The sequence below is a fragment of the Bradyrhizobium sp. TM239 genome, assembly GCF_036247985.1.
Classification (GTDB): domain Bacteria; phylum Pseudomonadota; class Alphaproteobacteria; order Rhizobiales; family Xanthobacteraceae; genus Bradyrhizobium; species Bradyrhizobium ottawaense.
In genome coordinates this window covers 1-55673 of sequence record NZ_BTIR01000007.1, presented here as the reverse complement: position 1 = coordinate 55673, position 55673 = coordinate 1, and the positions used below count along the sequence as shown (strand labels likewise).

Here is a 55673-nt window from a genome sequence, read left to right as displayed (position 1 = left end):
CCGATCAGATTCTCCTGCGGCACATAGCCGACCTGGCCGAGGAAGCGGCTGTCGGTGGAATTGTCGCGGTTGTCGCCCATCATGAAGAAATGGCCTGACGGCACCGTGTAGACGTTGGTGTTGTCCACGTAGCCGTTGTCGGCGCAATCGAGCGTCTCATAGGACACCCCGTTCGGCAGCGTTTCCTTCCAGCGCTTCACGCGGGAGATGCCGCCACCTTCCGAGCCGCAGGGCTCCTCGCCGACATATTCGCTCATCCGCTGCCGCTCGACCGGCGTGTCGTTGATGTAGAGCAGCCCGTCGCGCATCTGGATGCGATCGCCGGGAAGGCCGATTACGCGCTTGATGTAATCGGTGGAATCGTCCTTCGGCAGGCGAAACACGACGATGTCGCCGCGGTTCGGGTCCGAGCCCCAGATCCGCCCGGAGAACAGCGGCGGCGAGAACGGGATCGAATAGTGGCTGTAGCCGTAGGAATATTTCGACACGAACAGATAGTCGCCAACCAGCAGCGTCGCCTTCATCGAGCCGGACGGGATGTTGAAGGGCTGGAACAGGAAGGTGCGGATCACCAGCGCGATCAGGAGAGCGTGGATCACGACCCGGATCGTTTCACCGACGCCGCTCTCAGTTTTCGTTCCTGAAGTCACGCTCATTGCTCTCTCAATTCCGGCCGGCGATCACAGAGCGCCCTCCTCCCGCGAACGGCCCACCGGTTCGCGGCGCAAGGAGATTGTCCTGATTCTGATAGTGAGGGCCAATTCCGGCGTAAAGCCGAATTTACCCAAGCTGATTTTGTGTCCGCGGACTTTTAGACGGTTGTCGGAGGTCACGCAATCAAGGATCGCATCAAAACTGAATAAGATATTGATTTATAACACAAATCATAAAACCGCCGCCCCCCCTCAGGGTTTCGGCAGCGGGACGGCGGAAATGATGACGAAGGCCTGCGCCAGCGGCCAGTCATCGGTGATCGACAGGTCGATCCGCGCCTCGAACCCCTCCGGGGTCAGGGCCTGGAGCCGGGCCAGCGCTCCGCCGGTCAGCTGCATGGTCGGCCGCCCGCCCGGCAGGTTGACCACCCCCATGTCGCGCCACCAGACGCCGCGCCGGATCCCGGTGCCGAGCGCCTTGGAGCAGGCCTCCTTGGCGGCAAAGCGCTTGGCGTAGGTCGCCACCACCATCTTCTCGTTCTTGGCCCGCCGCTCCGCCTTGGCCCGCTCGGCCGCGGTGAAGATGCGGTCGAGGAAGCGCTCGCCATGGCGCTCGATCACCTTGCCGACGCGGGTGATGTCGATCAGATCGGAGCCGATGCCGATGATCATGCCCGGCTCCGGCCGCGGTCCATCGCTGCGCGCATGCAGCGCACCGTCTCGGCAAGACCCACGAACAGCGCTTCGCCGATCATGTAGTAGCCGATGTTGAGCTCCATGATGTCAGGCAGCGCGGCGATCGTCTCCGCCGTCGCATAGTCGAGCCCGTGGCCGGCATGAACCTCGAGCCCGGCCGCCTTCGCCAGCTTCACGCCCGCCACGATCCGTTGCCATTCGGCCGCGGCCTTTTCGGTGTGGCCGTCGACGACGGCATCGCACCAGGCGCCGGTGTGAATTTCAATCACGGGCGCGCGCAGCCGCGCCGCCATCTCGATCTGGGCGGGGTCCGCGGCGATGAACAGGGAGACCCGAATGCCGGCATCGTTCAGCCGCGCGATATAGGGCGCGAGCGCATTGTGCTGGCCGACCACATCCAGCCCGCCTTCGGTGGTCACTTCCTGCCGGCGCTCCGGCACCAGGCACACCGCGTGCGGCCTGGTGGCGAGCGAGATGCGCATCATGTCGTCGGTCGCCGCCATCTCGAAATTGAGCGGCTTGGAGATCTCGGCCTTCAGCCGCGCCATGTCCTCGTCGCGAATGTGGCGGCGGTCCTCGCGCAAATGGGCGGTGATGCCATCGGCGCCGGCTTCGATCGCGAGCAGCGCCGCCCGCACCGGATCGGGATGGCGGCCACCGCGCGCGTTACGCACGGTTGCGACGTGATCGATATTGACGCCGAGGCGGAGCGGAGTTGCGGGCATTTCAGGACTCACGAAATCGGAGGGAAAGATGCATGCAGGATGCGTCTATCCATTAACACGTTCGACTTTGGCGACGACCGCCTTCGCACGCAGCTGGGCCAGGATCGCGCTCAGATGCTTCAGATCGTAGACTTCGAGGTCGATCGTCGTTTCCGTGAAATCAGGTGAGCGGCGCTGCATGCTGATGTTGTCGATGTTGCCGTCGTGCTCGGCGATCACGGTCGCGATCTGGGCGAGCGCGCCGGGCTCGTTGACGTTCTCGACCCTGATGCGGGCCGGAAAGCGCTGCGGCGCGGAGTCCTCGATGTCCCAGCGGACGTCGAGCCAGCGCTCCGGCTCCTCCTCGAAATCCTTCAGGGCCGGGGCCTGGATCGGGTAGATCGTGATGCCCTCGCCCGGCGTCACGATGCCGACGATGCGGTCGCCCGGCACGGCGCCGCCGTTCGGCGCGAACTTGATCGGCAGGTCGGAATTGATGCCGCGGATCGGGATCGCGACCGGGCTGCGCGGCGGCTCCGACGACTTCTCCTTGAGCTTGGCGGCAAGCCCTTTCTTGACGCCATAGCGCGCGATGCGCTCCTCCTTGTAGTCGGGGTACATCGCCCGCGCGACGTGAGAGGCCTTGATCTCGCCGCGGCCCACAGCCGCCATGACGTCCTCGATCGAGGTTCGCGCCAGCCGCGGCAGCGCGCCCTTGAGCTTGTCGTCGGCATATTCGATCTTGGCGCGCTCGAACAGGCGCTCGACGATGCGCCGGCCGAGGCCGGCATATTGATCGCGCACCGCGGTGCGCGTGGCGCGGCGGATCGCGGCGCGCGCCTTGCCGGTGACCGCGAGCGTTTCCCAGGCCGAGGGCGGCGCCGATTGCGCTTCCGAGGTCAGCACCTCGACCTCGTCGCCGTTCTGCAGCTCCGAGGACAGCGGCGCGAACTGGCCGTTGATCTTGCAGCCCACCGCGCTGTTGCCGACGTCGGTATGCACGGCATAGGCGAAATCGATCACGTTCGCGTGGCGCGGCAGCGCGATCAGCTTGCCCTTCGGGGTGAAGCAGAACACCTGGTCGTGGAACAGCTCGAGCTTGGTGTGCTCGAGGAACTCCTCGGGGTTGGCGCTCTCCGAGAGGATGCCGATGGTGTGGCGCAGCCAGGCGAACGCGTTGGATTCGCGCTTGAGGAATTCGGTCGGCGAGCCGACGCCTTCCTTGTAGAAGACGTGCGCGGCGATGCCGCGCTCGGCGATCTGGTCCATCGCCTCGGTGCGGATCTGCAGCTCGACGCGCTGGTTGCCGGGGCCGATCACCGTGGTGTGGATCGAGCGGTAGTCGTTCTGCTTCGGCGTCGAGATGTAGTCCTTGAAGCGACCCGGCACGACCGGCCAGGTGGTGTGGACGATGCCGAGCGCGCGATAGCAGGCCTCGATGTCGTTGACGACGAGGCGGAAGCCGAAGATGTCGGACAATTGCTCGAAGCCGACCGACTTGCGCTCCATCTTGGTCCAGATCGAGAACGGCTTCTTGCGGCGGCCATAGACCCGCGCGCCCAGGCCCCGGTGGCGCAGATTGTTGGAGAGCTGGTCCTCGATCTCGCCGATCAGATTGCGGTTGCGTTCGGCGAGCGCGTCGAGGCGCTGCATCACCACCGAATAGGCTTCGGGATCGAGGGTGCGGAAGGACAGATCCTCCAGCTCCTCGCGCATTTCCTGCATGCCCATGCGGCCCGCCAGCGGCGCATAGATGTCGAGCGTCTCCTCGGCAATGCGCCTGCGCGATTCCGTCGGCACGAAATCCAGCGTGCGCATGTTGTGCAGGCGGTCGGCGAGCTTGACCAGGAGCACGCGGACATCGTCGGCAATGGCCAGCAACAATTTGCGCAGATTCTCGGCCTGCTTGGCCTCGCGCGACACCAGCTCGAGTCGCTTCAGCTTGGTCAGGCCCTCGACCAGCGCGCCGATCTCCGGCCCGAAGATCTGGTCGATCTCGGCCCGCGTCGCTTCGGTGTCCTCGATGGTGTCGTGGAGCAGCGCGGCCACGATGGTGGCGTCGTCGAGCTTGAGGTCGGTGAGAATCGCTGCCACTTCGAGCGGGTGCGAGAAATACGGATCGCCCGAGGCGCGGGTCTGCGAGCCGTGCGCCTTCATGGCGTAGACATAGGCGCGGTTCAGCAGGTCTTCGTTGGTGTTGGGATTGTAGGACCTGACGCGTTCGACGAGGTCATATTGACGCATCATCCGCGCACGGGGCTTGGCCGGGCGCGCGACCGGCGCAGTCGGGGCCACGGCAACCGATTCGGTTGCGGCCTGCATCTGCGTGGATCTGCGGCGCCGATATACCATCCCGTCCTGCCTTCAAACGAGCCCGAGCCGGCCCGCTGTATACATCTTAGCTCCGATCGCGCTTGTGTCCGATCAATTCGGTGACAGGACGCATCGCCAACGACAACGCTATGGTAACCACGAAAACGTCAACAAAAGCAAAGGCCCGAACAACGGTTCGGGCCTTTGATAAAACCACAAGACATCGACGATCGCGACGGACGATTTACTCGTCTTCCTCGGGCTGCTCCTCGGGAGGCGCGAGGCCTTCGAGACCCTTCAGGAGCTCCTCCTCGGTCATGCGCTCGACGGCGACTTCGGTGTCGTCCGCATCGACGCTCGCGCCCGCGGAACCGATCAGCGGGACCGTATCCGGCTCGGGCTCGTCGACCTCGACGAACTTCTGGAGCGAGTGCACCAGCTCCTCGCGCAGGTCCTCGGGCGAAATGGTCGTGTCGGCAATTTCGCGCAAAGACACAACAGGGTTCTTGTCGTTATCGCGATCAACCGTTAGTTGTGAACCGGACGAAATCATGCGGGCACGGTGGGCGGCCAGCAGGACCAGGTCAAACCGGTTGTCGACCTTGTCGATACAATCTTCTACGGTGACGCGAGCCATGGACTGTCGCTCCGTTGTGGGTGGGACGAAATATGTGGATGATTGGGGCTAGTTATAGGGGCTGGGGCGGTTTCGCAAGGCCAATTTGTGATTTGGCCTCGCCAAACGGCTCTGCTACCCCCACATTGGGGCTGGGATGGGTGGTTTACCGGGCTGCCATCGATGGCGGCGCCGGGTGTATGAAAGTCCGCCATAACTATACCTTGTTTGCCCCGACTTCTCCGGATTTGCGGTTTCGACGGGTTTTAGCGGCACTCTAGAATTGCGCGGCCTCCTGCCGCCGCGCCAACAATAAACGATCAATCACGAACACTACGCGAGCAAACTGAATGTCACCTTCCTCTACCGACAAGATCGCGCTCTTCATCGACGGAGCCAATCTCTACGCGACGGCGAAAACTCTGGGCTTCGACATCGACTACAAGCGCCTGCTGAAGGAGTTTCAGAGCCGCGGCACGCTGCTTCGGGCGTTCTACTACACCGCCATCATCGAGGATCAGGAATACTCCTCGATCCGCCCGCTGATCGACTGGCTGGATTACAACGGCTACACCGTCGTGACCAAGGCGACCAAGGAGTTCATCGACGCCTCCGGCCGCCGCAAGGTCAAGGGCAACATGGACATCGAGCTCGCCGTGGACGCCATGGAGCTTGCCGAGCACATCGACCAGATGGTGCTGTTCTCCGGTGACGGCGACTTCCGCTCGCTGGTCGAGGCCGTGCAGCGCCGCGGCGTGCGGGTCACGGTGATCTCCACCATCGCCAGCCAGCCGCCGATGATCGCCGACGAGCTGCGCCGCCAGGCCGACGTCTTCACCGATCTCGTCGAGCTGCAATCCAAGCTCGGCCGCGATCCGTCCGAACGCCCCGCACCGCGCGACCGCGGCGATCGCGAGGCCCGCCACCACGCCCCGCAATTCCTCCAGCGCGCAACCACGATGGCGCCGAGGGGTGATGACGACTTCGAGGAGTGAGGCGGCCCGGTCAAGCCGCCAGCCTCCCACCGTCGTTCCCGACCGCGATTGTCCGCTCTGTCCGCGTCTGGTCGCCTTTCGTGAGGCGAACCGGGCGCGTGAGCCGTTGTGGCACAATGCACCGGTTGCGCCCTTCGGCGACGTCAAGGCCCGCCTGTTGATCGTCGGCCTCGCGCCGGGGATGCAGGGCGCCAACCGCACGGGACGGCCGTTCACCGGCGATTATGCCGGTGACCTGCTCTACGCCACGCTGCTCGAATATGGCTTTGCCAAGGGCACCTATCAGGCGCGTCCCGATGACGGCCTGAAGCTGGTCGACTGCCGGATCGCCAATGCCGTGCATTGCGTTCCGCCGCAGAACAAGCCGCTGCCGGTGGAGATCAACACCTGCCGGCAGTTTCTGGTGGCGAATCTCGAGACGATGCCGAAGCTGCGCGCGATCATCGCGCTCGGGCGAATTGCGCACGACAGCGTGCTCAAGCCGCTGAAGCTCAAGGCCTCCCAGGCTCCCTTCGGCCACGGCGCCGTGCATCAGGCCGGCGCGTTCAGGCTCTACGACAGCTATCACTGCTCGCGCTACAACACGAACACCGGCGTGCTGACGCCGGACATGTTCCGCTCGGTGTTCGCGAAGGTGAAGGCTGATCTCGATTAGCGCCCTGCTTCAGGCTTGGGCCGGATTGGCTTTCAGCCAGTCCAGCACATCGCCGGCGTTCCGGTCGGGCGGAAACACCGGATAGAACACGTGCGTGATGCGGGCGTCGTCGACGATCAGCGCAAGGCGCTTGATCAACGTCAGGCCCGCGACCTCCATCGTCGGCAGATTGAGGGCGCGCGTCAGCGCCAGCTTCTCGTCCGACAGCACGGGGAACGGCAGATGCAGCCGTGACGCCATCTCGGTCTGGTATTCGTTGCTCTGGGTCGAGAGGCCGAACACGTAGGAGGCGCCGGCGCCCTTCAGCTCGGCGAACAGATCGCGAAATGCGCAAGTCTGCGGCGTGCAACCGCGCGCACCCGGGATCATGTCCCAATCGTCGACCAACGAAATCTTGCCGGGCTCGCCCGTGCGGGGATAAGCGAACACCACGGTCCGGCCGCGCAGCGCCGAGAGCGTCACCGAGGTGTCGTCGGTCGCGAGCAGGCCGATCGGCGGCAACGTCATGCCGGTCAGATGCGCGGCGGCGCCGTCGTCTTCGGGTGCGGGAATCTGGCTCCAATCGACCTCGAGCAGGTTCCGTTGGTTCATCTCGCTATCCCCTCGCCCGCATCAGGCGGCCCTTCTCACGGCTCCAGTCGCGCTTCTTCTCGGTCTCGCGCTTGTCGTGGAGCTTCTTGCCCTTTGCAACCGCCAGCTGCAATTTGGCGCGACCACGCTCGTTGAAATAGAGCTTGAGCGGGATCAGCGTCATGCCCTCGCGGTCGACGGCGCCCATCAGTTTGTTGATCTGCCGGCGATGCAGCAGCAGCTTTCGCGGCCGCTTAGGCTCGTGGTTGAAGCGGTTGCCTTGCAGATATTCGGGAATGGTGGCGTTGATCAGCCAGATCTCGCCGTCCTTGGAATCGGCATAGGACTCCGCGATCGTGCTCTTGCCGTTGCGGATCGACTTGACCTCGGTGCCGGTCAGCGCAATCCCCGCCTCGATCGTATCCTCGATCGCATAGTTGAAGCGGGCCTTGCGATTTTCCGCCATGACCTTGATCGGACGTTCGTTCTTTTCAGCCATGGCGACGAAACCTGAGCGCGATGCGCAGCGATGCTAACAGTTTGGATGAAGCGCGCGCGTCACTTCTTGAGGAGATCGCGGATCTCGGTCAGCAGCACGACCTCCGCCGACGGCTTCGGCGGCTCCGCGGGCTTGGCCTCTTCCTTCCTCTTCAGCGTGTTGATGGCGCGGATCACCAGGAACAGCACGAAGGCGACGATGATGAAGTTGATCGTCAGCGTCAGGAAGCTACCGTAAGCAAGTACGGCGCCTTGCTTTTTCGCATCCGCTAAGTTGGTGGCGGTCACCGCCTTCGACAAGGGGGCGAAGTAGTTCGAGAAGTCGAGGCCGCCCGTCGCGGCACCGATGATCGGCATGATGATGTCGCCGACCAGCGAGGTGACGATGGCGCCGAAGGCCGCACCGATGATGACGCCGACCGCGAGATCGACGACGTTGCCCTTCATGGCGAATTCGCGGAACTCCGTGAGCATCCGCCTGCCCTTCTCGTCGACGCTCATGAACGGCCTCCCCGATTGGTCAACCCATCAGTTGATCAACCCAGCATGAACCATCGCACTGCGCACGGCAACGCGGGTCGGCTCGGAAACCGGCACCATCGGCAGCCGTAACGTCTCGTCGAGCTTGCCGAGCAGCGACATCGCGTACTTGATCGGCGCCGGGTTGCTCTCGATGAAGAGATTGTTGTGCAGCGGCATCAGCTTGTCGTGAATCTTCAGCGCGGTGGCATGGTCACCCTTCGCCCAGGCGGCCTGGAACTCCGAGCACAGGCGCGGCGCGACGTTCGAGGTCACCGAGATGCAGCCGTGGCCGCCATGCGCCATGTAGCCGATGATGGTCGCGTCCTCGCCAGAGAGCTGGTTGAAATCCTCGCCCATCGCCGCACGCTGCTGCGACACGCGCACCATGCTGGCGGTGGCGTCCTTGACCCCGGCGATGTTCTTCAGCTCCCACAGCCGCTTCATGGTGTCGACCGACATGTCGATCACCGAGCGCGGCGGGATGTTGTAGATGATGATCGGAATGCCGATTGCGTCGTTGATGGCCTTGAAGTGCTGGTACATGCCTTCCTGGGTCGGCTTGTTGTAGTAAGGCGTCACCACCAGCACGGCATCCGCGCCCGCCTTCTCGGCGTGCTGGGCGAGCTCGATCGCCTCCTTGGTCGAGTTGGAGCCTGCACCCGCGATCACAGGCACGCGGCCCTTGGCTTCAGCGATGCACCATTCGACGACCTTCTTGTGCTCGTCATGGCTGAGCGTCGGGCTCTCGCCGGTGGTGCCGACCGGGACCAGGCCGTTGGTGCCCTCCGAAATCTGCCAGTTGACCAGGGATCGGAATGCCGCCTCGTCCAGCGAGCCGTTCTTGAACGGCGTGACCAAGGCGGTGAACGACCCCCGGAATTTCGTCTTGGCTGCCATGGACTTCCTCCGTACGCGGCTATCTCTCGAGCAAGCCCCTTTCATATCGAGTCTATCCCGCCGGTAAAAGGCCCGCTTCCGTGTGACGCACTGTTTAGGCCGCGATTTTGCCGCGGTGGTGGTGCAAACCGGCCCGAAGTAAGCGGCTGTTGGTATTTTGTCCGCATATTCAATCAAATACAGCTAGATCTTGAGCCACTTGACTGATTCGGGGCGACGAAACGCCGTGACCTCATTCCCTCGTGCCGTTTGGCGATCCACCGGTTTGATCATGTGCCTGATGGCGGGGCTGTCGGTCGGCTGCGCCGCCCTGGCCAGGTCCAATGAGACACCTGCGGAGGCCGGCAAGGACACCGCGAAGCCTGCCGCCAAGGACACCGCCAAGGAGACCCCGAAGGGCTCGTCCAAGGGAACCGGCAAGGACACTTCGAAGGACGCGGCCAAAGGAGCAAGCCAGGGAGCAAACAAGGGCGCGAGCAAGGGTGCCGCTGGCGCTCCGGCCAAGGACGCTGCGAAGAAACCGGCCAAGGAAATTGGTAAGGACGCCGGCAAGAGCGCCGGAAAAGAGCCCGCGAAGGACAAGCCCAAGCCTGCCGCAAAGCCTGCCGCAGCGGCACCTGCGCCGAAATCGCCTCCGGCCGCCAGCAGTTCGCCGCCGAAAACCGCCCCCGCCGCGACGGCCACCGTCAGGCCTTCCGCCCCCGCCGCCAGGCCGGCCGCAGCACCCGTGCTGGCTCCGGCGACCCGCCAGCATGCCGCGCCGCGCAAGCCGGTCATCCCGGCCGCGGTCGCTGCGACGTCCTCGACGCCTCAGGGTGACAAGGACGCCCTGGAGAGCGTCATCGAGCTCGTGCGCAAGCGCAAGGCGGGTGACGCCAGCAACGTCGCAGCGGGCATCTCGGATCCGGTCGCGCGAAAACTCGCGGAATGGATCATCCTGCGCAGCGAGGACAATGGCGCGACCGTGGAGCGCTACCGCGCCTTCCTTTCCGCCAATCCGAGCTGGCCGTCGCAGACCTTCCTGCGCCGGCGCCTCGAGGCCGCGATGTGGGACGACAGGCGCGACGATTCCGTCGCGTGGTCGTGGTTCGAGAACGAATCTCCTGTGTCCGCCAAGGGCCGCTTCACGCTCGCCAAGACGATGCTGGCCCGCGGCGACCGCGCCAATGCCGAACGGCTGGTGCGCGAGGCCTGGCGCAGCGATCCGATGTCCGAGGACACCGAGAACAACGCGCTCGATCAGTTCGGCGCCCTGCTGACGCCGGGCGACCAGAAGGCGCGGATGGACACCCTGCTCTACGGCAGCGAGAACGAGGCCGCGCTGCGCGCCGCAAAGCGCCTCGGCGCCGGCTATGTCGCACTCGCCAAGGCCCGCATCGCCGCCGTCAAGAAGGCGCCGAATGCGCGCGCGCTGCTCGACGCCGTGCCCCGCGAGCTGCACAACGATCCCGGCTTCACCTTCAGCAAGATCCAGCTGCTGCGCCGCGAGGAGAAGTTCGCCGAGGCAGCCCAGCTCATGCTGTCGGCGCCGAAGGATCCGAACCGGCTCCACAATCTCGACGAATGGTGGATCGAGCGGCGTCTTTTGGCGCGCAAGATGATCGACACCGAGGAATTCCGCAGCGCCTATCTGATCGCGCGCGACGCCGCACTGCCCTCGCGCGACATCTACAAGACCGAGCAGGAATTCACGGCCGGGTGGATCGCGCTGCGATTCCTCAACGACCCCGCGGCCGCCACCCAGCATTTCGCCCGCATCGGCGTCGGCAGCGTCAATCCGACCGCGCTGGCGCGTGCCGGCTATTGGCAGGGCCGCGCCGCGGAAGCGGCGGGGCGCCAGCAGGAGGCGCGCAACGCCTATGCCCGCGCAGCCGAACAATCGACCAGCTATTACGGCCAGCTCGCCCGGGCCAAGCTCGGCCTGCCGCAGATCGAGCTCAACAGCCAGCCGCGCGGCCGCGGCGCCGAACGGCTGGAGATCGTGCGCGCCGCGCAACTGCTCTACGAGCTCGACGAGCGCGAGATGGCGATACCGCTGCTGGCCGACATGGGCGAGAACGGCGATCCCGAAGCGCTCGCCGGCCTCGGCGAGCTGACCCAGCGCTACAACGATGCGCGCGGCATGTTGCTGCTCGGCAAGGCCGCGCTCAATCGCGGCCTTCCCTTCGACTTCTACGCCTACCCCGTCAACGGCATTCCGCAGTTCACCCCGATCGGTCCCGACGTCGAGCGCAGCATCGTCTATGCGATCGCGCGGCAGGAGAGCGCATTCAATCCGTCCGTGGTCTCGCCAGCGCAGGCCTACGGCCTGATGCAGGTGACGCCCGATGCCGCGCGCTATGTCTGCAAGCGCCACGGCGCGACTTACGATCTGGGGCGGCTGAAGAACGATTCGGTCTACAACGCCACGCTCGGCTCGGCCGAGCTCGGCGGACTGCTCGAGGATTATCGCGGCTCCTACATCATGACCTTTGCCGCCTACAATGCCGGCCGCGGCAGCGTGAAGAAGTGGGTCGAGCGCTACGGCGATCCGCGCGACCCCAAGGTCGACGCGGTCGACTGGGTCGAGCTGATTCCGTTCTCCGAGACGCGCAACTACGTGCAGCGGATCATGGAGAACCTGCAAGTCTACCGTGCCCGCTTCGGCGGCGGCACGCGGCTGCAGATCGAAGCCGATCTGCGCCGCGGCGCCGGCAGCGTGGAATAGCGATCCACGCTCGCGCGTGGAAGCGCGCCCTCCTCCGATCACCAGACATTCCGGGATTGAATGCGACGCTCAACGCGCGCTCTGGCAGTATTGCCCGGGGATCGGAATCTGCCGTCCCAGGCAACAAGAAGAGGAGAAAGCTATGAAGACGTTGGCCATGTCCGTTCTTGCTCTTGTCTCCATGTCGATCGTGCCGTCGAGCGCCGCCCCCATCAAAGTCGCAGCCCAAACAAGCAACGGCCCGGGCAACGCTCCATGGGTCGGATGCTCCCTGTCCGGTGCCGCAGTCCAGAACTGCAGAAACGTTCTTGGCTTCAAGTCCTTCTTCGAGTGCCAAAGCAACAGGATGGAGCGGGGCTGGACCAGCGTCGAGAGCTCCTATTACTGCAGGGCCCTGGACCTGAAGTAAGGGACGACAGCAGCTCAGAGCGCGAGAGGCCGCCTTCGACTGGCGGCCTCTTTCGCATCAGGAGCCGGCACCGGGGCGGTCTTGGCGACCATTGCTCGCCGACCACCCCTCGCCTGCTGACAACCGACAAGAAGCGATCGCCCAAAAAAAGAACCCCGGCGGTTTCCCGCCGGGGCTCTCTGTCAGGTCGTTAGACCGAACTTACCAGTTGCGCTGAGCGCGGAGGAGCAGGGTGATGGTGTCCTGATCCTTCAGCTCGTACACGGCAGCCGGCTTGGCCGTCGTGCCGGAACCGGCGTAACCAACCGTGCCAGAGTACTTCTGGTCGAGATGGGTCCAGTTCAGGTCAGCCGAGAACGTCAGGTTCTTGACCGGGGTCCAGCGGGTGATGATACCGACCTGGCCGATGGCGAAGTCAGGATTACAACCCGTGACACCGGCGAGACCGCCGAACACGCCGCCTGCACCGCCAGCGCCGCAAAGCGTGGTCTTGGCGAGCGAGCCGAACTGCGCCTGAGCGTAGGCACCGTACAGCGCGGTGTTCCAGTAGGGATCCCAGTTGTGGGTGTAGGCACCGCGGAAGCCCCAGGTCTTCACAGTTTCCTGCGACGAGCCGGTCACGAACACGGTGTCCGGAGCGATGGCGAAGCCGACGCTCTGGTAGGCAACGCCCGAGCTGCCGAACATCGAGTAGCTGCCGCCCGCGAGGTTCTGGAAGTTGTAGCGGGACGCGCCGTCGGTGTAGACGCCCGAAATGTTGATCACGTCACCCGCACCAGTCGGGATGTTCTTGATCGACAGAGCGAGCTGAACAGCCCAACCCCACTTGTCGTCGGGGTGGCCAGTCGGCTCGGTGGCGCCGTAGTAGGCAACGTGGTTGTCATGCGCAGCGACCGACGCCTGGAACAGACCCCAAGCCTGGTCGACACGAACCATACCGACGAGGTTCGGCGAACGCGAACCGCCGATGGCGTTCGAGCCATACGAACCGCCGATCATGCCAGTCGCCGAAGCGCCGGTCATGTTGAGGTTGCCGGCCTGGTAGTAAGCCGTCGCGTCTTCCGCCGAGAACGACGCCGTCACGCCCTGACCGAAGTCAGCGGTGTAGGTGAACTGGTTGACACCAGTGACCGTGCCGGAACCGCCGACGAGGCTGTCGAAGTTGTTGCCGGGATAGTTGGTCCAGGGCGCGTCGAACTGCGACACGGCCTTACCCATGGTGAAGCCGGCGAACTGGATGAAGGCGTAGTACACGCCGAGCGAACCGCCCGAGGTGTTGCCGTCGGTGCCGTTGATCGACGAACCAACCAGCGCCGGAGTCGCGCCGGAGGTGTTGAGAGCCAGCGTGCCGCTGTAGGCAGTCGCGCCGGTCGCGCTGCCGGTGCCGGCGTAGTTGCCGGTGGTCCAGGAGAACACGCCGTCGAAGAAGGTACGGACGACGCCGTACTCGGTCGCGGTGCGCGTGTCGATGTTGAGATCTTCACGAGCGCGCATGGTGTAGTAGTTCGTCAGACGGTTGCGCGCGCCGTTGTTCGACGTGAGCTGGCCGCTGAAGTCCGAGTTGGTGTTCAGCGCGACTTCAGCGCGCAGATAACCACCCAGCTTGATGCAGGTGTCGGTGCCCGGGATGTAGTAGAAGCCCGCGCCGTACAGCGAGCAGATCTTCACGTATTCGACCGCCTTGGCCTTCACGGGCAGATCGGCTGCTTGAGCTCCGCCCACGGCGATCAGACCCGCCGCTGAGCCGAGCAAAAGGCTCTTAACCAACTTCATGTTAAACCTCCAAGTTGCTCTTCAGGGAAGGTCACTGACCGGACGGCCAATTCCCCAACCCCCTCTAAATCACCGCTCCGGGCTCCTTCGCGTCTTCGGACACACCCGCATGAACGCGAGGGACTTAAGCGAAATGACCTAAACGGGACGACCTCGGGATGCCCCCCTCCGTCGCTCAGTCACAATTACCGAACGTCCTTGCACACACAACAAGAGAACGCTTTGAAACGGGCCCATGAAGCTTGTTTTCCGACGGGTGTTGCACAAATAACACGCAGATGTGATCGGACCGCCCTCGCAACACATTGTTTACATTGACGTTTTCGAGACGGTTCCTTTCGCCATCAAAGTTCCCCACTTAAGGCAGAGCAGGCCAGATCTCGGCCTCGAGAGGCTTTGACGCGCTCGAATCGTAGAATCGGAGGGAGACTCAAGGAGAAGGCATCGACCTGCTCCGCGCCTCCGGGCCTGATGCAGGCAAGGCCTTCAAGGCCTTAAGGTGCGCGAGGAGCAATCTTTGTGAATAGCGGGGGTTATTGGGCCGGCTGGCGGAGATGGCGCGATTCGAACTTTTGACAGGCCCGCTCCCGCCTCATTGAATCGTCCAGTAAATTCAGTCTCTTACACGAGCAAAGAGGTTTTCATCGGCGAAACCAGCCTTCGACATGTGCCGGACGTTCCAGCTCGGCGCCCATTCTCGCAACGTTACGGTCACGCCCCGAGGGCAAACTGCTTTGCTGCGAAAATCGCTGGGAATATTCGAGCGAAAACACACGCTTCCAAATTGACCGGCCCGAGTAATTAGATGCATAAGGCTCGCACCGGAGAGGTGGCCGAGTGGCTGAAGGCAACGCTTTGCTAAAGCGTCATACGGTCTCAAGCTGTATCGAGGGTTCGAATCCCTCCCTCTCCGCCACCCAGCGGCAGAATCAATCAAAGTCTGGGCGTCTTTTCACCTGAAAGCGCTCGTGGCCGCGAAAGCCTGGCGCAAGGTTCAGCGCGGCAACTCGGCTCGATTCGCATCACTCTCTATATGTGTCGGTATATGTGTCGGTCCGCGTCTAGCGGTGGAACCGCCAGATCCGCCAATGCGAGGGCGAAATCAGCACCGCCTCGCCGGCCCAAACGTTGTACCAGACACCGGACCTGCGCCTGCACGGAAACGACCAGGGCAGAATCCCCGTCTTGTGCGGACGTCCGAGTTCCAGATCGCACTCGTCGGGAGCGATCTGAATCGGCAGCCATCGTCCATTCGTGTCGAGGTCGCTCATGCCGCTCGGGTCTTATGAGGCGGCACGACGAAGAAACTTGATTCAGCGCAACCAAGCCCGCCCGTGCGAACACGGGTGTGGATGCGATGCTCGGTTCAGTGCGTGGAGACCCACGCCCTCGCCTCGCGCTGCGCGGCCGAGATCTCGGCATCCGACATCTGCCCGGCGACTTCCTGGCGCAGCGTCACGGCGTCCTTGCGGCCCTTCAGGGCGGCGAGGTTGAACCATTTGTGCGCGGCGACGAGATCGACGAGCCCGGAACGGCCGCTCGCCCAATAGATCCCACGTTCGAACAGCACGTCCGACAGCGCGGTCGCGTCGATCGGCGTTGCCGTCTCCAGATCGAAAGTACCCTGAAACATAACGCATCCCCTTTTTTCTTGTGCCTTGCTCCCCCGAGCGCGGCTCCCGTCCAACTCTGATGTGCATGCCCCTTGCCGGGATCCTGCACTGTTCAACTCATCCCCTAGTCTTCTTGCCTTAGTCTTTTTACCCAACGCCGTTTGCCGGCTTGTTGGAGGCGATGATGGCGGGCAAATTTGAATGGCAGTTTAAGTATCGCGATGAAGCAGACGTAAACGCGAGCGCGCGGCGCCGGCGCACAGAATTCAAGAAGTCTCTGATTTGCAGGCACTTCCGCGATTCGTCAGATTTGGTTTACCCTGGGATTTTGGGACATCGATAACCATCGCGCGCGGTGGGGCGCCGCCGCCGCCCCGTCATTCCCCGCGCAGGCGGGGAATCCAGTACGCCGCAGCCCATCGATTCAACCACTGCCGTCTCGGCGTGCTGGATCGCCCGGTCGGAGCCGGGCGATGACACCGCGAATGGCGAAGCGTGGCGCAAACACCACGCAATCGGGCCTCAGCCCTTGCCTGCCCCAAGGCAGCACGACAAGAGCGGCGCGGACGCGCTGTGGTCAGATCAGCAATGTGGGGAAAAGGAATGCCGGCAATACCCCGGCCTCAGGAGAACGAGGGCGTCGGCGAACACGTCAGGACCAGATTCCACTTTGACCGCGAGGCCACTCGTGAAATTGCAGAACCGGAGAACCGGCCCCGCACCGAACGAAGAAAACTTGTTTCTTCTGCCGGACCGCGAAGAGAGCGATCCGACCGTTGACCTGATGTCTCGCCGACACCCTCTATCGTCGACCAGAACCTCTAGGAGGCGCTGATGACGTGCCGGCTCTCGAGGAGCCGGCAACTTCAGAAGCGAAGTTACTTCTTCTTGGCGACCTTGCGGGTCTTCTTCGCAGTCTTCTTCACTGCGCTCTTCGCCTTCTTCGCCTTCTTTGCCTTCTTAGCTTTCTTGGCCATGTTGCCCTCCGATGTGTGAGATGGCTTAATCGCTGCATGCATTCGGGGATCGAGTGCACACTCATCCCGAATACACCAACACAACGAAAAAAACAGCGTCTCGCTTAAAGAAGTGTTGACGGCGCAAGGCGCGTGCGCTTGGCGAGCGCGATGCAAGCACGCTGCATGACGTGTTTGCACGATCGCGCAGAGTGCCCGCATCGTCGATGTCCGCGACAGATGCGATTGCAGAAAACTCTATGCAGCAAGTATTTTCCTGCACGCGCGCATCGCGCGCGATCGACCCGACGGTGCGCATCGTGACGGTCGAGATCACCTTGCAAAGGCGTTTCGCGGACTCTGAGTCGCGATTTTTGGCAACGAAAATATTTTCATGATTAATGACGCGAGCGCTCGTCGGAGCGTGTGCGAGCGGCCGTTTTACGCGAATCGCGTGACGGCGATTCGGCCGTCGCATCGCGTCTGGTCGGGATGAAGTTTAGCGCCGAGGATGCGCGCGAGCGTCGCATCACGAACCGAAAGTGAGGTGACGAAGCGTGCCGTCACCTCGTCCGAACGCGTGACGTCAGACGCCGAGCTTGGACTTGAGCAGGTCGTTGACGCTCTGCGGGTTGGCCTTGCCGCCGGACGCCTTCATCACCTGACCGACGAACCAGCCGAGCGACTGCGGCTTGTCCTTGACCTGCGCGGCCTTGTCGGGATTGGCTGCGATGATGTCGTCGACAACCTTTTCGATGGCCGAAAGATCCGTGACCTGCTTCATGCCGCGGCTTTCGACCAGCGCGCGGGGATCGCCGCCCTCCTGCCAGACGATCTCGAACAGATCCTTGGCGATCTTGCCCGAGATCGTGCCCTCGCCGATCAGGTCGATGATCCCCGAGAGCTGCTCGGCGCTGACCGGAGAGCCCGTAATATCCCGGCCTTCCTTGTTGAGACGGCCGAACAGCTCGTTGATCACCCAGTTCGCCGCCATCTTGCCGTCGCGCGCGCGGTTGCCGAGCTTGTCGAGCACGGTCTCATAGAACACCGCGCTCTCGCGCTCGGCGACCAGCACGCTCGCGTCATAGGCCGACAGGCCGAGATCGGCGACGAAGCGCGCCTTCTTCTGGTCAGGCAGCTCCGGCAGCTTCGCCTTCAGCTCGTCGACGAATTGCTGGCTGAACTCGAGCGGCAGCAGGTCGGGATCGGGGAAGTAGCGATAGTCGTGCGCCTCTTCCTTGGACCGCATCGAGCGCGTCTCGCCCTTGTTGGGATCGAACCGACGCGTCTCCTGCTCGATCTGACCGCCGTCCTCCAGGATCTCGATCTGGCGCCGCGCTTCATACTCGATCGCCTGGCCGATGAAGGTGATCGAGTTCATGTTCTTGATTTCGCAGCGGGTGCCGAGCGGCGCGCCGGGCTTGCGCACGGACACATTGACGTCGGCGCGCAGGCTTCCCTTCTCCATGTCGCCGTCGCAGGTGCCGAGGTAGCGCATGATCGAGCGCAGCTTGGTCACATAGGCCTTGGCCTGCTCGGCGTCGCGGATGTCCGGTTTCGAGACAATCTCCATCAGCGCCACGCCACAGCGGTTGAAATCGATGTAGGACAGCGACGGCGACCGGTCGTGCAGCATTTTGCCCGGATCCTGCTCCAGATGCAGCCGCTCGATGCCGATGGAGACAGTGCGGCCGCCGTCGAGATCGACGATCACCTCGCCCTCGCCCACCACCGGCGACTTGTACTGGCTGATCTGGTAGCCCTGCGGCAGGTCCGGATAGAAATAGTTCTTCCGGTCGAACACCGAGCGCAGGTTGATCTGCGCGTTGAGACCGAGCCCGGTCCGGACAGCCTGCCTGACGCATTCCTCGTTGATGACGGGCAGCATGCCCGGCATCGCGGCGTCGACCAGCGAGACATGCGTGTTCGGCTCGCCGCCGAACGCGGTCGAGGCGCCCGAGAACAGCTTCGAGTTCGAGGTGACCTGGGCGTGGATCTCCATGCCGATGACAACCTCCCAGTCACCGGTGGCGCCCTTGAGAAGCTTGTGTGTGGCCGTGCTCATGTCGTGCTCCCGAGCAGCGTGGCAGCGATCCGCTCCCACTCCGCTTCCAATGAATCCTTAGCAGCGGGCTGGCTGGCCTGGCGGTACCAGTAGCCGGCGTTGCCGAGATCGCCTTCGACGCGGTGCAGGTAGGCATGCACCCAGGCCGCGTCGCGGCTGCTCTCGTCCTGGACGATCTTGTGCGCGCGGTCCCAATCGCCCTTGGCGGCCCACCAGAGTCCGGCGAGCGGCGCGCTCAGGTGTGGCGCGGGCGCCGCGCCGTCGAGGCTCGCGATGAACGCGGCGGCATTCACCACCACCTCGCGGGCGTGAAGCGGCCGGCCGCCTGCTCGATCACCTCGCCGAGCGAAAACAGCGTCTCCTCCTCGAACGGACGGCCGATCAGCTGCAGGCCGAGCGGCAGGCCCTGCGCGTCCTTGCCGGCGGGCACCGCGATGCCGGGCAGGCCCGCCATGTTCACGGTCACCGTGAAGATGTCGTTGAGATACATCTCGACCGGATCGGCGCCGCCCTTCTCGCCGATGCCGAAGGCCGCCGACGGCGTCGCCGGCGTCAGGATTGCGTCGACGCCGCGCGCGAAGCAATCCTCGAAATCCTTCTTGATCAGCGTGCGCACCTTCTGGGCGCGCAAATAGTAGGCGTCGTAATAGCCGGCCGAGAGCACATAGGTGCCGATCATGACGCGGCGGCGGACCTCCGCACCAAAACCTTCGGCGCGGGTGTTCTCGTAGAGCTCGGTGATGTTCTTGGCCTGCTCGCGCAGGCCGTAGCGGACGCCGTCATAGCGCGCGAGGTTCGAGGACGCTTCCGCCGGCGCCACGATGTAATAGGCCGGCAGTGCGTATTTGGTGTGCGGCAGCGACACCTCGACCAGCTCGGCGCCGGCCGCCTTCAGCCACGCCGCGCCCTCGCTCCAGAGTTTTTCGATCTCGGCCGGCATGCCGTCGAGACGGTACTCCTTGGGGATGCCGATCTTCATGCCCTTCACGGACCTGCCGATCGCCGCCTCGTAATCGGGCACGGGAATGTCGACCGAGGTCGTGTCCTTCGGGTCATGGCCGGCCATCGAGCGCAGCAGCATCGCAGCATCGCGCACGCTGCGCGCAATGGGACCTGCCTGGTCGAGCGAGGAGGCAAAGGCGACGATGCCCCAGCGCGAGCAGCGGCCATAGGTCGGCTTGATACCGACGGTCGCGGTGAACGCCGCCGGCTGGCGGATCGAACCGCCGGTGTCGGTCGCGGTCGCGCCCATGCAGAGCAGCGCCGCCACGGCCGAGGCCGAGCCGCCGGACGAGCCGCCCGGCACCAGCGTCGTGTTGCTTCCTTCGCGCCGCCAGGGATTGCCGACGGGGCCGAAGCACGAGGTTTCGTTGGCCGAGCCCATCGCGAACTCGTCATTGTTGAGCTTGCCGAGCATCACGGCACCGTCGCGCCAGAGCTGCGAGGTGATGGTGGATTCGTAGGTCGGCACGAAATTGCCGAGGATCTTCGAGCACGCCGTGGTGCGCACGCCCTTGGTCGCGAACAGATCCTTGATGCCGAGCGGGATGCCCGCGAGCGGACCGCCCTCACCCTTGGCGATCTTCTCGTCCACGGCCTTCGCCATGTCGCGCGCCTGCTCCGGCGTCTCCATCACGAAGGCGTTGAGCACGCGCGCCGCCTCGATCGCGCTCAGATGCGCGTCGGTCAGCTCGAGGGACGTGAAAGTCTTGTCGGCGAGACCCTTGCGGGCCTCGGCGAGCGTCAACGATGTCAAATCGGTCATTTATTGATCGGGCTGCAGAAGAACGGAGACAGGGTCTTGTCGTTGGCCGGGTCGTCTTTTTTGGCGGCAGCATTCGCTGCGGCCTCGATCTCGTCGAGCACGGCATTGACGGCGACGTTGGGATCGGCAGCCTTGCCCTGCCGTTCCATCTTGTCGAGATAGTTCATGTAGGCCTGATAGGCCTTCTCATCGTCGCAAAGCATGCACATCGGGCGGCGTCCTGAGACTCTTAAGTTTGACGCGTTCTCTTTACGCGAACCGGCTTCCACTTCGCTCGAAAACGCTATGAGGGTTACTCGACGACCTTCGGCACAAGAAAGAAGTGTCCTTCGGTCGCGGGCGCGTTGGCAACGATATCGTCGGCGATCTCGCCGTCATCGACCACGTCCTGCCGCTTCTTCATCTGCATCGGGGTGACCGAGGTCATGGGCTCCACGCCCTCGACATTGACCTCCGAGAGTTGCTCGACAAAGGCGAGCATGGCGTTGAGCTCGCCTTGAAGATGCGGAACCTCGTCCTCGGAAACCGCAATGCGCGCCAGATGCGCGATGCGGCGGACGGTAGCGGCGTCGACGGACATTATATAAGGCCTCTCACGGCAAAACCTATGTGCCGTATAGCAGAGGCCGGTTTTGCGCCGCAACCGGGGCCAGCACTTAGCCGGCCAGCGCTTTCAGCCGGGCGAGCGCCGATTTGGCGAGATCCCGGGTCAATTCCGCGGCGGGGAGGTCCCGGCCCATGGCGATCGCCTGCCCCGCCCAGAGATTGGTGAAGTCCGCGCGGCCCTGCTTCTCCGCCGCCGCCTTCAACGGCACCAGCGCCGTTGCCGCATGGGGAAATGGCGGCGCATCCGGGCAGATTGGACCGGCTTCGCGCATCAGCCTGTTCTGGACGCCGCGGGCCGGCCGCCCGGTCATGACGTTGGTGATGACGGTGGAATCATCGCGTCCTTCGGCCAGTGCCGCGCGCCCCGCCGCGGTCACCTTGGATTCGGGACAGCGCAGGTAAGCGCTTCCGATCTGCACACCGGAGGCGCCCAGCGCGAAAGCCGCCGCGATGCCGCGCCCGTCCCCAATGCCGCCGGCAACGATGACCGGCACCTTCACGGCATCGACAATCTGCGGCACCAGCGCAAGATTGCCGGGCTGCTCGCTTATCTTCTCGGTCAGGAACATGCCGCGATGGCCGCCGGCCTCCGCACCTTGCGCGATCACCGCGTCGACACCGCGCTGGTCGAGCCAGACGGCTTCCTTCACGGTGGTCGCCGAGGCGATCACGAGACACCCGGCCGCCCTGATGCGGTCGAGGAAGGCCTGCTCCGGGAGGCCGAAATGAAAGCTCACGACCTCCGGCTTCAGCTCCTCCACGAGCGCGCAGGTCGCCGCATCGAACGGGGCCCGGTTGGCGGCATTGACCGGCGCCGCCGGATCGAGGCCATGTTCCCTGTAATAGCCCGCGAGGCGCTGCTTCCAGCGCGCCTCGGCCTCCGCCGTGAGCTCGACCGGCGTGTGGCAGAAGAAGTTCAGATTGACCGGCGCTGTGACGCCCTTGCGGATGATCTTGACCTGCTCGCGTATCTTGTCCGGCGACAGCATCGCGCACGGCAGCGACCCCAGCGCTCCGCCTTGCGCCGCGGCGATCACCAGCTCCGCATCCATCACACCGGCCATCGGCGCCAGCACGATCGGAAATTCGGTCTTGAAGAGGTCGATCAGTCGACGGTCAGGCCACATGGTTGTTCTCTCTAGGTTCAGGCGACTGACGCAATGGAGTTGCGCCATCCGGCAAGGAGCTGTTCGGCTTCAGTCGCAATCCGCTCGACGATCTCGGCTGCGGGCGGAATATCATGAATCAGGCCGACCGCCTCGCCGGCAAAGACCGCGGCGACCTCGAAATCGCCCACAGCCTTCGCCGCAGCATACTCGACGGCGACCTCGCTCGCGCGCTGCATGAGCTCGATCTCGCGGCCGGTCCAGCGCCTGATGTGATCGTTGACCAGGGTTCGCGCGGTGAACGGGGCCGGCCAGAACAGGCTGCGCGACCAGTCGGCGATGACGCCGCGCACGGTGTCATTGCTGTCGGCTCTGCGAATACGCTCCTTGGCCTCCTCCGCCCCGTTGGCCTCCACGCTCGCATAGAAACGGGTGCCGATCAGCACGCCGGCTGCGCCCAGCATCATCATTGCGGCGAGGCCCCGGCCGTCGGCGATCCCGCCGGCCGCGACGACCGGCACACGTCCGGCCGCAAGATCGACGATCGCCGGCACGATATCGACGGTGGTGCGCGATGCGCCGTGGCCGCCCGCCTCCGTCCCCTGCGCAATCAGAATCTCCGCGCCGGCATCGAGCGCCTGCCTGGCCATGTCCTCGCTCTGCACCTGGCAGATCAGTCGCACGCCGCACGCTTTAATGCGCGGCGCGAATGGTGCGGGATCGCCGAACGACAGCATCACGGCCTGCGGACGAGCGTCGAGCGCAATGTCGAGAAGTTCGGGCTGCTTTGCCAGGCTCCAGGTGATGAAGCCTATGCCGAACGGCGCAAAGCCCTTCAGCTCTGCGGCCTCCGTCTGAAGTCGGACACGGTCACCGTATCCACCACCCAGGATGCCGAATCCGCCGGCCTCGCTGACGGCGCGCGTCAGCCGGCTGCCCGCGATTGTATCCATGGGAGCCGACAAGATCGGATGCCTGATCCCCAGCAACTCCGTCAGCGGCGTGGCAATCGGCATGAGTCCTCCCACTCTGGACAGGAAGATTAGGCGCGAATATCATTCTTCAAAATTGAATTCTACAGAACGCTGCCATCTCAAAAGAGAAACGGGCCATGGAACTCAGCGATCTCAACACCTTTGCAGCAGTCGCCCGCACCGGCGGCATCACTCGCGCCGCGGAAGAGCTGAACACCGTGCAATCCAACGTCACCCAGCGCGTCAAGGCGCTGGAGGCGGAGATCGGCACACCGCTGTTCGAACGCCACAGCCGGGGCATGACGCTGACCGGCGCCGGCAGGCGCCTCCTGCCCTACGCGCAACGGATGGCCGCACTCTCGCGTGAAGCCGTGCTGGCCGCGCGCGACGATGGCGCGCCAAAGGGACCGCTTGCGATCGGCTCGATGGAGACGACCGCAGCGGTGCGGCTGCCGCCGCTGCTCGCCGATTTCCACCGCCGCTTCCCGGCCGTGCGCCTTTCCTTGCGTACCGCGCCAACCGCCGACCTCGTCGCGAGCGTGCTCGAAGGCGCGCTCGATGGCGCCTTCGTCGCAGGTCCGATCGCGCATGACGACCTCGCTGCGACGAGCGCCTTCCGCGAGGAGCTGGTGCTGGTCAGCGCGCGTCGCTGGGCCTCGCTTGCCGAGCTGCGCGCCGGCACGCCGGAGTCCGGCCCGACCGCGCTGGTGTTCCGCACCGGGTGCACCTACCGCCAGCGGCTGGAGCAGATCTTCGTCGAGTTCGGCTGGCCTTCGGCCGCACGCTTCGAGCTCGGCACACTCGACGGCATGATCGGCTGCGTCGCCGCCGACATGGGCGTGACGTTGCTGCCGCGCGCGGTCGTCGAACGTAGTGCAATGAATGGCACCGTCTCGATCCACACCCTGAGCGCCTCGCATGCGCGGGTCGAGACACTCTTCATCCAGCGTCGCGCCGGCCATCAAACCAGCGCGCTGAGCGGCTTTGCCGCCTGCCTGAAGACCGACGAGGACGTCATCGCAGCCTGACGCGGTGACGCCGCGTCAGGCCGCGCTGTTCTAGAGCCGAATGTCCTCATAGGACTCGATCCGCCGCGGGCCGACCGAGGTCGCCTCGTGCGAATCTGCGTCGCCGAGATTGCCGAAATCGAGCTTGGTCAGCTTCGTCAGGTCCGCGATCGAGACCTGGAAGACGCTGACGTCCTCCTCGGACATCTTTTCGCGCAGATCCACCTCCTGGATGCGATCGATCTCCATGACCAGCTTTCGCTGGCTCATCAGGAAGGCCGCCGCCTTGAGAGCGTCGTCATCCTCGTTGCGTCGGATCAGGATCTTCCAGAAATATTTCGGGATTTGAACGCCGCCGAAGCTCGGATCCTTGTGCGGCCGCCCGGCCGGATTGGGCAGATCGGATCCGTCGGCATCCGGCCCGTCGAACACCGGACCGTTCATGACGATGCCCTTCTCCTCCCCTTCGAGCAGGACATCGCGCGTATAATCCTCCAGTCCCGCCCAGAGCTGCTTGCCCTGGTTGAACGAGAAGAACTGCGGCGAGCAATTGGTGAAGTGGAAGGAATCGTCGCCATGCTGCTTGGCCGCGGCGACGGTGTCGCCCCAGGTCGCATCGAGGCGGCGCACGAGATGACCGCGATCGAACGGGTTCTTGCTGCGGTCCGCTTCGAAGGTGGCCTGCTTGCGGTAGAACTCGTCGCCGATCTGGGCATCGTCGTCGATGCGCGGATCGCGCAGCCAGGAATCGCCTTCACGCTTGCCGACGTCCTGCTGCTGGCCCCCGTCGATATTGACACAGCTGAAGAAGGCGAGCCGGCGCTCCTTGTTCATGACGACGCTGTAGTTGAAGTATTTCAGCTCGGACTGCTTGGCGCTGCCCTTGAGCGTCGCGATCCGGGACTTGAGGGCGGCCGGAATCTTCGGCAGGGGCACCGAGAATTTGCCGGTGCCGAGGAAACTCGCCTTGTAGCCGGGACGCGATTTCAGCGTGCTCTGATCGATATGCACGGCTTCCATGGGCAGGCCGTTGTTCGCACTGATGTGCGGCAGCAGGCCGGCCGGCGGCGGGATCAACGGCGTGCCGCCGTTCTGCATGCCGCCGTTCGGCGCTCCTCCGTTGCCCCCCGCCGGCCCCGGCACGGGTGCTAACGGCGCGAACGGGATTTCCTTCCTGAACATCGGCAGCGGCACCCGGATCGGGACCACCAGTGCGGCGCCGTCGAGCGACTGCTCGACCCAGATGTTGGCGCCGTAAGCGGGCGCGGCGACCGGCGCGCGGACCTTCTCGATCTCCTGCCGGTTCGGCGGCTCCTCCTCGTCCAGCACCGGCTTGATCAGGGGATGGGAGCCGACGGCGACCTTGAGATCGGCCACGATGGCGCTGACCCGGATGCCTTCATTGGCGACCCAGTCGATCAGGGATTCGTCCATCGACGACTTCCACACCTTGCCGTCCTTGGTCAGGGTGCGGCCCTGCGCATCCTTCCGGGGAACGCCGCTGTGGTGCAGCGCGACCACTTGCCAGAAGCGATTGAATGCCGGCGAGCCCGACGATCCCGCCGTCGTATCGGTGTTGTACCAGAGGAAGTCGCCGACATATTTGAGCAGCTTGTTCTCGCGGACGCAGACCTGCTTCATCTGCCCGCTGGGATGCTGGACGATGGTGAGGTACTCGCCGGGGTCCGCCTTGCCGGGCGCGCCGCTGAGCGGCAGCCATCCCCAATCCTCGAGCTCCTCCCCGCCTGACAGCGAGGTCGGCGCCACCGCGACGATCGAAAAATCCAGCCTGTCATTGGTGTAGAAGAATTTGCCCGGCTCGAAGCCGAACCGCACCGGCACGCGCTCCTGTCCGGAGACATCGAGCTCATAGTTGAAATCGGCGATCGAATTGGCGGCCTCGGCCGGCTTGCCGAAGACATGATGGTTGGTCAGCAGCAGGCCCGGCCCGATCAGAAAGCCCGAGCCGTAGCCGAGCAGATTCGACTTGAGATCCCTGAGCTGAATGCGGCAGACCGATCGCGAGGCGGCGGTCCCCTTGGCGAGGTAATTGATGCTGTCGAGATCATTGCCCTGGATGATCCGCTCCAGGCCGATCTCGGCCTTCTCCACATCCTGCGTCTCGGCCAGCAGCTGGCGCTGGCGCAGGCGCATCTTCTCGACCGTCATCTCGATCGGACCGTCGCCCAGTTTCCGGTTCAGGGCGTCGGGTGAGAACTCGGCTTGCTTGAATCGCCTTTCTGAGCCCGCGATCAGGCTTGGCTTGATGAGCATCGTGACCTCTCAAATGATTGGGCGAATATGGGACGTGGTCGGGGCGCATTAAAAATTTGCGCCAAGGTTGCAGCACGGGCGGGACTGCCGGTCGCTGCCGATCGTTCTGGAAATCGGGGCACGCGCCCCACACTACTTTAGACCTATATATCTACATCGCCGCAACCAGAGCGTCAATCGATGCGCGCAGCCGGAGACGCGACATCATGCCATGGTCGGCGACGTCCGACGTGTGAGATTTGCCACAAATGATCGACGCACTTTGTGCATCACGATTGCGCGCGCATGTTGCGGCCGCCGGATAATCTACGGCTTCAGCTGCCACCGCCGTAGCGCCACGACGGCCCAGATCGCTTCCACCAGCCCGAACGGCCAGGCGCCCTGGAGAAAGCCGTAAGCCGAGCCGAGCGCGCAGGATGCGGCGAACAACAGCACGAACCAATGGCTGCGATCTTCCAGGGCGTAACTGACCAGCATCGCCGTGACGGCGAACAGACCGAATAATGTCAGCGCATCCATTGTTCCGGGTTCACTCCGCGGCGCAACGCGTGATATGCGCTACGCCATGCCGGCTCTTATCCTGCCTCTCGTCGATGCTGCAACCCACTGGCCCGCCCGCGGCGCGCTGGTCGGGCTCGACCTCGGCACCAAGACCATCGGCGTTGCCGTATCCGACCCGGACCGGCGGCTTGCGACCGGCGTCGAGACGATCCAGCGCAAGCAGTTCAAGCAGGACGCCGCCCGGCTGCTCGCGATTGCGGCCGAGCGCAGGGTGGTCGGCTTCGTGCTCGGCCTGCCCATCAACATGGACGGCAGCGAGGGTCCGCGCGCGCAATCCACCCGCGCCTTCGCCCGCAATCTCGCCGGCCTGACCGCGCTCCCCATCGGCCTGTGGGACGAGCGGCTCTCGACCGCGGCCGTCGAGCGCGAGCTGATCGGCATGGATGTCAGCCGCGCCAAGCGCGCCGAGGTCATCGACGAGCACGCCGCGATCTTCATCCTGCAAGGCGCGCTCGACCGCCTCGCCAATCTCCGTTCAGGGACCATCTGACCGATGGCCGTCGTGATTGCGGCGCTGCTGCCGGTCTTCATCCTCATCGTGCTCGGTGTCGTCTTGAAGCGCAGCCTGATGCGGCTGGACACGCAGTGGCACGGGCTGGAGCGGCTGACCTATTTCGTGCTGTTTCCGATGCTGCTGATCCAGACGCTGGTGAAGGCCGACCTCTCGAAGGTGCCGGTCGCCGGCGTCGGCGGCGCGCTACTGCTGTCGGCGCTGGCGATGTCGCTGCTCTGCCTCGCGCTCCGCCCCGCCCTGGCCCGGTTCGATATCGACGGGCCCGCCTTCACCTCGATCTTCCAGGGCGCGACACGCTGGCAGACCTTCGTGGGGCTGTCTGTGGCCGCCAACATGTTCGGCGATGTCGGGCTGGCGCTCGCCTCTGTCGCGATGGTCGCGATCATTCCCCTCGTCAACGTGTTGAGCGTCGTGGTGCTCGCCCATTACGCCGCGCCGGAGAAGCAGTCAGCGCGGACCATCGTCATGACGGTGATCCGCAATCCCCTGATCTGGGCCTGCGCGATCGGGCTCTTCGTCAATGTCACCCATCTGCCGCTGCCAAAACTCTGGCACGAGGTGGCGGACGCGCTCAGCCGCTCCTCGCTCGCGATCGGCCTGCTCGTCACCGGCGCCGGCCTGCATCTCGAAGGCCTCTTGCGTCCAAGCCTGGCCGCGGCCATCGGCGTCGTCTTCAAGCTCGCGCTGATGCCTGCGCTGGCGCTGGCGCTGGCCGTCTGGTTCGGACTGTCGGGCGACAGCCGCGCTATCGTGGCGATCTGCGCGGCGGTGCCGACCTCGTCCAGCGCCTATGTGATGGCGCGCCAGATGGGCGGCGATGCCCCGCTGCTGGCGCAGATCATCACGCTGCAGACGATCTTGGCGGCGATCACGATGCCGATCGCGATCGCGCTGGCGGCCTAGCTCCCCAGCCACATCGTCAGCACCACCGCGGTGAGATTGTTCAGCGCGTGCAGCACGATGGTGAGCCAGAGCGAATTCGCGCGATAGCGCATGTAGCCGAACCACAGGCCGATGGTGAAGACTTCGGCGAGGAAGTACATGTCGTATTGCAGGTGCACGACCGTCCAGACCAGCGACGACAAAAGTATCGCGCCGGGCATGCGCAAAAAGCTCCCCGACCAGCCGCGAAAGAGGAAGCCGCGCGCCAGGATCTCCTCCGACATCGGCGCAGCGACGCTGAAGGCGAACAGCAGCAGCAGCGCCGCGCCCTTGTCGCGACCCGATTTCAGCAGATCCGTCATGAAGCCCGGCGTCGCCTCGCGGCCGAGCGCGCGCGACATCGTCTCCCAGACCAGCACCAGCAGGATGAGGCCGACCGCGCCGAACAGGAGCTGCCTCCAGGACGGCCAATGCAGCGCGAGATAGTCGACGAAGGAGGCTTTCTTGATGGCAATGGCGAGCCACACCGCCAAGACCGTCGCCGGCAGGCCCATGATGACCGAGAGCGCGAGGGCCTGCGGATCGTGGCCGACCGCCTGGATCGAGGCGAAGTCCATGGGGAGGCCGCGCTGCGCCACCAGCAGGACGACGGCGCCGATCTGCCCGACGAACATCGCCACGAAGATGAAGAGGCCCCACAACGCGGTGCCCCAGAACATCCAGACGCGCGGCTGCGCAGGCGTCACGGTCAGCGGCGGATGGTCGGGATTGAGGGAGTCCATCAAGAGGCTTTCGTTGGGTTCAACCCGTCATTCCGGGGCGCCCGGAATGACGGAATAAATGATCACGGCAGCGCCCGCTCCAGCAGCGCGCGCACCTCGCCGCTCTCCAGCTCGACCGCGCCGTACATGCTGGCGTGGGTCGCTGCGAGGCGCGTGGCGGCAAACAGTTCGGCACTGCGCGGGGAAACACCGTTGAGAGCGGCGGCAGCGGCAAGCAGCGCCAGCTTCTCGACCGCAAGCCGCGCGACACGCTCGCCATCGGCGCGGCGGAAGGTCTGACCGATGAACGCAATCGCTTCGCCTGCTCCGGGCAGGCCCGTCGTCTCGGCCGCAAGCGATTGCAGCACCGCCATTGCGGCCTCCGGCTCGCGCGAGAGCGCGCGGAGCACGTCGAGGCACATCACGTTGCCCGAACCTTCCCAGATCGCGTTGACCGGCGACTCCCGATAGTGCCGCGCCAGAATGCCGTCCTCGACATAGCCGTTGCCGCCGAGGCATTCCATGGCCTCATAGAGGAACGGCGGCGCACTCTTGCAGGTCCAGTATTTGATCGCAGGGGTCAGGAGCCGCATATAGGCGGCCTCCGCCGCATCGTGCGGCATGCGGTCGAAGGCGCGGCACAGCCGCATCACCAGGGCCGTGCTCGCCTCCACATGCAGCGCCATGTCCGACAGCACCGCCCGCATCAGGGGCTGATCGGCCAGATGCTTCTGGAACACGCTGCGGTGACGAGCGTGATGCAGCGCATGCGCCAGCCCCGAGCGCATCAGGCCGACGGAGGCGATCGCGCAATCCTGGCGCGTCAGCTGCACCATCTGGATGATGGTGCGGATGCCCTTGCCCTCCTCGCCGACCCGTTCGCCATAGGCGCCGACGAACTCGACTTCGGAGGACGCATTGGAGCGGTTGCCGAGCTTGTCCTTCAGCCGCTGGAACTGGATCGCATTCACCGAACCATCCGGCGCGAAGCGCGGCATGAAGAAACAGGTCAGCCCGCTGTCCGCCTGCGCCAGCACCAGGAACGCATCGCACATCGGCGCCGACATGAACCATTTGTGGCCGGTGATGCGATAGGCATCGCCGTCGGGCACGGCGCGCGTCATGTTGGCGCGCACGTCGGTGCCGCCCTGCTTCTCGGTCATGCCCATGCCGAGGGTCATGCCGCGCTTCTGCCACCACGGCGCAAAGCTCGGGTCGTAGCTCCGGGTCGACAGCACCGGCATCACCTTGCCGAGCAGATCCGGCTGCATCGCCAGCGCACCGACGGAGGCGCGCGTCATCGTGATCGGACAGAGGTGGCCGGTCTCGACTTGCGCGGCCATGTAGAATTTTGCGGCGCGGATGACTTCGGCGGCATCGCCCGCAGGTCTGCCGTTCGTGGTCCAGGTCGAATTGTGGACGCCGGCATGAGCGCTGTGTGCCATCAGCTCATGATAGGCCGGGTGAAACTCGACCTGGTCGCGGCGATTGCCTTTTGCGTCGAAGGTGCGCAGCTTCGGCGTGCTCTCGTTCGCGACGCGCCCGCGATCGGCCATCGCGGCCGAGCCCCACTGCCTGCCGAACTCGGACAGCTCGCGTTCCGCCGCCGCGCCGCCATTGGCCTTCACCGCATCGATCAGCGGCCGATCCACGGCGAACAGGTCGATATCCTCGAACGGCGGCGACTGGTTGAAGACCTCGTGGGTCGCGAAGCTCGGCTGGGTCATCAGGTTTCCTCGGCGCGGGCTTTAGTTCCGGCGCGGCTGAATCGGGAAATCATAGGCTGCCCCGCCGGCCCCCGGCAGGGAAAAATGCCACCACTCCTTCGAATAGTTCACAAAGCCTTGCCTGGCCATCGCAGCCACCAGCCGCTTGCGCCAGGCGCGCTGCTCCGGTGTGATCGACGGTGCCGCAGTATGGCCCCTCGTGTCGGTGCAATCGTAGCCGGTGCCCATGTCGACGCTGCCTTCGGGCGCGCGCGCTTCGACCGGCGCCGTGCAGTCGGCATAGGTCTTTGCCGCATCATATTTGGCGGCGTTGTCGGCTTTGAGATCGACCAAGGTCAGATCGAGGGCGGCACCCGTCGAATGCTGCGAGCGGCTCGCGATGTAGCCGAGGCGGAACAGCTCGGTCTTGGGGATCTTGGGATTGTAGCGCCGCTCGGCGACCGTCTCGTGTCCGTTCTGCGACCACTTCACCATGTCGAGCGAGGCCCGCGCCGGCCGGTAGCAGTCGAACATCTTCAGCGAGAGGTTTTGCGCCGCGAGCTCCTGCTGCACCGCCTTCAGCCGCAGCCCGACCTCGCGCTTCACCACACATTCGCCGGCGCCGTAGCCGGCGAGCGGACGGCCGACGAAATTGTTCGAGGTGGCATAGCGGATGTCCTGGATGATGCCGGGATCGATCTCGCGCAGATAGACGAAGCCGCCGGGGAGCGATTGGGCCAACGCGGATGAGATGGAGGCGATTGTTAAAAGTACGATCAAAATCGATTTGATGGAGCGCATCTAAACTTCCCTGTCATTCCGGGGCGATGCGAAGCATCGAACCCGGAATCTCGAGATTCCGGGTCTGGCGCTTGCGCGCCATCCCGGAATGACCGTGTACCAGACTCCTCAGGGGATAACTCCCCGCCCCGGCATTGGCCCTTGCCCCCTCATGCATCCGCGCCTATAGCTCTCGTTTTAATGACATCGAAATCGACCTTCGTCCTCGGCCACCGGCATTTGCTGGGCATCGAGGGCCTTTCCGCGGCCGACATCACCGGCCTCCTCGACCTGTCCGAAGAATATGTCGAGCTCAACCGCCAGGTTGACAAGAAGCGCACCGTCCTGCGGGGACGGACGCAGGTGAACCTCTTCTTCGAGGCTTCCACCCGGACCCAATCCTCGTTCGAGCTCGCCGGCAAGCGCCTGGGCGCCGACGTCATGAACATGTCGGTGTCCTCCTCGTCCATGAAGAAGGGCGAGACGCTGATCGACACCGCGATGACGCTGAACGCGATGCACCCGGACATCCTGGTGATGCGCCATCATGCCTCCGGCGCGGTGGAACTGCTGGCGCGCAAGGTTGACGGTTCCGTGATCAATGCCGGCGACGGCGCCCATGAGCATCCGACCCAGGCCCTGCTCGACGCGCTCACCATCCGCCGCAACAAGGGCCGGATCGAAGGGCTCGTGGTCGCGATCTGCGGCGACGTGCTGCATTCGCGGGTCGCCCGCTCCAACATCATCCTGCTCAACACGATGGGCGCCCGCGTCCGCGTGGTCGGCCCCACCACGCTGCTGCCGCCGGGCATCGAGCGGATGGGCGTCGAGGTCGCGCACGACATGCGCGAGGGGCTCAACGGCGCCGACATCGTCATGATGCTGCGGCTGCAGCGCGAGCGCATGAACGGCTCCTTCGTGCCGTCGTCCTCCGAATATTTCAACTATTTCGGGCTCGACCAGAAGAAGCTCGCCTACGCCAAGCCCGACGCACTCGTGATGCATCCGGGCCCCATGAACCGCGGCGTCGAGATCGACTCGATCGTGGCCGACGGCGCGCAGTCCCTGATCCGCGAACAGGTGGAGATGGGGGTGGCCGTGCGCATGGCGGTGCTGGAAGCGCTCGCCCGTAACCTGCCGAACGCGTGATGCCGATGTTGACCGATCGCCGCCCCATCCTGCTCGCCAACGCCCGCGTCGTCGATCCCTCCAGGGATTTCGACGGTGTCGGCGACGTCCTCATCGCCGACGGCGCCATCCGCGAGACCCGCCGCGGCATCGGCGCGGCCGGCGTCCCCGAAGGCACCGACATCGTCAACTGCACCGGCAAGATCGTGGCGCCCGGCCTGGTCGACATGCGCGCCTTCGTCGGCGAACCCGGCTTCAGCCATCGCGAGACCTTTGCCACCGCGAGCCAGGCCGCCGCGACCGGCGGCATCACCACCATCATCTGCCAGCCCGACACGTCTCCGGTGATCGATAATTCGGCGACCGTCGACTTCGTGATGCGCCGCGCCCGCGACACCGCGATCGTCAACATCCAGCCGATGGCGGCCCTCACCAAGGGCATGCACGGCGATGAGATGACCGAATTCGGTCTGCTCAAGGCCGCGGGCGCCATCGCCTTCAGCGACGGCGTCAGAAGCGTGACCAATGCGCAGGTGATGCGGCGCGCGCTGACCTACGCGCGCGATTTCGACGCGCTGATCGTGCATTACACCGAGGACCCCGATCTCGTCGGCGAAGGCGTGATGAACGAGGGCGAGTTCGCCTCGCGGCTCGGCCTGATGGGCATCCCGAATGCCGCCGAGGCCGTGATCCTCGAACGCGACATGCGCCTCGTGGCGTTGACCGGCGGCCGCTATCACGCGGCCTCGCTGACCTGCATCGACTCGCTCGAGATCCTCCAGCGCGCCCGCGACGCCGGGCTCGCCGTCAGCGCCTCGGTCTCGATCAACCATCTTGCGCTGAACGAGAACGACATCGGCCCCTACCGCTCGTTCCTGAAACTGTCGCCGCCTTTGCGGACCGAGGACGACCGCCGCGCGCTGGTGGCCGCAATCGCCTCCGGCCTCCTCGACGTCATCATGTCAGACCACAATCCGCAGGACGTCGAGGTCAAGCGCCTGCCGTTCGCCGAAGCCGCTCCCGGCGCCGTTGGTCTCGAAACCATGCTGCCCGCTGGCCTCCGCCTCGTGCACAATGGCGAGCTGGAACTGAAGACGCTGATCCGCGCGATGTCGACCCGGCCGGCCGAAATCCTGGGGCTACCGGGCGGAACCCTGCGTGCAGGCAGCCCGGCCGACGTCATCGTGATCGACCCCGATGTGCCCTGGGTGGTCGATCCCGCCGATCTCAAATCGCCCTGCAAGAACACCCCGTTCGACGAGGCCCGCTTTACAGGCCGCGTGGTGCGCACCATTGTCGGCGGACGCACGGTCTACGAGCATGTCTGACGTGAAATCCAGCCTTTGGAGCTGCCGCCATGGGGCTTGAAGCATTTCTGCCGGTGGCCTTCGTCATCGGCTACCTCCTCGGCTCGATCCCGTTCGGGCTGGTCCTGACCAGGCTCGCCGGCACCCAGGATATCCGCTCGATCGGCTCCGGCAGCATCGGCGCCACCAATGTGCTGCGCACGGGACGCAAGAGCCTTGCGGCGGGCACCCTGCTGTTCGACGCGCTCAAGGGCACCGTGGCGGTGGTGATCGCCGGCTACATCGCAGGACCCAATGCCGCCATGGTGGCCGGGCTCGGCGCCTTCCTCGGCCACCTCTTCCCGGTCTGGCTCAAGTTCAAGGGCGGCAAGGGCGTGGCCGTCTATATCGGCATCCTGCTCGGACTGTTCTGGCCCGGCGCCGTCGTGTTCTGCCTGATCTGGCTGGCGACCGCCTTCACCACCCGCTACTCCTCGCTCTCCGCGCTGGTGGCGGCGTTCGTCACGCCAATGTTCCTGTGGTGGTTCGGGCACCTCGCGCTCGCAGCCTTGTTCGCGGTGCTTACGCTGCTCTTGTTCTACGCGCATCGCGAGAACATCAAGCGATTGCAAGCCGGCAAAGAAAGCCGGATCGGCGAGAAGGCGTAGTCGCTTCGAGGTCGGCGTCTAAAGCCGGGACATCTACGGATACCGAAGCCCCCTCTCCGCATTATATGTCAAATCCTGTTCGCAACTGCCGGCGCTTTCGCGGCAGGCAGTAGCGAATGTGTTCCATGCCTGTCATCCTGACAGTCGAGATGGCGTTACGCGGTTGCTCAGAATGAGCGAGAAGATGGTCGGCGCGCATGACGGGGTCGGTTCGCGAGGTGCGTTGCGCACCGCGGCAAGCCGGCTGCTCTCGACCACCGACATCTGGTCCGATGCGCCCTCGCCGCCTCCCGCGCCTCCTCCCGTCTTGTCGCCAGCGCCGCAGCCCGATCCGATCGCGCAAGCGCCTGTGACGGCCGAGATAGTGACCACGACCGCGCCCGTTGCGCCAGCGCAGCTGCCCGCCGGCCGATGGCCGCCGCGAAAGCTATCGCTGGCGCTGCAGGGCGGCGGCACCTTTGCCGCCTTCACCTGGGGCGTGCTCGAGCGGCTGCTGGAAGAGCCGATCGAGATCGACACCATCAGCGGCGCCAGTGCCGGCGCCATCAATGCGCTCCTGCTCGCCTCCGGCCTTGCCGAAGGGGGCCGCGAGGCTGCCCGGGCACGGCTGAGCCGGTTCTGGCTCCGCCTCATGCACGAGGCCTCGTTCCGCTCGCTGATGCTGGTCGGCGGATTTTCGCCGGCGGGAAGCTCGGTCGCGTTCGGTCCGACGCTGCGCTCCGGCCAGTTCGATCCGTTCGATCTCGATCCGCTGCGGCAGGCGCTGTCGCGCGACATCGATTTCGCCGCCCTGCTCACTCCGGGGTGCCCGAAGCTCTTGATCGCGGCGACACGGATCCGCGACGGCCAGCAGCAGATCTTCCGCAACGATGCCATCACTGCCGACGTCGCGCTGGCCTCGACCTGTCCCCCGCTGGTTCATTGCGCCGTCGAGATCGAGGGCGAAGCCTATTGGGACGGCGGCTTTGGCGGCAACCCGCCGCTGCTGCGGCTGGCGCAGGAGACGACGACGTCCGACGTCCTGCTCGTCCAGGTCACGCCGGCGCGTGACAGCTACGTGCCGATCACGCTCGCCGCGATCGACCGCCGGCTCGACCAGATCGCGGCCAACGCCGCCCTCAATGCCGAGATCGCCGCGATCGCCTGGGCGCAGGCGCATGCCGCGCCGTCGCTGCGCCTCACCAGGATCGCGGCGGAAGACTCGGTCGACGGCCTGGCGCAGCGTTCGTCCACCGATCTCGGCCACGGCTTCATTCGCCTGCTGCACCGGAGCGGTCGCGCAGCCGCCGAGCGCTGGCTCGGGCAAGATGCGGCCGGGACCGAGGCCCCAGGTGTCTTGTCCGCCGCCGAGCCGGCGCTGCTCTGATTTGCGCCTCAGGCGTCCGAACCAGACCCGGCCCCGGTTAGCGCCTCGCTGAGCGGCTCGATTGCCATCCGGTAGCCGACGAGGCGCGCCACGGGCGCAAGCGTCGCGAACAGCAGCTTCTGAAGCCAGATCGGCACGCCCGCGAGATAGAGGTGATCGCGATAGGTGTGCAGCACCAGTGCAATCAGGAGAAAGTTCGGATCGCCCGCTCTAGAGAACCACGCAGGTTGCTTCACCGTAAGCGTTGCGAAATTGGCGAAGAAGCGCAGATGCTGCTGCGCTGGCATGAACGAGACCTCGAGCTCGGCGTTACCGTCGCCGGCATTGGCGAAATAATGCGGCCTGCCACGTGGCACGGTCACGCTGCTGCCGGCGTCCACCAACTGCTCACGCCCGTCGACGACAAACTTGATGCGTCCACTCTTCACTGCAAAGTGCTCGTCCGCGCTGGGATGCACGTGCACGAGCGCGTTGCCGCCGCCCGAGCCGCCCTTTTCGAGGATCACACCGAAACGTGCGACGTCACGGTTGTCGAGCAGTCCGGAGAAGACAAACGTCTCCTTGTTGAAGGCATTGCGCAGCCGAGTGCCGCGGGCGAACTCTGTCGACATGTTTGCGTCTCCTTGCGAAGTCTGGAGACGCGCTGGTAGCGGCCTAGCTGACGAACGTATTGTAAAAATCCGACGACGCGAGTTCGTCATTCCACCCCTGCACTCCGTCGGGCGCGACACGCCGGCAGAACACCTCCGGCGAGCTTCCCGCGAAAGTGCGAAAGTCGCGGATCAGATGCGCCTGGTCTGTGAATCCGCACGCATGCGCGACATCGGCCCAATCGGCGCCGGACCGGCGCGCCGCGATCGCCTGCAGCATCCGCTCGATCCGTGCGAACCGCTTCGCGCTCGCCCCGGTCTCGGTCTTGAAGCGGCGCTGAAGGCTGCGTTCGCCGATGTCGAGGCAATCGGCGAGCCCGCGCATCGAGATCGCCGGATTCCGCCTGATCGCCCGCATAGCCCGTGCAACCAGCGGATCGAGGCGTGACGGCCTCCGCCTCTGCTCGAGAAAGCCCTGCATGCAAGTCACGCGCGCAGCCGCGCTGCGAGCCCCGGCGAGCCGCTTTTCAAGCCATGCGGCAACCTTGTCGCCGAAGATGTCGGAGATTTCGACGCTGGCATCGAGCAGGTCGGCAGGCCTGACCCCGAGCACGCGATCGGCCGCCTCAGGCTTCAACCGCACCAGCACGACACCGACCGGACCACTCGGCTTCAGCGCCTCCGCGCGCGTGTGCATGCCGTTGACGGTGCCCTTGTAGACTCCGCGTTGCGAGGCCATCGGCGATCGATAGTGAACGATCAGTACCGGCGACGTCGTCGGCAGCACCTTGATCGTTCGCGCGCAGGCGGTCGCGGCATCCGCGAGATCGACATCACAAAGCGCCTCGACGATCTCGCCGAGACTTTCGCTCGCGGCGAAGAATTGTGGGCCGCGCGGACCCTGTCGGTGCGGGAGAGTCATGAATTCAATTGGTCGGCCGAGGAGCGGCGCAGTTGCCTCCGCCGCGTTTACATAAAGTTGAGGTAAGGCGCACGCTCACGCCCGCGCGAGCGCGTCCTCCAGGAACCACGCCGTCGCGAGGGCGCGCGCGTCGTTGCCGAAACGTGCGATCACCTGCACGCCGATCGGCAGGCCACCCACCTTCAGCACGGGAACGTTGACGCAAGGATTGCCCATCAGGGTCCACAGCCGGTTGTAGCGGGGATCGCCTGTCGTCGCGAGCGCCTTGGCCGGCGCTGTGCCGGGCGCCGAATAGGTCAGGAGCACGTCGACGCCCTCGAACACTTCGCCGAGCTCGCGGCGGCCGCGACGGCTGATCCGGCGCGCCTCGTCATATTCCTTCGGCGTCAGATGGGCCGTCGCATCGAGGCTCGCCCGCAGCATCGGCGCGATCTCGTCGTGACGCTCGGAAAACTCCCAGGCCAGAGCGCGATGCGCCTCGAAATCCTGGACGATGGGATGGATGCGCCAGGCCTCCTGCACCGCCTCGGGCAGATCGATCGTCTGCACGCTGGCACCGGCGCGCTCCGCCGCCTTCACCGCGGCCAACAGGCCCTCTTCGGCCGCCGGCTCCACGGCGCCGGCGAACTCCTGCCTGACCACGCCGATGCGCGGCGCCTTCGCCGGGACGATGCCGGAAAATTCGCTGCGGCCGGTCATCGCCAGCAATCCGCACGCGAGATCCTCGGCGCGGGCGCCGAACAGGCCGACCGTGTCGAGCGCCCACGAATAGCATTTCACGCCGACCGTCGGCAGCATCCGGAACGACGGCTTGATCGCGGCAGTCCCGCAATAGGCAGCGGGCCGGATCACCGAGCCGCCGGTCTGGGTGCCGAGCGCAAGCGGGATCATGCCGGCGCCGACGGCCGCCGCCGAACCCGCGGACGAGCCGCCCGGCGAGTGGCCGAAATTATGCGGATTGAGCGTCGGGGTCGGATCGCGCGAGGCAAACGCCGTGGTCGTGGTCTTGCCGATGATGGTGGCGCCTGCCCGCTTCAGCATCATCACGACAGGCGCATCGGCGCGCGGCTGCCAGCCGCGATAGATCTGTGAGCCCATCTCGGTCGGCATGTCAGCGGTATCGATGATGTCCTTGATGCCGACGGCGATGCCGCGCAGCGGGCCGGTGCCTTGCGCTTTCGCAGCCTTGTCGTGACGGACGAAGGCGTGGACGTCCTTCTCCCTGGCTTCGATCGCCGCGTGCGATTGCGCAATGGCGGCATCGGGCGAAAGCTCGCCCGCTTCGATGCGGCGCTGGAGGTCGGCGAGTGAGATCATGGCAAAACCCTTCTTATTGGCATCGCTTTTAGCATCGGGGCGAGGTCGCGCAAGCGCACGTCGCTGTTGCGCAACGCCCTCAGGTTGTTCCATGCTGCGGCTACAAGGAGACGCCGTGGACGCCATCAATCCGAGCGTGGAGCTGACCGAGGCTGAGCGGATCGACCGTCTGCGGCTGATCCGCTCCGACAATGTGGGCCCGCGCACCTTCCGCTCGCTGGTCGATCATTTCGGCAGCCCGCGCGCCGCGCTGGAGCGGCTGCCGGATCTGGCGCGCCGCGGCGGTGCGCAGCGATCGGGGCGCATCTGCAGCGCGGATGAGGCCAAGGCCGAGCTCGCCGCAGGCCGCAAATTCGGCATCGCCTGGCGCACGCCCGGCGAGGACGGCTATCCGACCCGGCTGGCGATGATCGACGATGCGCCGCCGCTGCTCGCCGTGCGCGGCGATGCCAAAACCCTGATGCGGCCGATGATCGCGATCGTCGGCTCGCGCAACGCCTCCGGCGCCGGGCTGAAATTCGCAGGCCTGCTGGCGCGCGAGCTTGGCGAGGCCGGCTTCGTCGTCATCTCCGGGCTCGCGCGCGGCGTAGACCAGGCCGCGCATCGCACCAGCGTCGAGAGCGGCACGGTTGCGGTGCTCGCCGGCGGCCATGATTGCATCTATCCGCCCGAGCATGGCGACCTGCTCGCCGCGATCCTCGACCACGCAGGCGCTGCGATCTCCGAGATGCCGCTCGGCCACGAGCCGCGCGCCCGCGATTTCCCCCGCCGCAACCGCCTGATCTCGGGCGCTTCGCTCGGCGTCGTCGTGGTGGAGGCGGCGCACCGCTCGGGCTCGCTGATCACCGCGCGCATGGCGGCCGAACAGGGCCGCGAGGTGTTCGCGGTGCCCGGCTCGCCGCTCGATCCCCGCGCTGCCGGCACCAACGACCTGATCAAGCAGGGCGCGACGCTCGTCACCGAAGCTGCCGACATCATCAATGCGGTCGCACCGATCATGGAGCGGCCGCTGATGATTCCTGCAAGCGAGCCCGACAGCGAGCCGTTCGAGAGCGATCCGCAAGGGCACGACCGCGACCAGATCACCGGCCTGCTCGGCCCTACCCCCATCTCGATCGACGACCTCGTGCGGATGTCCGGCGCCTCGCCCGCGATCGTGCGCACCGTGCTGCTGGAGCTCGAACTCGCCGGAAAGCTCGAACGTCACGGCGGCGGGTTGGTGTCGTTGCTGTAGACGCCAAGAGAGTTGGCTGTCTCGGACCTTGGTCTCCTGCGCCATTCTGCCGCAGTTGTATCGCCTCTTGATTTCGCCCCAGAGATGCGGAAGACTTAGCGGCAAGTTTGGGGATTTTCATATTTTCGATGGACTGAGCGCGGTTTCGCGCCACGGTCTCTGTTGTTCGGTTTCCGAAGCCGCTCGGAGGGGGAGCGGCGGTGTTTTGGTGGGTGGCTTGCCTAGCGGCAGCATTTTTTTTTGGGGGACATCATGCGTAAGGTAAGTGTTGAAGCGCGTTTGCTTGCGTTAGCGGTCATTGCTCCGTTGCTTGGAGGCTGTCCAGGACAAGGGGCATTTCCTCCGGCCTACATCGCGATCGGCCAGAAGGGCATCGTTCCGACAACTCAATTGCAGGTGGGTCATCTTTATTTTGAAGGCCAGGGCAGACGCCCGGTATTCGCACTTGCCGACGGCACAATATTTTCCGAACTCTGCTACGCAGATTTCGGGCGGACCGCAGTTCTCGCTAACATCACAAAGTACACCTCCGCGTCGGGAGCACCGCTCTATGCCGAAAATACGACAAGTCTTGGAGCTACACTCAGTGCCAATGTCACGGGCATCAAACTCGGAATCTTAAGCGCTTCCGCAAGCGGCACTTATAACCCCTCCGATGTCCTCAAGACAGAGAATGCCCGCGTCGTAACACTTAGCGCGGAGGGAGCGGAAATCGTCCGAAAGTCAATCGGAGGCGCATGCAAGTCCGAGATTGCTGGGCTGCTGGCACAGGGCAAACGCGTCATTCTAGTTGCCGACGCGGTGCGTGCCGATAAGGGCACCTTCACATCCTCGAACGGCTTCGAGGTCGGAGGAGGCGTCTCGGTCGGTGGATCGGTTTCGCTAGGAACGGGGAATGCGGCAACAGTGACCGGCCCAGGTGTGAATGGCAAGGGAGGGAGGACATCAAGTAGTTCCACGACTTTCACGATGCTCTACCTGTCGATCGTAGATTCAAGCTTTACCCTGTAACGCGCGTGAAAGCGGCCGGCTAGTGGGCATCCGCCGCTTTCGGATTCCGACTTTGCAAGGCAGACACCAGCCTTATTGCAAGACTGATGACACTGGGCAAGGCATCGCAAACGATGCCGAGGCCAAGCTAAGTAAGACGGTGAACCTAGAGCAATATCTAAAGTTAGAGGAATAAGGCGAGCGGAGATCAAACCACCTAATGCATGATGAAATGATGCTCGAACTTCTACCCTCCCCCTGGAGGGCCCGTCGCGACACTGGCAAGTTCGTCCGCCTTTAGCCGACGTTGCGCTCGTCGAAGCGCGTGCGCGCCGCCTCGATCTGCACCAGATGGTCGATCGCCCACTGCCCGAGCGCTTTCACCGGCTGTTGCAGCCCGCGGCCGAGATCGGTCAGCTCATAGTCCACGCGCGGCGGAATGGTCGGAAAGATCGTGCGCGTGACAAGGCCGTCGCGCTCCAGCCCGCGCAGCGTCAAGGTCAGCATCCGCTGCGAGATGCCGTTGATCATGCGCTTCAGCTCATTGAAGCGTTTCGGCCCGTCGCCGAGCATCATGATCACGAACACGCTCCATTTGTCGCCGACGCGCGACAGCACGGAGGCCACGCCGCGGCAATCCGCATGGTTGGGGTCCGGGATTGGATCTGGCCTCGCATCTGACCTCGCAGTTGGCCTCGGCGGAGCAGGCAAATCGGTGTTCTCAGGTTTCAAAGATGTGCCCATGGCTCAAAAAAGTGCGTTCTTGCGGGGATTTCTATGGTCACTCATGTAGCGCTGGTTACAAACTTATACCAGGGTGACCCCACATGAAACTGCTCCATATCGACTCCAGCGTGCTCGGCCCCCACTCCGTGTCCAGGCAGGTCTCCGCGGCCATCGTCGACCGGCTCCGGCAGGCGACGCCCGCGCTGGACATCACCTATCGCGACCTGACCCAGACCCCGCTCGCGCACCTCTCGGGCTCGCACCTCGCCGCCGCGCAGGGCGCGCCCGCGCCGGCGGAACTCGGTCCTGATCTTGCTGCGAGCGCGGCCGTGCTGAACGAATTTTTGGCCGCCGACACCGTCGTCATCGGCGCGCCCATGTACAATTTCACGCTTCCGAGCCAGCTCAAGGCTTGGATCGACCGCATCATGGTGGCGGGGAAGACTTTCAAATACGGCGCGGCCGGCCCCGAGGGGCTCGCCGGCGGCAAGCGCGTGATCGTGGCGATCTCGCGCGGCGGCTATTACGGCGCGGGCTCGCCGGCTTCAGCGCTGGAGCACCTCGAAAGCTATCTGCGCGGCGTGTTCGGCTTCATGGGCATCCATGATCCCGAATTCATCATTGCCGACGGCATCCAGGTCGGGCCGGACCACCGCGAAAAATCGCTGGCCGGCGCGCTTCAGGCGGCAACCAGCCTGCGCGCGGCCTGAAGCCGTAGCGAAGCATCAGCCGCCGCGGGAATCGCTGCGGCGGCTGATGGACGGCGGCGCGATATGCGAAGCTAAAACCAGACGCCCTGCATGCCCAGGATCACGGCGATGAGCGAGATGAACAGGCCAATGCCCGCGAACAGCACTACTCCGATGAGTTCGGAGGTATCGGAGCGTCTGGCCGGAACGGCGGAATTTTCGGTGTAAATGCGCGGCGCTGAAATCGATGAAAAAATGCGGGCTGCTTTTGGCATATCGGGCTCCCTTGAAATGAGTCTTGTGACCCCTGCCCATAAAAATGTCTTGGCAGCTTGCGCGAAGGTTCAACGCTTCACGCAAGGTTCAGGGAAATACAGCTCGCGAGGTGCAGAGACCCGTCGGCGCAACCGCAACGATCGCGCCGACTGATTCAATTTTCACTTCACTTGATCAACCGCGATAGATCGGCGCGCCGCTCGGCGAGGCCACCGCGCCGCCGTCGACAAAGATCTCCTGGCCCTGCACATGCGCGGAATCATCGGAGGCGAGGAACAGCACCGTCTTGGCAACGTGATCGGTTTCGCCGATGCGCCCCAGAGGCGTCGACAGTGCGATCCGCTTCTCGAAGGCCTTCTCGGCTTCCGGTGTTGCGGTTGCAGGTCCCCAGATCGGCGTGCGGATCGCGCCGGGCGCCACCACGTTGACGCGGATGCCGCGCGGCGACAGCTCCGAGGCCATGATCCGCGCCATCGCGCGCACGCCGGCCTTCGCGGCACCGTAGGCGGAGTAACCGGGAATGCCGAGCACCGAGATCACCGAGCCGTTGAGGATGATCGAGGCATTGTCGTTGAGATAAGGCAGTGCCGCCTGCACCGTGAAGAACACGCCCGTCAGATTGGTGCTGATGACCTTCTCGAACACTTCGAGGGTGGCCGAGCCGAGCGGCGTTCCGCCGGCGATCCCGGCATTGGCGAACACGATGTCGAACTTGCCGAACTTCTCGGCCCCCTGCTTGATCGCGGCTTCCGTCGCGGCGATGTCGGTGGCGTCCGCAGCGAGCGCAAGTGCATTCGGCCCGAGCTCTTTCGCGGCCGCCTCCAGCGTCTGTTTGTTGCGTCCGGTGATCACCACCTTGGCGCCTTCGGCCACGAACAGCTTGGCCGTTGCCAGCCCGATGCCGCTGTTGCCGCCGGTGATCAGGGCCGTCTTGTTCGTCAATCTCACGTTCGCCTCCAGTAGTTGCATTATGAAACTAGATTGCCATCTAGGGCATATGGTTTTATGATGCAACCACACAAGCGCGTGATCGGCTCGGCAATCGTGCGAACGCGAAAGGACAGACGACGATGGTGAAACGAACGAGCTTCGAGGGCGATGCCTGTCCGATCGCGCGGTCACTGGACGCGCTCGGCGATTGGTGGTCGCTGCTGATCATCCGCGAGGCGCTGTTCGGCCTGCGCCGCTTCGGCGAATTCCAGGGCAAGCTCGGCATGGCCAAGAACATCTTGTCAGTCCGGCTGCGCGCGCTGGTCGACCACGGCATCCTGGCGACCGCGCCCGCCTCCGACGGCAGCGCCTATCAGGAATATGTGCTGACACCGAAGGGCCGCGGCACCTTCCCCATTCTGGTCGCGCTGCGGCAATGGAGCGAGGAGTTCGACGACGCGCCTGAGGAGATCGCGACCGTGTTGGTGGATCGCGCCAAGCACCGCCCGGTGAAGAAGCTCGAAATGCGTGCGGCGGACGGACGGCTGCTTACGCCCGCCGACACCATGTTGAAGCCGCGGCCGCCGCGGCGGCGGTCGGCGTAATGACGCACGGTTGCCACCACACCGTCATTGAGCGCAGCGAACCAATCCAGATTGCCACCGCGGAGAGACTCTGGATTGCTTCGCTGCGCTCGCAATGACGGCTTGAAAGGACTTGTACAAAATACAGACGGCGTCGAAGATGCTCAAATGGCCGAAAGTGGCACCCATGCCCCTGCTCGCCATCGTCTATTTTTCCATCTCCGGCACCACTGAGTCGCTGGCGCATGCAGTGGCGCGCGGAGCGGATGGTATAGCGCACGTCGCGCTTTGTCGCATCACAGGCGACGATATCGCGTCGGGCCGCTTCCAGAATGAGAGCTTATTAGAAACGATCGACCGCGCCAGCGCGGTCGCATTTGGCAGCCCGACCTACATGGGCGGAGCAGCGGCGCAATTCAAAGCCTTCGCGGACGCCTCAAGCGACCGGTGGACCCAGCAGCGATGGGCCAACAAGTTCGCAGCCGGATTCACCACGGGCGCTCTCGCGGGGGGCGATCAACTCCACACGCTGACCTACTTTACGATCCTGGCTGCTCAGCACGGCATGCTCTGGTGCGGACTGGATGTCCCGGGAGGAGAGGACCCGGGCGGCCGCAATCGTCTGGGCAGCCAGCTTGGACTGGCGACAAACATCATCGACGGTGCGTTGCCGCACAGCGACTTGATCACGGCCGAATATCTCGGCCAGCGATTGGCCAAAATAGCAAGCCGCAATGACGAGGTTGAGGCAGCGCGCTCATATCGATCACCGTCACCCTGAGGTGGCCGCTTCTTCAGCGGCCCTCGAAGGGCGACGGCCCGGCTACACCTCGGCCGCTCATCCTTCGAGGCTCCCGGCGCGATGCTGCGCATCGCGCCACTCGCGCCTCAGGATGACGGGTTGGGCAGTGCCCTCACGACAGCTTGCGCTTGCTCCGCAGCCTCAAATGCTCGTCGGCTTCCAGCTTGGTCATGCCCAGGAGATAATGCAGCACGTCAAGCTTGTGGCGCTCGGCGAGCTTGCGCAAGGGCCCGATCTGCTCGGCGATGAAGGCGACCGCCTCGTCCACGCCGCCCTCTCCCGGTTCCTCGTGGCGCGAGCCTCCCGGCGCACCTGATCCGGCGCGCGCCCGTTTCTTTCCTGGCTTAGTCACCAGACCCCACCCCGAATCCATGCCCCGCGGAAACATTACGCCGATAGCGATCGCAACTCCAAGGTGGTATTTTGCAACTTTCTCGATATGAAACTTTTCCCATCCGGGCGGCTTTCAACAGCCTCCGATTTGACAGCGAGGGCCTCACCACCCATGTTCGGGTCGAAACGGCCGACCCGAGTCCTTTCGTTTTCGGCCCCATATTTTCCCGTAAGTTACTGGAACTACATGAATATCGTCATTGTGGAGTCGCCGGCGAAAGCCAAGACGATCAACAAATATTTGGGCTCGTCCTATGAGGTTCTGGCCTCGTTCGGCCATGTCCGCGACCTGCCCGCGAAGAACGGCTCCGTCGATCCTGACGCCAATTTCAAGATGATCTGGGAGGTCGACCCCAAGGCGGCCGGCCGGCTCAATGACATCGCCAAGTCCCTGAAGAACGCCGACCGCCTGATTCTCGCCACCGACCCTGATCGCGAGGGCGAGGCCATCTCCTGGCACGTGCTGGAGGTGCTGAAGGAAAAGCGCGCGCTGAAGGACCACAAGATCGAGCGCGTGGTGTTCAACGCCATCACCAAGCAGGCGGTCACGGACGCGATGAAGCATCCGCGCCAGATCGACGGCGCGCTGGTCGACGCCTATATGGCGCGCCGCGCGCTGGACTATCTGGTCGGCTTCACCCTCTCCCCCGTGCTGTGGCGCAAGCTGCCGGGCGCCCGCTCCGCCGGCCGCGTGCAGTCGGTGGCGCTGCGCCTCGTCTGCGACCGCGAGCTCGAGATCGAGAAGTTCGTCGCGCGTGAATATTGGTCGCTGATCGCGACCCTGCTCACCCCGCGCGGCGATGCCTTCGAGGCCCGCCTCGTCGGCGCCGACGGCAAGAAAATCCAGCGCCTCGACATTGGAACCGGCGCGGAAGCCGAAGACTTCAAGAAGGCGCTGGAGACCGCCGCCTACGCCGTGACCTCGGTCGATGCGAAGCCCGCCCGGCGCAATCCGCAGGCGCCCTTCACCACCTCGACGCTGCAGCAGGAAGCCAGCCGCAAATACGGCTTTGCGCCGGCGCACACCATGCGCATCGCCCAGCGCCTCTATGAAGGCATCGACATCGGCGGCGAGACCACCGGACTCATTACTTATATGCGTACCGACGGCGTGCAGATCGATCCGTCTGCGATCACCCAGGCCCGCAAGGTGATCGGTGAGGATTACGGCAACGCCTACGTGCCGGACGCGCCGCGCCAGTACCAGGCCAAGGCCAAGAACGCCCAGGAAGCGCACGAAGCGATCCGCCCGACCGACATGTCCCGCCGCCCCGACAGCATGAGCCGCAAGCTCGATGCCGACCAGGCGCGGCTTTACGAGCTGATCTGGAAGCGCACCATCGCGAGCCAGATGGAATCGGCCGAGCTCGAGCGCACCACCGTCGACATCACCGCGAAGGCAGGCTCCCGCACGCTGGAGCTGCGCGCCACCGGCCAGGTCGTCAAGTTCGACGGCTTCCTCGCGCTCTACCAGGAAGGCCGCGACGACGAGGAGGACGAGGATTCCCGCCGCCTGCCCGCGATGAGCCCGAACGACGCGCTCAAGCGGCAGTCGCTCGCCGTCACCCAGCATTTCACCGAGCCGCCGCCGCGCTTCTCCGAGGCCTCGCTGGTCAAGCGAATGGAAGAGCTCGGCATCGGCCGTCCCTCGACCTACGCCTCGATCCTCCAGGTGCTGAAGGACCGCGGCTACGTCAAGCTGGAGAAGAAGCGCCTGCACGGCGAGGACAAGGGCCGCGTCGTGGTCGCGTTCCTGGAAAGCTTCTTTGCCCGCTACGTCGAATACGACTTCACCGCTGGGCTGGAAGAGCAGCTCGACCGCATCTCGAACAACGAGATCTCCTGGCAGCAGGTGCTGAAGGATTTCTGGACCGGCTTCATCGGCGCCGTCGACGACATCAAGGATCTGCGCGTCGCGCAGGTGCTCGACGTGCTCGACGAGATGCTCGGGCCGCACATCTATCCGCCCCGTGCCGACGGCGGCGACGTCAGGCAGTGCCCGAACTGCGGCACCGGCCGGCTCAACCTGAAGGCCGGCAAGTTCGGCGCCTTCGTCGGCTGCTCGAACTATCCGGAGTGCCGCTACACCCGTCAGCTCGCCGCCGACGGCGAGGCCAGCGCGGACCGTTCGCTCGGCCAGGATCCTGATACGGGTCGCGATGTCTGGGTCAAGGCCGGCCGCTTCGGCCCCTACATCCAGCTCGGCGAGCAGAAGGATTATGAGGAAGGCGAGAAGCCTAAGCGCGCGGGCATCCCCAAGGGCACCTCGCCGGGCGATGTCGAGCTCGAGCTTGCGTTGAAGCTATTGTCGCTGCCGCGCGAAATCGGAAAACATCCGGAAACCGGCCAGCCGATCACCGCAGGCCTCGGCCGCTTCGGGCCGTTCGTCAAGCATGAGAAGACCTACGCCAGCCTGGAGGCCGGCGACGAAGTGTTCGACATCGGCCTCAACCGGGCGGTGACGCTGATCGCGGAAAAGGTCGCCAAGGGCCCGAGCCGCCGCTTCGGCGCCGATCCCGGCAAGGCGATCGGCGATCATCCCTCGCTCGGCACCGTCACCGTGAAGAGCGGCCGCTACGGCGCCTATGTCACCGCGGGCGGCGTCAACGCGACGATCCCTGCCGAGTTCGAAAAGGACACCGTCACGCTGGCACAGGCGATCGCGCTGATCGACGAGCGCGCGGCCAAGGGCGGCGGCAAGAAGCCGAAGAAGGCGGCGAAGCCGGCCAAGGCCAAGAAGACCGCGACGAAGGCTGCGGACGGCGATGATGCCGCGCCGAAACCGAAAAAGACGGCCGCGAAGAAGGCGGCCAAGACCAAATCCGAATCCACCAGCAAGGCGCGCGCAGCCTTGTCGTCGACCGCAAAAACGTCGCCGACCAAGGCCGCCGCCACCAAGGCTCCGGCCAAGAAGAGTGCCGGCAAGACCTAGATCAAGAATTAGAGGTTAAGTGAAACGCAAGAATGACCATGGCTTTCCCGACAGGAGCGCCATCGTCGCCTTCATCAAGGCAAATCAAGGAAACGTCGGCACCCGCGAAATTGCGCGCGAGTTCGGCCTGAAGAACGCCGATCGCGTCGAGCTCAAGCGCATATTGCGCGAGCTCGCCGACGACGGCACCATCAAGAAAAAACGCCACAAGGTGTCCGAGCCGGACGCGCTCCCGTCAACGCTGGTCGCCGACATCACGGGGCGCGACGCCGACGGCGAATTGATCGCCTCGCCTACCGAATGGGACGAGGTCGAAAGCGGCGAGCCCCCTAAAATCCGTATCCAGATGCCGCGCCGGCCAAAGCCGGGCACCGTCGCCGGCGTCCGCGACCGCGTGCTGCTGCGCGTCGAGCCGACGTCCGAGACCGAAGGCCCCGCCTATCGCGGCCACATCATCAAGGTCTTCGACAAGGCCAAGAGCCGCATCCTCGGCGTGTTCCGCGCGCTTCCCGAAGGCGGCGGGCGGCTCGTCCCCGTCGACAAGAAGGCCGCCGACCGCGAGCTGAACATCGCCCCGGCCGACACACACGGCGCGCAGGACGGCGATCTCGTCAGCGTCGACATCGTCCGCACGCGCAGCTTTGGGCTGGCGTCCGGCCGCGTGAAAGAGAAGCTCGGCTCGGTCAAGTCGGAGAAGGCGATCAGCCTGATCGCGATCTACGCCCACGACATCCCCTTGCAATTCTCGCCCGCCGCGATGCGCGACGCGGAAGCGGCGGAGCCCGCGAACCTGAAGGGCCGCGAGGATTGGCGCGACGTTCCGCTCGTTACCATCGATCCGCCTGATGCCAAGGATCACGACGACGCGGTACACGCGCAGCCCGACGAGGATCCGAACAACAAGGGCGGCTTCATCGTCAACGTCGCCATTGCCGATGTGAGCTTCTACGTGCGGCCGGGCACCGCGCTCGACCGCGACGCGCTCGACCGCGGCAATTCGGTCTATTTCCCCGACCGCGTCGTGCCGATGCTGCCCGAGCGCATCTCCAACGATCTCTGCTCGCTGGTGCCGGGCGAGCCGCGCGGCGCCCTCGCGGTCCGGATGGTGCTCGGCCCCGATGGCCGCAAGCGCTCGCACAGTTTTCATCGCATCCTGATGCGGTCGGCGGCCAAGCTGAGCTATGCGCAGGCGCAGGCCGCGATCGACGGACGGCCCGACGATACCACCGGCCCCCTGCTCGATCCGATATTGAAACCGCTCTACGCCGCCTATGCCTGCGCCAAGCGCGCGCGCGACGAGCGCGATCCGCTCAATCTCGACCTGCCCGAGCGCAAGATCCTCCTGAAGAGCGACGGCACGGTCGATCGCGTCGTCGTGCCCGAGCGCCTCGACGCGCACAAGCTGATCGAGGAGTTCATGATCCTCGCCAACGTCGCGGCGGCCGAGATGCTGGAGAAGAAATCGCTCCCGCTGATTTACCGCGTGCACGACGAGCCGACGCTGGAGAAGGTCCACGCACTCGCGGAATTTCTGGAGACGCTCGACGTTCCCTTCGCCAAATCGGGCGCTCTGCGTCCCACCACGTTCAACCGCGTGCTGGCCCAGCTCGAAGGCCATGATTATTACCCGCTGGTGAGCGAGGTGGTGCTACGCGCTCAGGCACAGGCGGAATATTCCTCCGAGAATTACGGACACTTCGGCCTGAATTTGCGCCGCTACGCGCATTTCACCTCGCCGATCCGCCGCTATGCCGACCTCGTGGTGCATCGCGCGCTGGTCCGCGCGCTCGGTCTCGGCGAAGGCGCGCTGCCCGACAGCGAGACTCCGGAAAGCCTCGGCGAGGTCGCAGCCCACATCTCGGTGACCGAGCGGCGCGCGATGAAGGCGGAGCGCGAGACCGTCGACCGGCTGATCGCCCATCACCTCGCCGACCGCATCGGCGCCAGCTTCCAGGGCCGCGTCTCCGGCGTCACCCGCGCCGGCCTGTTCGTCAAGCTCGCCGATACCGGCGCCGACGGCCTGATCCCGATCCGATCCCTCGGCACGGAATATTTCAACTATGACGAGAGCCGGCACGCCCTCGTCGGCACGCGCAGCCGCACCATGTATCAGCTCGGCGACGTCGTCGACGTCCGCCTGGTCGAAGCCGCTCCCATCGCAGGCGCACTGCGTTTCGAGCTGCTGTCGTCATCCAGCGAGACCGCGCCGCGCGACCGCAGGCAACCGGGTCCGCAACGCCGCCCTTCGCTCAAGGCGCAGCCCGGACGGAGCCCGGATAGAAAACGCAAGCCGGCGAAGCCAAAATCCGGCAAGGGGAAGAAGGGCCAGGGAAACAACAAGGGAAAGAACAAGGGCAAAGGCGGCGGTAAAAAGGGCAAAGCATGGTGACGATGAGCACGGCCCCAAAAATCTGGACGCGCGAGACGGGGCTGGTCGAGAAGCGCGATCTCTGGACGGCCATGAAGCGCGGCTTTCGCGGCCGCTGCCCGCGCTGTGGCGAGGGCAAATTGTTCCGCGCCTTCCTGAAGACCGCCGACGATTGCGCCAAATGCGGCCTCGATTTCACGCCGCACCGCGCCGACGATCTGCCGGCCTATCTCGTCATCGTCATCGTCGGTCACATCGTGGTGCCCACGATCCTCTGGATCGAGACCAATTACACGACGCCGGTCTGGATCAGCTTCGCGGCCTATCTGCCCTTCACTTTCGTCGCCTCGCTGGCGCTGCTGCAGCCGGTCAAGGGAGCTGTGGTCGGCCTGCAATGGGCTCTGCGCATGCACGGGTTTGACGACAACCCTCCGGATGGTATTCCGCCTGTGTAAGCAAGAAGCAAGAAGCGTTTGGGTGAGGACATGACGGATATTGTGCAAGTCGCGGAGAAAGCCAGGGTCCACGAGGAGAAGGAAGCCGATCACCATCCCTATTTCCGCCCGAGGGATGCGGCGACGCTGATCCTGGTCGATCGCAGCGGCGCCATTCCGAAAGTGCTGGTCGGCAAGCGCCACGACAAGGTGGTGTTCATGCCCGGCAAGTTCGTCTTCCCCGGTGGGCGCGTCGACAAGGCCGACTATCGCGTGCCCTGTGCTGCGCCCATCACGGCGGAGCTGGAAGCCAACCTCGCCAAAGGCAGCCCGAAGACCCCCGCTTCACGCGCGAAGTCTCTCGCCATTGCCGCGATCCGCGAGGCCTGCGAGGAGACCGGCCTCTGCCTCGGCCGCAAGACCGAAGGGAAAGCAAAGCTCGAAGGCGCCTGGAAGCCGTTCGCCGATGCGGGCCTCCTGCCCGATCCCTCGAGCCTGTTCCTGATCGCGCGCGCGATCACGCCGCCCGGCCGCGTCAAGCGGTTCGACACGCGCTTCTTCACGGCGGATGCCTCCGCAATCACCCATCGCGTCGATGGCGTGATCCATGCCGATGCCGAACTGGTCGAGCTGGTCTGGGTCGAGCTCGGCTCCAAGCCGCTGGCCGACCTGCATCCGATGACGCGCAACGTGCTCAATGAGCTCCACACCCGCCTCGCCACCGGCCCGCTGCGCCACGACGCGCCGGTGCCGTTCTTCCATTTCTACGGCGGCAAGATGCAGAAGGATGTTTTGGGCTAGGTCGTCATTCCGGGGCGCGCGCAGCGCGAGCCCGGAATCAATCGGGCCGCAGAGACTTGCCGAGCAATGGATTCCGGGCTCGCGCCAAGAGGCGCGCCCCGGAATGACGGGAAGAGCCAGCCTAGTCCGCATCCGGCTCGGTGCCGACATAGTCGCGCGCCGGGAGCTTGAGGACGCGACCGATCTCGCTTGCGAGATGATCCGCCTCCTCGCGCCTGGCGAAGCTCTGAAGCGTGATCGGCTCGGTGCCCTTGTTGCCGCAGAGATTGACCTCGTACGTCGTCAGATCGGTGTCGTAGTCGTCGGTGACGCTGATGAAATGGTAGTCGGCGAGATTGAGTGACGAGCGAATGTTCAGCGGGCCGAATTGCCTGGTGATGACGATCTGGCGCAGCGTCTCGTTGAGCACGACGAAAGTGCGGAACGTCAGCAGGATGATGCCGGGGATGCCGACGAGCAGCCCGAACCCCGTGAACACCAGCACCGGCACGAGATCGTCGGCGAGCCTTCCAAAACCGGAAAAATCCTGGCGCAGGCCGAGCGCGACATTCCACAGCAGATAGAAGCTGGCCGCCAGCAGCGGCAGCGACAGCAGCCGGCCAACCCAGGGCATGGTCCGGTCGATGCGGACAATGCTGCCATCCACGGTCATTGCGCCTGCCATTGAAGTCTCCTCACGAGGTCACGGCTTAGGTCGGAGCCGGCAGCGGATTGGTTCGATGGCTCCTGCGGGCTCGCCGCGCGTCACCCCGAAATGACGCGATTGTGCTAACCGCGTCGCGAAAAACAAAAGATTCTTCCCGCCTCCCCCAATGGCGCAGCTCCCCGGCGTCCCTATGTCTTTCCCCAACGTCACCAAGAACGGACACCGGGCGATGGCACAACGGCAACTCAAGCTTGGCGCGTTCATGCGCCCGATCAGCATCCACACCGGCGCCTGGCGCTATCCCGGGGCCTGGCCCGACGCCAATTTCAATTTCGGTCACATCAAGCAGCTGATCCAGAAGCTCGAGGCCGGCAAGTTCGACGCCTTCTTCATGGCCGACCATCTCGCCGTGCTGAACATGCCGATCGATGCGCTCAAGCGCAGCCACACCGTGACCTCGTTCGAGCCGTTCACGCTGCTGTCGGCGCTCTCCGCGGTCACCGAGCGCATCGGCCTGATCGCGACAGGCTCGACCACCTTCGACGAGCCCTATCACGTCGCGCGCCGCTTCGCCTCGCTCGATCATCTCAGCGGCGGGCGTGCGGGGTGGAACATCGTCACGACATCGAACCCGGACGCGGCACTGAATTTCGGCCTCGACGACCACATGGAGCACGCCGAGCGCTACAAGCGCGCCCGCGAGTTCTACGACGTCGTCACGGGCCTGTGGGATTCGTTCGCCGACGATGCCTTCGTGCGCGATGTCGAGAGCGGGCTGTTCTTCGATCCTTCGAAAATGCACACGCTCGATCACAACGGCAAATATCTGAAGGTGCGCGGGCCCCTCAACATCGCCCGCCCCGTGCAGGGCTGGCCGGTGATCGTGCAAGCCGGCGCCTCCGAAGACGGCAAGCAGCTCGCGGCCGAGACGGCGGAGGCCGTGTTCACCGGCGGCGGCAGCCTCGCCGACGGACAAAAGCTCTATGCCGACATCAAGGGCCGCATGGAGACCGTCGGCCGCGATCCCGAGCACCTGAAGATCCTGCCCGGTGCCTTCGTCGTGGTCGGCGACAGCGTCGATGAGGCCCGGGAGAAGCGCGCGCTGCTCGACAGCCGGGTGCATTATGACAGCGCCATCGCCTCGCTCTCGGTCATCCTCGGCACCGATGCCTCGGGCTTCGATCCGGACGGCCAATTGCCTGACATCCCCGAGACCAACGCCAGCAAGAGCGGCCGGCAGCGCATGGTCGACCTCGCCAAGCGCGACAAGCTCACCGTGCGCCAGCTCGCCCAGCGCGTCGGCGGCTATGGCGGGCTGTCCTTCGTCGGCACCGCCAAGACCATCGCCGACCAGATGGAGGAATGGCTGGTCGGGCGCGGCTCCGACGGCTTCAACATCATGTTCCCGTTCCTGCCCGCCGGACTCGACGATTTCGTCGACAAGGTCGTCCCGGAGCTGCAGCGGCGCGGGATTTTCCGCAAAGAGTATGAAGGGCCCACTTTGAGGGAGAATCTGGGCCTGCCGCGGCCCAAAAATCGGTTCTTCGAGGGATAATTGGGCCGTTTTGGGTGGTTTTGCGCGCTAGAGCCCCTGCCGGGGCCCTAGGTTGTTGTTTTTGACGCGTTTTCTTGACGCGAACCGGTACCCACTTCGCTGGAAAACGCTTCGAAACCTTGACATCAGGCGGTTTCTGGCTAGGTTGCCGGCCAACGCGGGCCGTTTGGCCGGCTCCAGATTCCCCAATTTTCTGAGGTTCAGAACATGGCCAAAGCGGTCACCATCAAGGTCAAGCTCGTGTCCTCGGCCGACACCGGCTTCTACTACACCGCCAAGAAGAATTCGCGCACCATGACCGACAAGCTGGTCAAGAAGAAGTACGACCCGGTCGCGCGCAAGCACGTCGAATTCCGCGAAGCCAAGATCAAGTAAAAGATCAAGTCAGATCGCGGACAAGCTGCTGAGTTTTGCGGGGCCCTCACGGGCCCCGTTTTATTTTGGCCCTCTCGTGTCCCGGACGCGCTGCAGCGCGCCTTTGCGCTGCTGCGCAGAGCCGGGACCCAGATCGCGATACGTGACGCTGCGGCCGCATGGGCCCCGGCTCTGCAGCGCACCGCACCGGACGATGCTTCGCATCGCCGGGAGCGCTGCGCTGCGTCCGGGGCACGAGACCGAATTGACGTGCTCCACTTTCTCCTGACCACCATGGCCAATCATTAGGCAAACGCCTCTTCAACCTTCAGTTGCTCGACCCGGAATGTCTGTTACCGTGCAGTTACCGGTGCGAAATTGCCGTCCCGGAATTGGAAGGACATGGTCATGAGATTGTCATCGAGCCTTGTCGTGCCTTCAACCATCGCTGTCATGTCAACCGTCTTGCTGTGCGCCCCGGCCGCATCGCAAATCCCGACTGGCTCTGCCGCCATGATTCCCCCTGTCACGGTCGATGCGCCGAAGCAGGTGGCAAAGCCGCACGTGTCGGAGCGGGGAGCAAACACAACGGCGCCGCGTCGGACTGCGTCGACCACGCGAACGTCAACCGCGCGCACACCTTCCTATGCACCGGGTTCTGTAATGGGGAGGATTGCCAGCCTGGAGAAAGTCGCCAGCAGCTGCAACGGTGGCTGTGCATCAAGCTTCCGACACGGCAACGAGCCCTGGATTGGATGCAGCGAGTCGGGCGGCAACGTGAACTATGGACCTTTCTCGCCAACGTGCCGAGACACCATCACCCATACATCCTACGAGAATTGCGTCGAGACGAAGGTGTTCCTGGGCGAGTTTCGCAACAGAGCCCACTGGTTTTGCAGCAGCCTGCAGGCCGGCAACAGGTTCAAGGTCGCCGATCTCAAGCGGTCAGGACGTCACTAGTCCATACCGCTCGCCGGTTGCTGCGAGCCGCGCGATGCACAGCATCGCGCCGGGAGCCTCGAAGGATGAGCGGCCGAGATGCAGCCGGGCCGTCGCCCTTCGAGGGCCGCTGAAGAAGCGGCCGCCTCAGAGGCTGTGAATCTA

Annotated in this window: 55 protein-coding genes and 1 tRNA gene (1 of these 56 running past the window's edge); 24 read left to right on the top strand and 32 right to left on the bottom strand. The window is 64.7% G+C overall.

Features of this window, described 5'->3' with window-relative positions; genetic code table 11:
• The 5 genes from lepB to rpoZ all read right to left on the bottom strand — a co-directional run.
• Positions 1–656 carry the 5' portion of a signal peptidase I gene (gene lepB / locus AABA84_RS12825; protein ID WP_028144380.1) on the bottom strand. 109 nt of this gene lie to the left of the window's left edge, so 656 of the gene's 765 nt are visible here — the first part of the coding sequence; the start codon lies at positions 654–656; the stop codon falls past the left edge of the window.
• Between the two features lie 249 nt (positions 657–905).
• Positions 906–1325: a holo-ACP synthase gene (acpS, locus tag AABA84_RS12820; RefSeq protein ID WP_028144381.1), complete on the bottom strand. Its 420-nt coding sequence runs from the start codon at positions 1323–1325 to the stop codon at positions 906–908.
• Positions 1322–2074, bottom strand: a complete 753-nt coding sequence (locus AABA84_RS12815) for a pyridoxine 5'-phosphate synthase (RefSeq protein WP_338307825.1) — start codon at positions 2072–2074, stop codon at positions 1322–1324. Before AABA84_RS12815 ends, acpS begins: the two co-directional genes overlap by 4 nt.
• A gap of 45 nt (positions 2075–2119) precedes the next feature.
• Complete coding sequence (locus AABA84_RS12810; protein WP_212244980.1) at positions 2120–4405, bottom strand: RelA/SpoT family protein; 2286 nt, start codon at positions 4403–4405, stop codon at positions 2120–2122.
• Between the two features lie 205 nt (positions 4406–4610).
• On the bottom strand, positions 4611–5003 hold the full coding sequence (gene rpoZ / locus AABA84_RS12805; protein ID WP_008133017.1) for a DNA-directed RNA polymerase subunit omega: 393 nt from the start codon (positions 5001–5003) through the stop codon (positions 4611–4613).
• A 329-nt stretch (positions 5004–5332) separates the two neighbouring features.
• Between rpoZ and AABA84_RS12800 the strand changes: the two genes are divergently transcribed.
• Complete coding sequence (locus AABA84_RS12800) at positions 5333–5977, top strand: LabA-like NYN domain-containing protein (protein ID WP_018320007.1); 645 nt, start codon at positions 5333–5335, stop codon at positions 5975–5977.
• Positions 5958–6632 carry a uracil-DNA glycosylase gene (locus tag AABA84_RS12795; protein WP_338312225.1) on the top strand — a complete coding sequence of 225 codons (675 nt, stop codon included), beginning with the start codon at positions 5958–5960 and terminating at the stop codon, positions 6630–6632. Before AABA84_RS12800 ends, AABA84_RS12795 begins: the two co-directional genes overlap by 20 nt.
• 9 nt (positions 6633–6641) lie before the next feature.
• Here the strand turns inward: AABA84_RS12795 and AABA84_RS12790 are convergent, their stop codons facing one another.
• Genes AABA84_RS12790 through dapA form a run of 4 tightly spaced genes read right to left on the bottom strand, consistent with a single transcriptional unit; the run spans position 6642 to position 9119 of the window.
• Complete coding sequence (locus AABA84_RS12790; protein ID WP_338312224.1) at positions 6642–7223, bottom strand: peroxiredoxin; 582 nt, start codon at positions 7221–7223, stop codon at positions 6642–6644.
• A gap of 4 nt (positions 7224–7227) precedes the next feature.
• The gene (gene smpB / locus AABA84_RS12785; RefSeq protein WP_018320004.1) at positions 7228–7701 is read right to left on the bottom strand and encodes an SsrA-binding protein SmpB; all 474 of its coding nucleotides are present in this window, start codon (positions 7699–7701) and stop codon (positions 7228–7230) included.
• A gap of 59 nt (positions 7702–7760) precedes the next feature.
• Complete coding sequence (gene mscL, locus AABA84_RS12780) at positions 7761–8174, bottom strand: large conductance mechanosensitive channel protein MscL (protein WP_212245286.1); 414 nt, start codon at positions 8172–8174, stop codon at positions 7761–7763.
• Positions 8175–8228: 54 nt separating this feature from the next.
• Entirely contained in the window at positions 8229–9119 is an 891-nt protein-coding gene (gene dapA / locus AABA84_RS12775) for a 4-hydroxy-tetrahydrodipicolinate synthase (RefSeq protein WP_018320002.1), read from the bottom strand.
• Between the two features lie 280 nt (positions 9120–9399).
• On the opposite strand from dapA, the gene AABA84_RS12770 reads away from it, so the two are divergent.
• Entirely contained in the window at positions 9400–11826 is a 2427-nt protein-coding gene (locus AABA84_RS12770; RefSeq protein WP_338312282.1) for a lytic transglycosylase domain-containing protein, read from the top strand.
• A gap of 142 nt (positions 11827–11968) precedes the next feature.
• The gene (locus AABA84_RS12765) at positions 11969–12235 is read left to right on the top strand and encodes a hypothetical protein (RefSeq protein ID WP_338312223.1); all 267 of its coding nucleotides are present in this window, start codon (positions 11969–11971) and stop codon (positions 12233–12235) included.
• Positions 12236–12436: 201 nt separating this feature from the next.
• On the opposite strand, the gene AABA84_RS12760 is transcribed toward AABA84_RS12765, so the two are convergent.
• Positions 12437–14008, bottom strand: coding sequence for a porin (locus tag AABA84_RS12760; protein ID WP_212244988.1), 1572 nt, complete (start codon positions 14006–14008; stop codon positions 12437–12439).
• 823 nt (positions 14009–14831) lie between these two features.
• Between AABA84_RS12760 and AABA84_RS12755 the strand changes: the two genes are divergently transcribed.
• Positions 14832–14924 (top strand) — tRNA-Ser (locus AABA84_RS12755).
• Positions 14925–15069: 145 nt separating this feature from the next.
• On the opposite strand, the gene AABA84_RS12750 is transcribed toward AABA84_RS12755, so the two are convergent.
• Together AABA84_RS12750 and AABA84_RS12745 are read right to left on the bottom strand one after the other, a co-directional pair.
• Positions 15070–15279: a hypothetical protein gene (locus tag AABA84_RS12750; protein ID WP_212244990.1), complete on the bottom strand. Its 210-nt coding sequence runs from the start codon at positions 15277–15279 to the stop codon at positions 15070–15072.
• A gap of 95 nt (positions 15280–15374) precedes the next feature.
• Positions 15375–15641 (bottom strand): hypothetical protein, encoded by a 267-nt coding sequence (locus tag AABA84_RS12745; protein WP_018321086.1) that lies wholly within the window; start codon positions 15639–15641, stop codon positions 15375–15377.
• Between the two features lie 1163 nt (positions 15642–16804).
• Here AABA84_RS12745 and AABA84_RS12740 point away from each other — a divergent pair.
• On the top strand, positions 16805–16975 hold the full coding sequence (locus AABA84_RS12740) for a hypothetical protein (RefSeq protein WP_338312222.1): 171 nt from the start codon (positions 16805–16807) through the stop codon (positions 16973–16975).
• A gap of 188 nt (positions 16976–17163) precedes the next feature.
• Here the strand turns inward: AABA84_RS12740 and gatB are convergent, their stop codons facing one another.
• The 7 genes from gatB to AABA84_RS12705 form a co-directional block, all read right to left on the bottom strand.
• Positions 17164–18642 carry an Asp-tRNA(Asn)/Glu-tRNA(Gln) amidotransferase subunit GatB gene (gatB, locus tag AABA84_RS12735; RefSeq protein WP_338312221.1) on the bottom strand — a complete coding sequence of 493 codons (1479 nt, stop codon included), beginning with the start codon at positions 18640–18642 and terminating at the stop codon, positions 17164–17166.
• Positions 18639–18941: a hypothetical protein gene (locus tag AABA84_RS12730; RefSeq protein WP_212244996.1), complete on the bottom strand. Its 303-nt coding sequence runs from the start codon at positions 18939–18941 to the stop codon at positions 18639–18641. Before AABA84_RS12730 ends, gatB begins: the two co-directional genes overlap by 4 nt.
• Positions 18932–20407 (bottom strand): Asp-tRNA(Asn)/Glu-tRNA(Gln) amidotransferase subunit GatA, encoded by a 1476-nt coding sequence (gene gatA, locus AABA84_RS12725; RefSeq protein ID WP_212245005.1) that lies wholly within the window; start codon positions 20405–20407, stop codon positions 18932–18934. The genes AABA84_RS12730 and gatA overlap by 10 nt, the downstream gene beginning before the upstream one ends.
• Positions 20404–20616 carry a hypothetical protein gene (locus tag AABA84_RS12720; protein WP_212245013.1) on the bottom strand — a complete coding sequence of 71 codons (213 nt, stop codon included), beginning with the start codon at positions 20614–20616 and terminating at the stop codon, positions 20404–20406. Before AABA84_RS12720 ends, gatA begins: the two co-directional genes overlap by 4 nt.
• 83 nt (positions 20617–20699) lie before the next feature.
• A complete protein-coding gene (gatC, locus tag AABA84_RS12715) occupies positions 20700–20987 on the bottom strand; it encodes an Asp-tRNA(Asn)/Glu-tRNA(Gln) amidotransferase subunit GatC (RefSeq protein ID WP_128265297.1) in 288 nt (95 codons plus the stop codon).
• A gap of 76 nt (positions 20988–21063) precedes the next feature.
• On the bottom strand, positions 21064–22140 hold the full coding sequence (locus AABA84_RS12710) for an NAD(P)H-dependent flavin oxidoreductase (protein ID WP_338312220.1): 1077 nt from the start codon (positions 22138–22140) through the stop codon (positions 21064–21066).
• Between the two features lie 17 nt (positions 22141–22157).
• The gene (locus AABA84_RS12705; RefSeq protein ID WP_338312219.1) at positions 22158–23135 is read right to left on the bottom strand and encodes an NAD(P)H-dependent flavin oxidoreductase; all 978 of its coding nucleotides are present in this window, start codon (positions 23133–23135) and stop codon (positions 22158–22160) included.
• A 95-nt stretch (positions 23136–23230) separates the two neighbouring features.
• Between AABA84_RS12705 and AABA84_RS12700 the strand changes: the two genes are divergently transcribed.
• Positions 23231–24121: a LysR family transcriptional regulator gene (locus tag AABA84_RS12700; RefSeq protein ID WP_338307816.1), complete on the top strand. Its 891-nt coding sequence runs from the start codon at positions 23231–23233 to the stop codon at positions 24119–24121.
• 30 nt (positions 24122–24151) lie between these two features.
• Here the strand turns inward: AABA84_RS12700 and AABA84_RS12695 are convergent, their stop codons facing one another.
• Together AABA84_RS12695 and AABA84_RS12690 are read right to left on the bottom strand one after the other, a co-directional pair.
• Entirely contained in the window at positions 24152–26374 is a 2223-nt protein-coding gene (locus AABA84_RS12695; RefSeq protein ID WP_338312218.1) for a DNA/RNA non-specific endonuclease, read from the bottom strand.
• A 306-nt stretch (positions 26375–26680) separates the two neighbouring features.
• Complete coding sequence (locus AABA84_RS12690) at positions 26681–26893, bottom strand: hypothetical protein (protein WP_028143926.1); 213 nt, start codon at positions 26891–26893, stop codon at positions 26681–26683.
• A gap of 46 nt (positions 26894–26939) precedes the next feature.
• On the opposite strand from AABA84_RS12690, the gene ruvX reads away from it, so the two are divergent.
• Together ruvX and AABA84_RS12680 are read left to right on the top strand one after the other, a co-directional pair.
• Positions 26940–27425 (top strand): Holliday junction resolvase RuvX, encoded by a 486-nt coding sequence (gene ruvX / locus AABA84_RS12685; protein WP_338312217.1) that lies wholly within the window; start codon positions 26940–26942, stop codon positions 27423–27425.
• A 3-nt stretch (positions 27426–27428) separates the two neighbouring features.
• A complete protein-coding gene (locus tag AABA84_RS12680; RefSeq protein ID WP_338312216.1) occupies positions 27429–28352 on the top strand; it encodes an AEC family transporter in 924 nt (307 codons plus the stop codon).
• On the opposite strand, the gene AABA84_RS12675 is transcribed toward AABA84_RS12680, so the two are convergent.
• The 3 genes from AABA84_RS12675 to AABA84_RS12665 form a co-directional block, all read right to left on the bottom strand.
• Entirely contained in the window at positions 28349–29113 is a 765-nt protein-coding gene (locus AABA84_RS12675; RefSeq protein ID WP_338312215.1) for a CPBP family intramembrane glutamic endopeptidase, read from the bottom strand. The two genes, AABA84_RS12680 and AABA84_RS12675, sit on opposite strands and share 4 nt — an antisense overlap.
• Positions 29114–29175: 62 nt before the next feature.
• Complete coding sequence (locus AABA84_RS12670) at positions 29176–30819, bottom strand: acyl-CoA dehydrogenase family protein (protein WP_338312214.1); 1644 nt, start codon at positions 30817–30819, stop codon at positions 29176–29178.
• A gap of 21 nt (positions 30820–30840) precedes the next feature.
• Positions 30841–31599 (bottom strand): M15 family metallopeptidase, encoded by a 759-nt coding sequence (locus AABA84_RS12665; RefSeq protein ID WP_212245038.1) that lies wholly within the window; start codon positions 31597–31599, stop codon positions 30841–30843.
• A 180-nt stretch (positions 31600–31779) separates the two neighbouring features.
• Here AABA84_RS12665 and AABA84_RS12660 point away from each other — a divergent pair, with 180 nt between their 5' ends.
• From AABA84_RS12660 to AABA84_RS12645, 4 genes are all read left to right on the top strand, one after another.
• Entirely contained in the window at positions 31780–32727 is a 948-nt protein-coding gene (locus AABA84_RS12660; RefSeq protein ID WP_212245040.1) for an aspartate carbamoyltransferase catalytic subunit, read from the top strand.
• Between the two features lie 5 nt (positions 32728–32732).
• A complete protein-coding gene (locus AABA84_RS12655) occupies positions 32733–34034 on the top strand; it encodes a dihydroorotase (protein WP_212245290.1) in 1302 nt (433 codons plus the stop codon).
• Between the two features lie 29 nt (positions 34035–34063).
• Entirely contained in the window at positions 34064–34660 is a 597-nt protein-coding gene (gene plsY / locus AABA84_RS12650; RefSeq protein ID WP_028143933.1) for a glycerol-3-phosphate 1-O-acyltransferase PlsY, read from the top strand.
• 172 nt (positions 34661–34832) lie between these two features.
• On the top strand, positions 34833–36026 hold the full coding sequence (locus AABA84_RS12645; RefSeq protein ID WP_212245043.1) for a patatin-like phospholipase family protein: 1194 nt from the start codon (positions 34833–34835) through the stop codon (positions 36024–36026).
• An 8-nt stretch (positions 36027–36034) separates the two neighbouring features.
• Here the strand turns inward: AABA84_RS12645 and AABA84_RS12640 are convergent, their stop codons facing one another.
• The 3 genes from AABA84_RS12640 to AABA84_RS12630 all read right to left on the bottom strand — a co-directional run bounded on the left by AABA84_RS12640 (position 36035) and on the right by AABA84_RS12630 (position 38855).
• A complete protein-coding gene (locus tag AABA84_RS12640; protein ID WP_338312213.1) occupies positions 36035–36637 on the bottom strand; it encodes a cupin domain-containing protein in 603 nt (200 codons plus the stop codon).
• Between the two features lie 43 nt (positions 36638–36680).
• Positions 36681–37538, bottom strand: a complete 858-nt coding sequence (locus AABA84_RS12635) for a helix-turn-helix domain-containing protein (protein ID WP_338312212.1) — start codon at positions 37536–37538, stop codon at positions 36681–36683.
• A gap of 75 nt (positions 37539–37613) precedes the next feature.
• Positions 37614–38855, bottom strand: a complete 1242-nt coding sequence (locus tag AABA84_RS12630) for an amidase (RefSeq protein WP_212245049.1) — start codon at positions 38853–38855, stop codon at positions 37614–37616.
• Between the two features lie 91 nt (positions 38856–38946).
• Between AABA84_RS12630 and dprA the strand changes: the two genes are divergently transcribed.
• Positions 38947–40089: a DNA-processing protein DprA gene (gene dprA, locus AABA84_RS12625; RefSeq protein WP_338312211.1), complete on the top strand. Its 1143-nt coding sequence runs from the start codon at positions 38947–38949 to the stop codon at positions 40087–40089.
• A gap of 252 nt (positions 40090–40341) precedes the next feature.
• Positions 40342–41100, top strand: coding sequence for a hypothetical protein (locus AABA84_RS12620; protein WP_338312210.1), 759 nt, complete (start codon positions 40342–40344; stop codon positions 41098–41100).
• A gap of 276 nt (positions 41101–41376) precedes the next feature.
• On the opposite strand, the gene AABA84_RS12615 is transcribed toward AABA84_RS12620, so the two are convergent.
• Positions 41377–41823, bottom strand: coding sequence for a winged helix-turn-helix transcriptional regulator (locus AABA84_RS12615; protein ID WP_338312209.1), 447 nt, complete (start codon positions 41821–41823; stop codon positions 41377–41379).
• An 83-nt stretch (positions 41824–41906) separates the two neighbouring features.
• On the opposite strand from AABA84_RS12615, the gene AABA84_RS12610 reads away from it, so the two are divergent.
• A complete protein-coding gene (locus tag AABA84_RS12610; RefSeq protein WP_212245056.1) occupies positions 41907–42515 on the top strand; it encodes an FMN-dependent NADH-azoreductase in 609 nt (202 codons plus the stop codon).
• Positions 42516–42586: 71 nt separating this feature from the next.
• Here AABA84_RS12610 and AABA84_RS12605 read toward each other — a convergent pair whose 3' ends face one another.
• Together AABA84_RS12605 and AABA84_RS12600 are read right to left on the bottom strand one after the other, a co-directional pair.
• Complete coding sequence (locus tag AABA84_RS12605; RefSeq protein WP_338307798.1) at positions 42587–42769, bottom strand: hypothetical protein; 183 nt, start codon at positions 42767–42769, stop codon at positions 42587–42589.
• 175 nt (positions 42770–42944) lie between these two features.
• Positions 42945–43718: an SDR family oxidoreductase gene (locus AABA84_RS12600; RefSeq protein WP_212245066.1), complete on the bottom strand. Its 774-nt coding sequence runs from the start codon at positions 43716–43718 to the stop codon at positions 42945–42947.
• Positions 43719–43840: 122 nt separating this feature from the next.
• On the opposite strand from AABA84_RS12600, the gene AABA84_RS12595 reads away from it, so the two are divergent.
• Together AABA84_RS12595 and AABA84_RS12590 are read left to right on the top strand one after the other, a co-directional pair.
• Complete coding sequence (locus tag AABA84_RS12595; RefSeq protein WP_338312208.1) at positions 43841–44305, top strand: winged helix-turn-helix transcriptional regulator; 465 nt, start codon at positions 43841–43843, stop codon at positions 44303–44305.
• A 112-nt stretch (positions 44306–44417) separates the two neighbouring features.
• Entirely contained in the window at positions 44418–45065 is a 648-nt protein-coding gene (locus AABA84_RS12590; protein WP_338312207.1) for a flavodoxin family protein, read from the top strand.
• Positions 45066–45198: 133 nt separating this feature from the next.
• On the opposite strand, the gene AABA84_RS12585 is transcribed toward AABA84_RS12590, so the two are convergent.
• Positions 45199–45354 (bottom strand): hypothetical protein, encoded by a 156-nt coding sequence (locus AABA84_RS12585; protein ID WP_246550001.1) that lies wholly within the window; start codon positions 45352–45354, stop codon positions 45199–45201.
• Between the two features lie 312 nt (positions 45355–45666).
• Here AABA84_RS12585 and topA point away from each other — a divergent pair, with 312 nt between their 5' ends.
• From topA to AABA84_RS12565, 4 genes are read left to right on the top strand one after another with little or no spacing between them, the layout of a single operon-like run.
• Positions 45667–48411 (top strand): type I DNA topoisomerase, encoded by a 2745-nt coding sequence (gene topA, locus AABA84_RS12580; RefSeq protein WP_338312206.1) that lies wholly within the window; start codon positions 45667–45669, stop codon positions 48409–48411.
• A gap of 19 nt (positions 48412–48430) precedes the next feature.
• Positions 48431–50800 (top strand): ribonuclease R, encoded by a 2370-nt coding sequence (gene rnr, locus AABA84_RS12575; RefSeq protein WP_338312205.1) that lies wholly within the window; start codon positions 48431–48433, stop codon positions 50798–50800.
• Positions 50794–51234 (top strand): DUF983 domain-containing protein, encoded by a 441-nt coding sequence (locus tag AABA84_RS12570; protein WP_338307790.1) that lies wholly within the window; start codon positions 50794–50796, stop codon positions 51232–51234. Before rnr ends, AABA84_RS12570 begins: the two co-directional genes overlap by 7 nt.
• A 30-nt stretch (positions 51235–51264) precedes the next feature.
• Positions 51265–52014 (top strand): NUDIX hydrolase, encoded by a 750-nt coding sequence (locus AABA84_RS12565; protein WP_338307788.1) that lies wholly within the window; start codon positions 51265–51267, stop codon positions 52012–52014.
• Positions 52015–52135: 121 nt separating this feature from the next.
• Here AABA84_RS12565 and AABA84_RS12560 read toward each other — a convergent pair whose 3' ends face one another.
• Entirely contained in the window at positions 52136–52678 is a 543-nt protein-coding gene (locus AABA84_RS12560) for a hypothetical protein (RefSeq protein WP_338312204.1), read from the bottom strand.
• Positions 52679–52889: 211 nt separating this feature from the next.
• On the opposite strand from AABA84_RS12560, the gene AABA84_RS12555 reads away from it, so the two are divergent.
• Together AABA84_RS12555 and rpmG are read left to right on the top strand one after the other, a co-directional pair.
• On the top strand, positions 52890–54215 hold the full coding sequence (locus AABA84_RS12555; RefSeq protein ID WP_212245107.1) for an LLM class flavin-dependent oxidoreductase: 1326 nt from the start codon (positions 52890–52892) through the stop codon (positions 54213–54215).
• A gap of 207 nt (positions 54216–54422) precedes the next feature.
• Positions 54423–54590 carry a 50S ribosomal protein L33 gene (rpmG, locus tag AABA84_RS12550; RefSeq protein ID WP_008139339.1) on the top strand — a complete coding sequence of 56 codons (168 nt, stop codon included), beginning with the start codon at positions 54423–54425 and terminating at the stop codon, positions 54588–54590.
• The last annotated feature ends 1083 nt before the right edge of the window (positions 54591–55673 follow it).

Coding starts and splice junctions, on each gene's coding strand:
- plsY (WP_028143933.1), top strand. CDS start 34,064: ATGGGGCTTGAAGCATTTCTGCCGGTGGCCTTCGTCATCGGCTACCTC.
- AABA84_RS12635 (WP_338312212.1), bottom strand. CDS start 37,538: ATGACTCTCCCGCACCGACAGGGTCCGCGCGGCCCACAATTCTTCGCC.
- AABA84_RS12605 (WP_338307798.1), bottom strand. CDS start 42,769: ATGCCAAAAGCAGCCCGCATTTTTTCATCGATTTCAGCGCCGCGCATT.
- AABA84_RS12620 (WP_338312210.1), top strand. CDS start 40,342: ATGCGTAAGGTAAGTGTTGAAGCGCGTTTGCTTGCGTTAGCGGTCATT.
- AABA84_RS12800 (WP_018320007.1), top strand. CDS start 5,333: ATGTCACCTTCCTCTACCGACAAGATCGCGCTCTTCATCGACGGAGCC.
- AABA84_RS12645 (WP_212245043.1), top strand. CDS start 34,833: ATGAGCGAGAAGATGGTCGGCGCGCATGACGGGGTCGGTTCGCGAGGT.
- rpmG (WP_008139339.1), top strand. CDS start 54,423: ATGGCCAAAGCGGTCACCATCAAGGTCAAGCTCGTGTCCTCGGCCGAC.
- AABA84_RS12750 (WP_212244990.1), bottom strand. CDS start 15,279: ATGAGCGACCTCGACACGAATGGACGATGGCTGCCGATTCAGATCGCT.
- gatA (WP_212245005.1), bottom strand. CDS start 20,407: ATGACCGATTTGACATCGTTGACGCTCGCCGAGGCCCGCAAGGGTCTC.
- AABA84_RS12760 (WP_212244988.1), bottom strand. CDS start 14,008: ATGAAGTTGGTTAAGAGCCTTTTGCTCGGCTCAGCGGCGGGTCTGATC.
- AABA84_RS12640 (WP_338312213.1), bottom strand. CDS start 36,637: ATGTCGACAGAGTTCGCCCGCGGCACTCGGCTGCGCAATGCCTTCAAC.
- dprA (WP_338312211.1), top strand. CDS start 38,947: ATGCTGCGGCTACAAGGAGACGCCGTGGACGCCATCAATCCGAGCGTG.
- AABA84_RS12815 (WP_338307825.1), bottom strand. CDS start 2,074: ATGCCCGCAACTCCGCTCCGCCTCGGCGTCAATATCGATCACGTCGCA.
- acpS (WP_028144381.1), bottom strand. CDS start 1,325: ATGATCATCGGCATCGGCTCCGATCTGATCGACATCACCCGCGTCGGC.
- AABA84_RS12765 (WP_338312223.1), top strand. CDS start 11,969: ATGAAGACGTTGGCCATGTCCGTTCTTGCTCTTGTCTCCATGTCGATC.
- AABA84_RS12630 (WP_212245049.1), bottom strand. CDS start 38,855: ATGATCTCACTCGCCGACCTCCAGCGCCGCATCGAAGCGGGCGAGCTT.
- topA (WP_338312206.1), top strand. CDS start 45,667: ATGAATATCGTCATTGTGGAGTCGCCGGCGAAAGCCAAGACGATCAAC.
- AABA84_RS12690 (WP_028143926.1), bottom strand. CDS start 26,893: ATGGATGCGCTGACATTATTCGGTCTGTTCGCCGTCACGGCGATGCTG.
- smpB (WP_018320004.1), bottom strand. CDS start 7,701: ATGGCTGAAAAGAACGAACGTCCGATCAAGGTCATGGCGGAAAATCGC.
- AABA84_RS12695 (WP_338312218.1), bottom strand. CDS start 26,374: ATGCTCATCAAGCCAAGCCTGATCGCGGGCTCAGAAAGGCGATTCAAG.
- ruvX (WP_338312217.1), top strand. CDS start 26,940: ATGCCGGCTCTTATCCTGCCTCTCGTCGATGCTGCAACCCACTGGCCC.
- AABA84_RS12655 (WP_212245290.1), top strand. CDS start 32,733: ATGTTGACCGATCGCCGCCCCATCCTGCTCGCCAACGCCCGCGTCGTC.
- AABA84_RS12615 (WP_338312209.1), bottom strand. CDS start 41,823: ATGGGCACATCTTTGAAACCTGAGAACACCGATTTGCCTGCTCCGCCG.
- AABA84_RS12705 (WP_338312219.1), bottom strand. CDS start 23,135: ATGCCGATTGCCACGCCGCTGACGGAGTTGCTGGGGATCAGGCATCCG.
- AABA84_RS12610 (WP_212245056.1), top strand. CDS start 41,907: ATGAAACTGCTCCATATCGACTCCAGCGTGCTCGGCCCCCACTCCGTG.
- AABA84_RS12565 (WP_338307788.1), top strand. CDS start 51,265: ATGACGGATATTGTGCAAGTCGCGGAGAAAGCCAGGGTCCACGAGGAG.
- AABA84_RS12770 (WP_338312282.1), top strand. CDS start 9,400: ATGGCGGGGCTGTCGGTCGGCTGCGCCGCCCTGGCCAGGTCCAATGAG.
- AABA84_RS12570 (WP_338307790.1), top strand. CDS start 50,794: ATGGTGACGATGAGCACGGCCCCAAAAATCTGGACGCGCGAGACGGGG.
- AABA84_RS12675 (WP_338312215.1), bottom strand. CDS start 29,113: ATGGACTCCCTCAATCCCGACCATCCGCCGCTGACCGTGACGCCTGCG.
- gatB (WP_338312221.1), bottom strand. CDS start 18,642: ATGAGCACGGCCACACACAAGCTTCTCAAGGGCGCCACCGGTGACTGG.
- gatC (WP_128265297.1), bottom strand. CDS start 20,987: ATGTCCGTCGACGCCGCTACCGTCCGCCGCATCGCGCATCTGGCGCGC.
- rpoZ (WP_008133017.1), bottom strand. CDS start 5,003: ATGGCTCGCGTCACCGTAGAAGATTGTATCGACAAGGTCGACAACCGG.
- mscL (WP_212245286.1), bottom strand. CDS start 8,174: ATGCTCACGGAGTTCCGCGAATTCGCCATGAAGGGCAACGTCGTCGAT.
- AABA84_RS12740 (WP_338312222.1), top strand. CDS start 16,805: ATGTCCGCGACAGATGCGATTGCAGAAAACTCTATGCAGCAAGTATTT.
- AABA84_RS12665 (WP_212245038.1), bottom strand. CDS start 31,599: ATGCGCTCCATCAAATCGATTTTGATCGTACTTTTAACAATCGCCTCC.
- AABA84_RS12700 (WP_338307816.1), top strand. CDS start 23,231: ATGGAACTCAGCGATCTCAACACCTTTGCAGCAGTCGCCCGCACCGGC.
- AABA84_RS12560 (WP_338312204.1), bottom strand. CDS start 52,678: ATGGCAGGCGCAATGACCGTGGATGGCAGCATTGTCCGCATCGACCGG.
- AABA84_RS12810 (WP_212244980.1), bottom strand. CDS start 4,405: ATGGTATATCGGCGCCGCAGATCCACGCAGATGCAGGCCGCAACCGAA.
- AABA84_RS12790 (WP_338312224.1), bottom strand. CDS start 7,223: ATGAACCAACGGAACCTGCTCGAGGTCGATTGGAGCCAGATTCCCGCA.
- AABA84_RS12710 (WP_338312220.1), bottom strand. CDS start 22,140: ATGTGGCCTGACCGTCGACTGATCGACCTCTTCAAGACCGAATTTCCG.
- AABA84_RS12680 (WP_338312216.1), top strand. CDS start 27,429: ATGGCCGTCGTGATTGCGGCGCTGCTGCCGGTCTTCATCCTCATCGTG.
- AABA84_RS12595 (WP_338312208.1), top strand. CDS start 43,841: ATGGTGAAACGAACGAGCTTCGAGGGCGATGCCTGTCCGATCGCGCGG.
- AABA84_RS12720 (WP_212245013.1), bottom strand. CDS start 20,616: ATGTGCATGCTTTGCGACGATGAGAAGGCCTATCAGGCCTACATGAAC.
- dapA (WP_018320002.1), bottom strand. CDS start 9,119: ATGGCAGCCAAGACGAAATTCCGGGGGTCGTTCACCGCCTTGGTCACG.
- AABA84_RS12670 (WP_338312214.1), bottom strand. CDS start 30,819: ATGACCCAGCCGAGCTTCGCGACCCACGAGGTCTTCAACCAGTCGCCG.
- AABA84_RS12660 (WP_212245040.1), top strand. CDS start 31,780: ATGACATCGAAATCGACCTTCGTCCTCGGCCACCGGCATTTGCTGGGC.
- AABA84_RS12795 (WP_338312225.1), top strand. CDS start 5,958: ATGACGACTTCGAGGAGTGAGGCGGCCCGGTCAAGCCGCCAGCCTCCC.
- AABA84_RS12745 (WP_018321086.1), bottom strand. CDS start 15,641: ATGTTTCAGGGTACTTTCGATCTGGAGACGGCAACGCCGATCGACGCG.
- AABA84_RS12555 (WP_212245107.1), top strand. CDS start 52,890: ATGGCACAACGGCAACTCAAGCTTGGCGCGTTCATGCGCCCGATCAGC.